Origin of the sequence: Pseudoalteromonas luteoviolacea H33-S, assembly GCF_001625695.1 — a bacterium.
GTDB lineage: Bacteria > Pseudomonadota > Gammaproteobacteria > Enterobacterales > Alteromonadaceae > Pseudoalteromonas > Pseudoalteromonas luteoviolacea_B.
In genome coordinates, this window is record NZ_AUXY01000058.1 from 1 (window position 1) to 57,671 (window position 57,671).

At 42.0% G+C, this 57,671-nt stretch carries 40 protein-coding genes and 1 tRNA gene (1 of these 41 running past the window's edge); 17 read left to right on the top strand and 24 right to left on the bottom strand.

The window, feature by feature from the left end; all coding sequences use genetic code 11:
• Positions 1 to 328: 328 nt before the first annotated feature.
• From N477_RS06720 to N477_RS06810, 19 genes are all read right to left on the bottom strand, one after another.
• Positions 329 to 1,186, bottom strand: coding sequence for a tetratricopeptide repeat protein (locus tag N477_RS06720; protein ID WP_063361745.1), 858 nt, complete (start codon positions 1,184 to 1,186; stop codon positions 329 to 331).
• 76 nt (positions 1,187 to 1,262) lie between these two features.
• The gene (locus N477_RS06725; RefSeq protein WP_063361746.1) at positions 1,263 to 3,200 is read right to left on the bottom strand and encodes a DNA topoisomerase III; all 1,938 of its coding nucleotides are present in this window, start codon (positions 3,198 to 3,200) and stop codon (positions 1,263 to 1,265) included.
• 136 nt (positions 3,201 to 3,336) lie between these two features.
• Positions 3,337 to 5,397 (bottom strand): methyl-accepting chemotaxis protein, encoded by a 2,061-nt coding sequence (locus tag N477_RS06730; protein ID WP_231098097.1) that lies wholly within the window; start codon positions 5,395 to 5,397, stop codon positions 3,337 to 3,339.
• 321 nt (positions 5,398 to 5,718) lie between these two features.
• Positions 5,719 to 6,045, bottom strand: coding sequence for a Na+/H+ antiporter subunit G (locus N477_RS06735; protein WP_269199996.1), 327 nt, complete (start codon positions 6,043 to 6,045; stop codon positions 5,719 to 5,721).
• Between the two features lie 12 nt (positions 6,046 to 6,057).
• Positions 6,058 to 6,327 (bottom strand): K+/H+ antiporter subunit F, encoded by a 270-nt coding sequence (locus tag N477_RS06740; protein ID WP_023397675.1) that lies wholly within the window; start codon positions 6,325 to 6,327, stop codon positions 6,058 to 6,060.
• Positions 6,321 to 6,857 (bottom strand): Na+/H+ antiporter subunit E, encoded by a 537-nt coding sequence (locus N477_RS06745; RefSeq protein WP_063361748.1) that lies wholly within the window; start codon positions 6,855 to 6,857, stop codon positions 6,321 to 6,323. The genes N477_RS06740 and N477_RS06745 overlap by 7 nt, the downstream gene beginning before the upstream one ends.
• Positions 6,858 to 8,369: a monovalent cation/H+ antiporter subunit D gene (locus tag N477_RS06750; protein ID WP_063361749.1), complete on the bottom strand. Its 1,512-nt coding sequence runs from the start codon at positions 8,367 to 8,369 to the stop codon at positions 6,858 to 6,860.
• Positions 8,366 to 8,737: a Na+/H+ antiporter subunit C gene (locus N477_RS06755; RefSeq protein WP_063361750.1), complete on the bottom strand. Its 372-nt coding sequence runs from the start codon at positions 8,735 to 8,737 to the stop codon at positions 8,366 to 8,368. Before N477_RS06755 ends, N477_RS06750 begins: the two co-directional genes overlap by 4 nt.
• Positions 8,737 to 11,529 (bottom strand): monovalent cation/H+ antiporter subunit A, encoded by a 2,793-nt coding sequence (locus tag N477_RS06760; protein ID WP_046356587.1) that lies wholly within the window; start codon positions 11,527 to 11,529, stop codon positions 8,737 to 8,739. The genes N477_RS06755 and N477_RS06760 overlap by 1 nt, the downstream gene beginning before the upstream one ends.
• A gap of 238 nt (positions 11,530 to 11,767) precedes the next feature.
• Positions 11,768 to 12,940 carry a hypothetical protein gene (locus tag N477_RS06765; RefSeq protein WP_063361751.1) on the bottom strand — a complete coding sequence of 391 codons (1,173 nt, stop codon included), beginning with the start codon at positions 12,938 to 12,940 and terminating at the stop codon, positions 11,768 to 11,770.
• The gene (nlpI, locus tag N477_RS06770; RefSeq protein WP_231098098.1) at positions 12,941 to 13,834 is read right to left on the bottom strand and encodes a lipoprotein NlpI; all 894 of its coding nucleotides are present in this window, start codon (positions 13,832 to 13,834) and stop codon (positions 12,941 to 12,943) included.
• A 106-nt stretch (positions 13,835 to 13,940) separates the two neighbouring features.
• Positions 13,941 to 16,070: a polyribonucleotide nucleotidyltransferase gene (gene pnp, locus N477_RS06775; protein ID WP_063361753.1), complete on the bottom strand. Its 2,130-nt coding sequence runs from the start codon at positions 16,068 to 16,070 to the stop codon at positions 13,941 to 13,943.
• Between the two features lie 245 nt (positions 16,071 to 16,315).
• Positions 16,316 to 16,585 carry a 30S ribosomal protein S15 gene (rpsO, locus tag N477_RS06780; RefSeq protein WP_036975065.1) on the bottom strand — a complete coding sequence of 90 codons (270 nt, stop codon included), beginning with the start codon at positions 16,583 to 16,585 and terminating at the stop codon, positions 16,316 to 16,318.
• Positions 16,586 to 16,688: 103 nt separating this feature from the next.
• Complete coding sequence (gene truB / locus N477_RS06785; protein WP_063361754.1) at positions 16,689 to 17,624, bottom strand: tRNA pseudouridine(55) synthase TruB; 936 nt, start codon at positions 17,622 to 17,624, stop codon at positions 16,689 to 16,691.
• A complete protein-coding gene (rbfA, locus tag N477_RS06790) occupies positions 17,624 to 18,028 on the bottom strand; it encodes a 30S ribosome-binding factor RbfA (RefSeq protein ID WP_063361755.1) in 405 nt (134 codons plus the stop codon). The genes truB and rbfA overlap by 1 nt, the downstream gene beginning before the upstream one ends.
• A gap of 106 nt (positions 18,029 to 18,134) precedes the next feature.
• Complete coding sequence (gene infB / locus N477_RS06795; RefSeq protein WP_063361756.1) at positions 18,135 to 20,813, bottom strand: translation initiation factor IF-2; 2,679 nt, start codon at positions 20,811 to 20,813, stop codon at positions 18,135 to 18,137.
• Between the two features lie 26 nt (positions 20,814 to 20,839).
• Entirely contained in the window at positions 20,840 to 22,339 is a 1,500-nt protein-coding gene (gene nusA, locus N477_RS06800) for a transcription termination factor NusA (RefSeq protein ID WP_063361757.1), read from the bottom strand.
• Positions 22,340 to 22,378: 39 nt separating this feature from the next.
• Positions 22,379 to 22,834, bottom strand: coding sequence for a ribosome maturation factor RimP (gene rimP / locus N477_RS06805; RefSeq protein WP_063361758.1), 456 nt, complete (start codon positions 22,832 to 22,834; stop codon positions 22,379 to 22,381).
• 260 nt (positions 22,835 to 23,094) lie between these two features.
• Positions 23,095 to 23,171 (bottom strand) — tRNA-Met (locus N477_RS06810).
• 204 nt (positions 23,172 to 23,375) lie between these two features.
• Between N477_RS06810 and N477_RS06815 the strand changes: the two genes are divergently transcribed.
• The 3 genes from N477_RS06815 to N477_RS06825 all read left to right on the top strand — a co-directional run bounded on the left by N477_RS06815 (position 23,376) and on the right by N477_RS06825 (position 25,451).
• Positions 23,376 to 24,161 carry a delta-class carbonic anhydrase gene (locus N477_RS06815; RefSeq protein ID WP_063361759.1) on the top strand — a complete coding sequence of 262 codons (786 nt, stop codon included), beginning with the start codon at positions 23,376 to 23,378 and terminating at the stop codon, positions 24,159 to 24,161.
• Positions 24,162 to 24,404: 243 nt separating this feature from the next.
• The gene (locus N477_RS06820; protein ID WP_063361760.1) at positions 24,405 to 24,878 is read left to right on the top strand and encodes a globin; all 474 of its coding nucleotides are present in this window, start codon (positions 24,405 to 24,407) and stop codon (positions 24,876 to 24,878) included.
• A 66-nt stretch (positions 24,879 to 24,944) separates the two neighbouring features.
• Positions 24,945 to 25,451 (top strand): hypothetical protein, encoded by a 507-nt coding sequence (locus N477_RS06825; RefSeq protein ID WP_063361761.1) that lies wholly within the window; start codon positions 24,945 to 24,947, stop codon positions 25,449 to 25,451.
• Positions 25,452 to 25,495: 44 nt separating this feature from the next.
• Here N477_RS06825 and N477_RS06830 read toward each other — a convergent pair whose 3' ends face one another.
• The 3 genes from N477_RS06830 to dapE form a co-directional block, all read right to left on the bottom strand.
• The gene (locus N477_RS06830) at positions 25,496 to 25,888 is read right to left on the bottom strand and encodes a DUF3019 domain-containing protein (RefSeq protein WP_063361762.1); all 393 of its coding nucleotides are present in this window, start codon (positions 25,886 to 25,888) and stop codon (positions 25,496 to 25,498) included.
• Positions 25,878 to 26,699 carry a MipA/OmpV family protein gene (locus tag N477_RS06835; RefSeq protein WP_063361763.1) on the bottom strand — a complete coding sequence of 274 codons (822 nt, stop codon included), beginning with the start codon at positions 26,697 to 26,699 and terminating at the stop codon, positions 25,878 to 25,880. The genes N477_RS06830 and N477_RS06835 overlap by 11 nt, the downstream gene beginning before the upstream one ends.
• Positions 26,700 to 27,172: 473 nt before the next feature.
• Positions 27,173 to 28,342, bottom strand: a complete 1,170-nt coding sequence (gene dapE, locus N477_RS06840; RefSeq protein WP_063361764.1) for a succinyl-diaminopimelate desuccinylase — start codon at positions 28,340 to 28,342, stop codon at positions 27,173 to 27,175.
• A 299-nt stretch (positions 28,343 to 28,641) separates the two neighbouring features.
• Between dapE and N477_RS06845 the strand changes: the two genes are divergently transcribed.
• On the top strand, positions 28,642 to 29,292 hold the full coding sequence (locus N477_RS06845; RefSeq protein ID WP_081216446.1) for an OmpW/AlkL family protein: 651 nt from the start codon (positions 28,642 to 28,644) through the stop codon (positions 29,290 to 29,292).
• A gap of 31 nt (positions 29,293 to 29,323) precedes the next feature.
• Here the strand turns inward: N477_RS06845 and N477_RS06850 are convergent, their stop codons facing one another.
• The gene (locus N477_RS06850; RefSeq protein ID WP_063361766.1) at positions 29,324 to 29,863 is read right to left on the bottom strand and encodes a thioesterase family protein; all 540 of its coding nucleotides are present in this window, start codon (positions 29,861 to 29,863) and stop codon (positions 29,324 to 29,326) included.
• Positions 29,864 to 30,028: 165 nt separating this feature from the next.
• On the opposite strand from N477_RS06850, the gene N477_RS06855 reads away from it, so the two are divergent.
• Positions 30,029 to 30,523 carry a hypothetical protein gene (locus tag N477_RS06855; RefSeq protein WP_063361767.1) on the top strand — a complete coding sequence of 165 codons (495 nt, stop codon included), beginning with the start codon at positions 30,029 to 30,031 and terminating at the stop codon, positions 30,521 to 30,523.
• A gap of 16 nt (positions 30,524 to 30,539) precedes the next feature.
• Here N477_RS06855 and tyrR read toward each other — a convergent pair whose 3' ends face one another.
• Positions 30,540 to 32,096: a transcriptional regulator TyrR gene (tyrR, locus tag N477_RS06860; protein WP_063361768.1), complete on the bottom strand. Its 1,557-nt coding sequence runs from the start codon at positions 32,094 to 32,096 to the stop codon at positions 30,540 to 30,542.
• A gap of 240 nt (positions 32,097 to 32,336) precedes the next feature.
• Between tyrR and N477_RS06865 the strand changes: the two genes are divergently transcribed.
• From N477_RS06865 to N477_RS06920, 12 genes are all read left to right on the top strand, one after another.
• Positions 32,337 to 34,544 (top strand): CapA family protein, encoded by a 2,208-nt coding sequence (locus N477_RS06865; RefSeq protein WP_155731833.1) that lies wholly within the window; start codon positions 32,337 to 32,339, stop codon positions 34,542 to 34,544.
• Between the two features lie 10 nt (positions 34,545 to 34,554).
• The gene (locus N477_RS06870; protein WP_063361769.1) at positions 34,555 to 36,525 is read left to right on the top strand and encodes a hypothetical protein; all 1,971 of its coding nucleotides are present in this window, start codon (positions 34,555 to 34,557) and stop codon (positions 36,523 to 36,525) included.
• A complete protein-coding gene (locus tag N477_RS06875; RefSeq protein WP_063361770.1) occupies positions 36,525 to 39,638 on the top strand; it encodes a poly-gamma-glutamate biosynthesis protein PgsC/CapC in 3,114 nt (1,037 codons plus the stop codon). Before N477_RS06870 ends, N477_RS06875 begins: the two co-directional genes overlap by 1 nt.
• A complete protein-coding gene (locus N477_RS26285; protein ID WP_063361771.1) occupies positions 39,625 to 41,916 on the top strand; it encodes a hypothetical protein in 2,292 nt (763 codons plus the stop codon). The genes N477_RS06875 and N477_RS26285 overlap by 14 nt, the downstream gene beginning before the upstream one ends.
• Positions 41,903 to 42,667, top strand: a complete 765-nt coding sequence (locus tag N477_RS06885) for a hypothetical protein (RefSeq protein WP_081216447.1) — start codon at positions 41,903 to 41,905, stop codon at positions 42,665 to 42,667. Before N477_RS26285 ends, N477_RS06885 begins: the two co-directional genes overlap by 14 nt.
• Positions 42,646 to 46,914 (top strand): hypothetical protein, encoded by a 4,269-nt coding sequence (locus N477_RS06890; RefSeq protein WP_063361772.1) that lies wholly within the window; start codon positions 42,646 to 42,648, stop codon positions 46,912 to 46,914. Before N477_RS06885 ends, N477_RS06890 begins: the two co-directional genes overlap by 22 nt.
• The gene (locus tag N477_RS06895; protein ID WP_063361773.1) at positions 46,904 to 51,004 is read left to right on the top strand and encodes a hypothetical protein; all 4,101 of its coding nucleotides are present in this window, start codon (positions 46,904 to 46,906) and stop codon (positions 51,002 to 51,004) included. Before N477_RS06890 ends, N477_RS06895 begins: the two co-directional genes overlap by 11 nt.
• Before the next feature lie 174 nt (positions 51,005 to 51,178).
• The gene (locus N477_RS06900; protein ID WP_063361774.1) at positions 51,179 to 52,387 is read left to right on the top strand and encodes a DUF642 domain-containing protein; all 1,209 of its coding nucleotides are present in this window, start codon (positions 51,179 to 51,181) and stop codon (positions 52,385 to 52,387) included.
• Between the two features lie 270 nt (positions 52,388 to 52,657).
• A complete protein-coding gene (locus tag N477_RS06905; protein ID WP_063361775.1) occupies positions 52,658 to 54,094 on the top strand; it encodes a peptide MFS transporter in 1,437 nt (478 codons plus the stop codon).
• Positions 54,095 to 54,525: 431 nt separating this feature from the next.
• Complete coding sequence (gene hppD, locus N477_RS06910) at positions 54,526 to 55,572, top strand: 4-hydroxyphenylpyruvate dioxygenase (protein ID WP_039611556.1); 1,047 nt, start codon at positions 54,526 to 54,528, stop codon at positions 55,570 to 55,572.
• Between the two features lie 133 nt (positions 55,573 to 55,705).
• Complete coding sequence (gene fahA / locus N477_RS06915; protein ID WP_063361776.1) at positions 55,706 to 57,019, top strand: fumarylacetoacetase; 1,314 nt, start codon at positions 55,706 to 55,708, stop codon at positions 57,017 to 57,019.
• Between the two features lie 122 nt (positions 57,020 to 57,141).
• Positions 57,142 to 57,671, top strand: partial view of a M23 family metallopeptidase gene (locus N477_RS06920; protein WP_063361777.1) — the 5' end (the start) only. The gene runs 586 nt beyond the window's last position; 530 of the gene's 1,116 nt are visible here — the first part of the coding sequence; it begins with the start codon at positions 57,142 to 57,144; the stop codon falls past the right edge of the window.

The window sequence follows — 57,671 nt, forward strand, 5'->3', positions numbered from 1 at the left end:
TCAACTAGAAAATTTAATTTTTTAATTAACCTTTCAATTTAACTTTAACCTTCACTTTGCTCTTTGCTTTTCAGCGAGTTGCTCCGTGTCAGTGGGTGCGCATTATAGGGAGATCCTAACTTTGATCAAGTGTTTTTTTAAGAAAACTTATAGAAAACACTTAAACGATTAAAAATCCGCCCGAAACGTGCAAAAACACAAGCCTTGTCATCATTTTTTAATCAAAATGTCATGACTTTTCGAAAAAGGAATTTAAGTATTGTACATATTTGAGAAGTTGCAAGAAATTTCTTGGCGCGATCTTCACCACGCCAACATAACAAGGAGGTTAGTAAAGAAGACTATATAGTTTTCTACGGAAACTTGCCGCTGCTGCGTCACCTTCCGGTAAAGACGCAATAATGTCTAAAAAGCCTTTTCTTGCTTCACCAAAAGCTAGGTCTTTACTCAGGACTTTAAACAGTGAGTCTAAAGCATCTTCTTTTTTCCCTGCATCAACTTGTGCTTGAGCTAGTTCGCATAATAAAGCTAAATCTTCAGGGTTTTGTTCAACAGCTTGCGTCAATCTTTTTATTTCAGGAGATTCCTGCGCCTCTTGCGCTTGGATCAGCTTAGCTTGCAAGTTATTGTAATAAGCGTCATGTTGATCTTCTGGGATCGTCGCAAGTAATGCTGCAGCGTCCTCTGTTTTTTGTATTTGAATGCAAATGTCTGCAAAAACCAAATTTACTCTAGGGTTACCTCTAGCAATATCATATGCCTGTTTAGCATGTGAGTACGCAGCATTTAAATCTCCTGCTGTTAATGATTGTTTTGCTTGATCTAGCAAAATCAATTCTGGCGAAGGTAAATGCTCGGTAAGTACTTTCGTAATTTCTTCCTTTGTCTTAGCGCCAGCCAACACATCTACAGGCGAACCTGCCTTTAACACAACTATAGTAGGTAAGGCTTGTAAACCAACTTGCTGCGCTAACTGCCCTGCTAACGCCTGTTGAAGATCACAATCTAACGTCGCAATGGTAATGCTACTTTTATACTGTGTTGCTAATTCGTCCAATATAGCAGCTTGAGCCGCGCAATCAGGGTGCTGAGCACTAAAAAAACTCAACAAGACAAGGTGATCTGCAGAGGAAGATGATAGTACCTGTTGGATATTTTCAGGCGTTAATGTAATTTTGTTTTCCATAAATAAGGCGTTCTTAATTTAGATTCTAATAGCTATATAGTGTCTTGTTTGTACTTTACAAGGTAATTATCACTAACTATTTACTTTTTCCTTTCGTATAAGCTGACTTACGACGGTTTTTACGGTAACTGCCTTTCTTTTTGAAAGCACTTGTTGTTGAGATCCCTTTTAATGCGTCTGTATTAATTGTTTGAGATAGCCCCACGAGTTCAGACAGCTCATTTTGCAGCGGTAACATAAACTGATTATAAGAAGCCGCCTTTTGCGCAATGTTTGTTAATTGCGATTCCCACAGCGCTGTTCTATCAGGCAGTGATAGGTTATTGGGGATTGTGTTAATAAGCCCGCGTCCTAGCTCTGTAGACTTAATCGACTTCCCTTCTCTACTTAAAAAGTTCCTTTTAAAAAGAAGCTCTATGATACCTGCACGTGTAGCTTCGGTTCCTAAGCCGTCTGTTTCTTTCAGCACTTTTTTAATATCACTGTCTTTTACATAACGAGCAATACCCGTCATGGCACTTAATAATGTCGCCTCTGTATAAAAGTTTGGGGGTTGTGTATGTTTTTCCATTACTACACCATCTGTGCAGTGTAATGGCTCACCAACTTCAAGCATCGGTAGTTGCTTTTTATCCTCTGACTCTTTTTTATTTGATTGATACAAAACCTTAAAGCCCATATCGATCACCGTATCTGCTTTGGCTATAAACTTACCACCAGAGATCTGTATATGCGCTTTAGTTTGAGAATATAAGTAAGCAGAGTAAAACTGTGCTAAATACTGCCTACAGATCAATCCATAAACTTGCAGCTCATGATGACCCAGCTGCGCTGTTTTTAGTTGTTTCTTTGTTGGTATGATTGCGTGATGAGCTTCTACTTTTTTATCATTCCAGCATTTACTTTTTAAGCTTAAGTCCGCATTGTTGATATGCGACTCTTTTTCACCCTTGTTGTTAAGCATTGCTGCTAATATGTCATTGCGCTCACTGTAATGATCTTTAGGTAAATATCGGTTATCTGATCTAGGATAAGTAATTAATTTATGCTTTTCATATAAGGATTGGCAGATATCTAATACTTGCTTGGCTGACATAGCAAATCGCTTATTTGCATCGATTTGCAAAGCTGATAAGTTATATGGCAACGGCGGATTTTGCTTTTTAGGTATTTGCTCCAGTTCAGTTAGGTCTGCCGGTTTATCTTTTATTCTACTCGCTACATTCTCTGCCAGAGATTTCAATAACACCCGCTTTTCTTCATCCATGTAAGGTAAACAAGCCTCACTGGGGATCCACTTAGCTTCAAACTGCTCACCTGTCTGCTTTTGCAGTATTGCTATCACTTCATAAAACGGTTTTGAGACAAAGTTTTCAATTTCTTCATCTCTGCGCACAACCAAACCTAATACAGGCGTTTGTACCCGTCCAACTGATAGCACACCTTGAATACCTGCTTTTTGCCCAGCTAAGGTAAATGCACGAGTCAAATTCATTCCATACAACCAGTCTGCTCTTGCCCTAGCTAACGCAGAGATGCTCAAAGGCATGAATTCAGTGTTAGATTTAGATTGGTTAAGCGCTTTTTTTACTGCACTGGGGTTTAAATCACTTATTAGTACACGCTCAACTGATGATTTTTTTGCTTGTGAAAGTTTAGCCTCTTGGATCACTTCATCAACAAGTAGCTGACCTTCTCTATCTGGGTCTCCAGCGTGGACTAAAACATTCGCCTTTTTTATTAACCGCTTAACAGTAGATAACTGTTTTTTTGTTTTTGGTTTAGCTTTAAATTTCCACTCTGAAGGCACAATGGGTAAATCTTGGATCAGCCACTTTTTATAGCGCTCATCATAATCTTCTGGTTCTGCTTGCTCTAACAGATGGCCAATACACCAAGTAACGCAATCACCATTGCCTAACTCTATAAACCCATCCTGCTTTTTATGGGGTTTTGGTAGTACATCGGCAATTGCTCGCCCAAGTGAAGGTTTTTCTGCGATATAGAGCTTCATAAAATTCATTTACTGTATATAATTACAGTCATTCTAGCCAACTCATTTAAACAAATCTAGGGTCTGCAAATAATTGCGTCTTTTACTAAATAAGAAACTCGCTATTTTTATCAAAAACTGCCCGTACTAGTGGGAGTTATGTCTTCAGCAAATTTAACTGCCCATGTTTTTGCTCGACCAATTGAGTCATCATACTCGCTGCCAGCTCGACCTCGTCAGCAAACTGCGATAACTCACGAGCTGCATCAGCAATACTCGTCGTATTTGTATTAACTTCTTCTGTTACCATGCTTTGCTCTTCAGCAGAGGTTGCTATTTGAGTCACTTCATGGGAGATAGTATGTAGTTCAGCCACAAGTCCTTTCATGGTGCTTGCTGCCTCCCGGCTTAAAAGTGTTGCATCACGGCCCTTGTTCACCGTATGTTCGATTATCTCTTCAGACCCTTTAATTTCGCTTTGTAAATTTTCAATCAATTTTGCAATATCATCGGTCGACGCTTGTGTTTTAGATGCTAAAGAACGTACTTCATCTGCTACCACTGCAAACCCTCTGCCCTGCTCTCCAGCTCGCGCTGCTTCTATCGCTGCATTTAATGCCAATAGGTTCGTTTGCTCTGCTATCGCTCTGATCACATCCAAGATTTGTGAAATATCATTACTGCGTTTAGCAACCTTATTAAATGCGGACTGAGCGAACGAAACTTGATCTGCAATCTCTTCAACCGTACTCGTTGTCGAAACGATTTTGCGCTCACATTCATTGACTGTTCCAACAGCTTTATCTGTTGTAGACGCTGCTTGTTCACAAGCTCTGGCCACTTCATTGGCCGTCGCGCTAAGCTCATTAATTGCTGTCACAACACTATCGATCTCAATATGTTGATTTGATACTTTATTTTTTATATTGATTGCCGCCTCTGTCGTAACATATGACTGTTGATACGACTGCTGGGCGAGCCCTTTTAGATCCTCGATCATGTGCCTTAATTTATTTGTAAATAGATTAAAGCCATTCGCCAAAGAGATTAATTCTGCGTGATGCGTAACATCAAGCTTATGTGTTAGGTCCCCTTCACTGGAGGCAAGATTAGAAACCCGTGATTGAATATATGAAAGAGGTTTGGTGATCGTATTGATCAAGAAGATACTCAAAGCCAAAGCCACACTGACAATCACTATTCCCAGCATCAACATCCAGCTCCCAAGGTCTTCAGTGGACTGATGCAACTGCTTTTCAAGCATAAAGGCTGAAGATAAAACTTCTTGCTTTGGGACCTCAATTACTAAAGACCAGACCGTATTCGCCAATTGAATCTTGATTGGACTGGCAACAAAAATGGAATTGCCAACTTCTTGATAGCCTGTATTCGTATGCAAAGATGTTAGTTGCTCAGCAAGTGTACTTTCTAAAATTTCAGTGAGAGGTTTACCCAAACTATCATGATGATGACTTGCACCTGCAACCAAGCCAAGTTCACTGAGTAATAATACCTTTCCTTGTCCCTGATAAAGCTGACTTGAAAGTTCTTGCACTAATCTCTGTAGACTTGGCAAGTTGACATCCACACCAATAATTCCCTTAAATCGTCCATGTTGTGTAATAGGCACAGTCAGTGATGTCATCAACATTTCATTGCCTTTGGAAATTTCGTATAGATACGGCTCCATAATGCATGGCAATTTACTTTCTTTTGCACATAAATACCATTCAGCCTCACGTATACCATAGCGATTGAGCGCTTCTGAATATTTTGCTGAGGAGGACATGACGCTATGTTGAGTAATACCCACATTATCCTGAGTAAAATACATTTCAAGTGCGCCACTCCCTAAAACCGAGTGCGCAGCATCATTAGTAAAATGCGCATCTTTCTGATCATAGGCATTTTCTTCAAAATGCACATATACAGAAGAAATATCTGGGCTTGCTTTCAAGGCACCTTTAAGCATTGATTGAATATCACTACGAGCAAGAGGAGCTGTTAATGTCGACTCTAATGCACCCACCAATGTATTTGGTACACGATATGCGGAGTTTAAAAACGCAGCAATTTTCTGTGCGTAATAATCTCCTTGAGCAGCCAAGCGGCTATTAATTTCCGATAGAATTACAGATTGTATTTGCTCACTTTGTTTTTTATTTTCATCTTGTAAATGCAACCATGTTGTTATCACGAGCATTGCTATTACTGCCATTATTATCGTAATAACAAAGCACATGAGTTTGTATTTAATTGAGATTTGTCGCATAAATGACCTTGTAATTCTAATTTGACTAACCACAGGTGAGTCTAAAAACGCACGAAGAGTGAACTGTTAGAAGTTGGTTCTTTAATTTCTAGAATTGATTATGCTACAGAAATATTAAAGATTAATTGACAATAAGTGTTTAAATTGAAATGTGCAAGAATAAATTAATCTGGATTAATTGTTTATTAAGAATATAAATATTTAAGAATAAAGTGATAGGGTAAGAAATAAAACTGGGTGCCGACACACCCAGCTTAATATAAGGGTTTAATCTTCTTCTATGTTGTCTTTGCCAGTCGTCTTATCAGTAGAATCAATTCGGTGGTGAATTGCAGACTTAATCAACATATAACCACTGATTGGCGCGGTAATAAGTAAAAACAAAGAAATTAGAATCTCTTTTAAACTAAGCCCATCACCATATTCACTGTAATGTGCCATCGCGGCAAAAAGCAAACATGCCATGCCTAAAGTGGTTGCTTTAGTCGGCCCATGTAGGCGCATGAAAAAGTCTGGCATTTTTACCAAACCGATTGAGCCTACTAGTACCAAAACCCCACCCATTAAGAGCAAAACTGAAATTACAATATCCACTTACATGGCCTCCTATTCAATAATATCGCCACGAAGCAGGTATTTACACACGGCAACCGTACTAACAAAGCCAAGTAAAGCAATTAACAACGCAGCTTCAAAATACAGCGACGTCCCCATGTTCATTCCATATAGAATAATTAACGCAATGGTATTAATGTACATGGTATCCAGTGCCAAAATTCTGTCTGGCACTGATGGGCCAACGACTAAGCGCCATAAGTTCAACAGTAGCGCCAAACCAATCATGGCAAAAACAATTAAGATGATCGTGTCTAACATTCAAAGATCTCCTTCAAAGGTGCCTCATAACGAGATTTAATGGTATTGATCAACGCTTGCTCATCATCCAAATCTAAAACGTGGATAAGTAAGTATTTTTGACAATTCGGTGCTTCACCCTCAACTGTCTCTGGCCAAGGGTATACCTCAGCACTAACAGTACCTGGCGTTAACGATACCGTGCTCGCTAGAATTGTGATAGGCATAGCCTCATTTAAATCTAGTGGCACTTTTACAAAACCCGGCTTCAGCTTTTTAGTCGGACCTAAAATCTTAATCGCAACTTCAATATTTGCAGTCAAGATATCATACAAAACCAACATTAAGTGGCTCAGCGCTCTAAACGGTCTCACAACCAGAGGTTGCTTGGTTCTAAAAGGGTGTGTGATCAATGGGATCACAATCGCCAAAATTAACCCTAAAATAACATGACCGAGGGCAACAGTATTATTGAGTAATAGCCACACCGAAAATAACAGCAAACTTCTAAACGGAGTAGGTAACCATTTGTATTTAGCTTCTAATCTCATTTACTTGCCTCCTAATACATGTTGGATAAGGCCGTAAAAGTTGTGCAGTTCAACTGCTGCAAACTGAGCATAGTCAGTAACTGGGCCTGCAAAGATAACCATCAATGGAGACGCCGCAACCAACATCAACACGGCAACCATCTGCACAGGATGTGCCTTTTCTTCGGTATTCGCTTCACCTTTACCGGTGTGATGCCAAAAAACAGTACTACCGGCTTTTGATACGGAAACCAATACTGCTAGACTAGCAATTAAGTAAATTGGCCAGAACCAATGTCCGTGTGCTGACTCCAACGTTGATTCTAAGATCCAAACTTTACCAATAAAACCTGACAACGGAGGCATGCCAATGACGGTTACTGCCGCAAAAATAAATGCACCACCAAGGAACAACGGCTGCGCTACAGGACGACCCGCTGTTATACGGTCGCTCACTTTACCCCTTTGCTTACCCACTAAATCAGCAATTAAGAATAAAGCTGCTGAGACAAGTGTTGAATGAACTAAGTAATAGATTGCTGCGGCGCTGCTATCAACTGTTTGTGCAGCGACAAGTGCCACCAAGGTGCCAACAGAAACTACCACTAAGTTTGCAACCATCTTACGAAGATCTTGGCTTGCAAGCACACCGATTGCGCCCATTACGATAGTTGCCAGCGCAAGCCACCACAACCAATGTTGTGCCATATGGCTCAACTCTCCTGCTTGCTCACCAAAAATTAAGGTGTAAACGCGCATCATTGAATACACACCAACCTTAGTCATGATAGCAAACAAAGCAGCAACAACTGGCATTGCTGTCGAGTAAGTATTTGGTAACCACAAATGAAGCGGTAATAAAGCACCTTTTAGAGCAAATACGACCAGCAACAACAAGCCACCTATTTTAGCCAGATATACATCATCGCCTTGTAATTCCATCACGCGTGTTGCCATATCGGCCATATTTAATGTACCCAAAGTACCGTATAAAATACCAAGGGCAATTAGAAACACAGATGAACCAACCAAGTTTAAAATAACATATTGCAATGCTGCACGGGTATTGCGTTTATCGCCACCATGCATCAGCAATGAATAGGATGCAATCAACAATACTTCAAAGAAAACAAATAGGTTGAATGCGTCTCCCGTCAAGAAGGCACCGTTCACACCTAAAATTAAGAAGTGTAAAAGCGGGTGGAAAAAACTACCTTGCTCGTCATCACCAGCACAGCTATAAAGCGCACAAACTAAGCCTAAAAACGACGTAAGCGAGACCAGTAAAGTTGAGATAGGATCCGCAACCAACACAATACCAAATGGCGCTGACCAATCACCAATAGCGTACACTTGCGTCCCATTAACTTTTACATAAGCAAGCAACGACACAGATACCACTGTCGTTATCAAGCCCATCAAAACAGAGACGTAACGCCTAATTTTTAAATTTTTTCCACATGGCGGCATCAGCATAAGCACTGCCGCCAACATAGGTAATAAAACAGGTAAAGAAGTTAAATGTTGACTCATGCTTTACCCTGCTCCTTCGCCTGACGAGAATTTGTTTTTGATTTATCAGGCACTACCCCATTGACGTGATCATTACCTAAATCAGCACGACCACGGATCGCTAAAATCACCACAAATGCAGTCATCGCAAAGCCAATTACGATGGCTGTTAAAACTAATGCCTGTGGCAGCGGATCTGCATAACTTTCGCTGTAACCAAGCACAGCGGCTTGGTTCATAGACAAACGTCCTGATGCAAATAAAAACAAATTAACTGCGTACGAGAGCATGGTTAAACCAAGGACAACCGGGAACGTTCTTGCACGTAAAATCAAAAATACACCGCAGGCCACTAAGAGGCCCACGCATGAAGAATACAAAAGCTCCATTAAATATTCACCTCTTCTTTGGGTGCATTTGCAGTCACTTTACCAAGACTTGCTAGTATCATCAGCGTTGCGCCTACAACGGTGATGTAAACACCTAAATCAAATACTAATGCACTGGCAAGCTCAATCTCACCAATCAATGGAATATCAAAATAATCAAACCACGTAGTCAAAAATGGACGTCCAAATACCCAACTACCTAAACCAGATAACATCGCTATCGCAATACCTGATGCGATAATCTTTCTGTAGTTCAAGGTAAATCGCTCTGCAATCCAATTTGAGCCATGTGCAATGTATTGCAAAATAAAGGCTATTGCTGTGACTAGACCTGCGATAAAGCCTCCACCTGGTAGATTATGCCCTCTCAAGAAAATGTAGAACGACACTAACAACGCGAGTGGTAACAAGCTTTGAGAAATTGAAGCCAATAGAAGCGGATAGCGCTCTTTCGCCCAAGGTCTACCCTCAGAGTCACTGCCTGGCATAAACAATGGTAAATGAATAATCAGTTTGTATATACCCAGAGCTGCAATCCCCAATACAACGATTTCACCAAGCGTATCAAAGCCCCTGAAGTCAACTAGGATAACGTTTACGACATTAGTACCACCGCCGCCCGTTTTCGCGTTAGCAACGAAGAAATCAGAGATAGAAGTCAAAGGTCGTGTGATCAGGGCATAACAAATACTGCCGATAATGACACCAATCGCTGACGCGATCCCCAAGTCTCTCAGCGTTCTAATCGAGCTAGACTCTTTTGGTGTTTTCTGCGGTAAGAAGAACAAAGCCAACATCAACAGAATAATGGTCACCACTTCAACCGTTAACTGTGTTAACGCAAGATCTGGTGCAGAGAAGCGCGTAAAGGCAACAGATACCATCAAACCTACAACTGAGATCATAAGCAAGGCAACCATACGCGTGCGGTGCCAAATCACAGTGCTAATCGCACCAATCATTAATAGTCCAGCGCCAATACCATTATGAATATCAACAGGTGTAAGTGTATTCTCACCCACTAATTGACTCATCTCAAATAAAGGCCAACCTGCGCTGACAAGCACAACCAACAGCATCAGCATTAAATAACGCTGCAATGAGCCATTTTCAATAGCGCTAATTTTGTTTTGACTCCAGATCACCACAGAGTGCATGGTCTTCTCAAAACCTTTTTTGGCATTAATTGGTGGAAGAGATGCTTGGAATTGGAATAGGTATTTGCGCTGAGTATATATCAGTAAACCACCACAAACAGCAATTGCACTCATTAGCAGGGGTAAGTTCAAGCCGTGCCAAATTGCGATGTAGAATTCAGGCGGCTCGCCACCTAAAACAGCGCCAGAAGCCAGTCTTAAAATGCCGTCGACAATAAAATTCGGGAACATGCCCACAATCAAACATAGCGCCACCAATATCTCAATAGGTACTCGCATATAACGCGGTGCTTCATGAGGCTCTTTTGGTAAATCAACCGGATCGCCATTAAAGAAAACATCGTGAATGAATCGTGCAGAATAAGCCACAGAGAAAGCAGCAGCAATGGTTGCTAAAATAGGGATAAGCCATGACATTGAACCCAGTAACTGCTGGTGCAATGTTTCTGCAAAAAACATTTCTTTCGACAAGAAACCGTTTAACAGCGGAACACCGGCCATCGATGCAGCAGCAACCATCGCCAATGTAGCGGTATAAGGCATAAAGCGCCACATACCATTGAGTTTACGCATGTCTCGGGTGCCAGTTTCATGATCAATAATGCCGGTCGCCATGAAGAGCGACGCCTTAAACGTAGCATGGTTAATAATATGGAAAATAGCCGCGACAGTAGCAAGCTCGGTATCCAAGCCCAGTAGCAGGGTGATAAGACCAAGGTGACTGATAGTCGAAAATGCCAGTAGACCCTTTAAGTCATGCTTAAATAAAGCGATATACGCACCAACAAGTAGCGTTATCAGACCTGTCAAACCCACTAAGATGAACCAAATTTCTGTGCCCGCCAAAGCTGGGTAAAAACGTGCAAGTAAGAAAATACCCGCTTTAACCATAGTCGCAGAATGTAAGTAAGCACTTACAGGTGTTGGCGCAGCCATAGCGTGAGGTAGCCAGAAATGGAAAGGGAATTGCGCGGATTTAGTGAATGCGCCTAATAGGACAAGTACTAATGCCACTTCATATAAATCATGAGATTGGATAAGCTCACGACTAGCCAAAATAATGTCTAAATCGTAACTTCCAACGATATTACCGAGTAATAGTAAACCAGCCAATAATGCTAAACCGCCGCCACCGGTAATTGCCAGCGCCATTTTTGCGCCTTTACGCGCTTCTGATTTATGCCACCAATAACTTATCAGCAAAAATGAACTTATACTGGTTAATTCCCAAAATACCCACAATTGCAAGACGTTGTTAGACATTACAATGCCTAGCATGGCTGTCATAAATAACATTAGATAAGCATAAAGCTTGGGCATTGAGTCATTTTCACTCAGGTAATAGCGTGCATAGAAAATAACTAATATGCCAATACCTAAGATCATAAATACGAATAAAAGTGCCAATCCATCCAAACGGAAAGACACGTCAAGATCGAGTATTGGTACCCAATCTAGCGTTGCGCGAACAGCTTCCCCAGCAAACACTGCGGGAGCTAAATCAATGGCTAATAAAAGAGCCACAGTAGGTGCAATCAAGGTGATTGCAGTAGACTGATTGCGAGAGAGTTTACCTGTTAACGATGAGAGTAAACTACCTAACAAGGATATCAATGGTATCCAAAGCAAAGTCATAAAGAAGCCTTATATCTTCGATGCCGTTCATCACTATTAAATGCACGTTATGATTACGTCATGGCGATCGTGTTCTGTTTATTTTTTACGTGCATTTTTATCACACATAACGTCTACCAGTTATACTTTATTAGTGTTTGACTTGTCTAGGGTTTCACGTACTGGCTGTTTAAATTGTAGACAAGATTAACAAACAATTCAGATCCTGTTCATAAAAGGTACGCTCATTTAACTCAGATCAATGCTTAGCATTTAGCTCGTTGAGATAAACTTGATAATCGCTGGGCACTGATAAAGTTCTATTTAATGACTTTAACCATAATCCTAAATAGTGGTTTGACAAGTGAATTTCGTGATATTGCATTTTTGATGCGATATGTTGCGGTTTGTACGACGCTAGCTGCCCAAACTTACAAGTCTCGCTCTTATACCATCCTTTTGGGGCACTTGTACCAACATATAAATTGGGGGCTTTATAGCCTGATGTTTTACATAGCCAATCAGCTTTTGCTTGAGGCACTGGATACTCATCTTCAAAATGAGCGAAATGCATCATTTCGTGTACAAACAGCTCATATTGGCTCTTATTATGAAGCCTCATCACACCATTATATACATTTGCCAAGCCTTGTTTATTTGTCATGATCACTAAATGTCTGGCTTGTTGCACTGATGACTCTTGAAGTAAATGATCAATATTGCATTTGATGAAGTTAGACTCTCCTCCTGAGCACTGTGTCAGGTCTCCAACATATAAAGGATCAGATAAGCAATATGGAAGCAATTCAGATAATGTGCTTTGATTGTACTGTGCTCTTAGACGCTTGAGTTGCTTTACACCAGATAAGGTCTCCGCAAATAATATAATAGAATATTTACAACTTGCAGTTGGAGTATGCCAACCAAATACGGACACACCTAAAGTATCAACACTGGCCTTATTCAAGGTGCTTATCGAGTTGCCGACTTCAAGACCATATATAGAAGCATAAGGCTCTACAACCTCTAGCTGATCAAATATACGTGTCATAAGCGCATACTCTCCTTGCTCCTCTAATAGATCTAACAACCGAATACGTGCTGACGATGTGCTCTGTTGCCAATATTTTTCGATTAAAAGCCACGCTTGCTCATAATGACTGTTTGCTACAAGCCTAATAGCCCATTCAAAAGCAAAAATAGGATAGCCAGTTCGCCTTAGCGATTGAACTTGCTCATCGGTGAGTTGCTCTGGGATTTGCTTGAGTCGCAAATAAGCATAATTTGAGGGATTAAAGTTTTGCGCGGCACGGGTAACGAGTATATTCAGTTCGGAGCCTTTCATATCGGCCAAACTTGCTATATATTGGCTGCTACTCGGAACAGCCATCAACAGAAAGACAATACCAGTCAGGTACTGACGTAGCATCACTTAGCTAGCACTTGCTTTTAGTAATGCTTCTCGTAACAGGCGAAGCTCTAATTTAGCATATTTATGTTCGACAAATTCATATACATTAGTTGCTAAAGTTAGCCTAAAATACTCCGCCGCTTTCACATAACTACCTGTACTCAAGTGCTTTTTCGCTATATAAAAATATGCTTCGCAGAGTCTTTCTGCATACTCTTTTTGAGTTTTCACACCCGCTGTTATGCCATCTAAGAATTGCTCTTCACTTATCTCATTTAAGTAAAACTGCACAATTTGAGTTGACCAAGCTTCTTTATTGAGTTGCTGACGGTTTGCTTTTAATTGCGCTTGCGCAGTAATCGGGTCTATAGAACTATGTGCTATATATAACCATAGCATTCTGTATGCATCATCTGGTGAGCTTGATAAAAAGCGCTCAAAATCAGTGACCGCTATCTCTTTTCTGCCGCCATAGTACAGTGCAATGCCGCGATTTAGATAAGCATATTCATAGCTTTCATCTAACTCAAGCACCGATCCAAAGCTTTCGTAAGCCTCACTAAACTCCTGGCGCAATGTATGGTGTATACCAATAAAATTATATGTTTCAGCAAGATCTGGTCTGAGCTTTAGTGCACGATTGAAATCTATTTGAGCCAATTGCGCTAAACCCAAGCTGTCGTATAACTTGCCGCGTATGTGATATAACTCCGCTCTTTGATTACGAGTAAGCTCTGCGCTATTTAATAATTCACTATAGCGAGCAACTTCGATTTGAGCGCGAGGGTTAGGTTGCATTGGCTCGGTGAAAGGGATTGGTAGCAGTGGTTGCAGTTTATCTTCAATATTCGCCTGCTGAGTGCTTTGGCAGCCCAATAAGCTCAATCCAAGCAAAGGTAATAGTAAAAATCTCAAGGTATATCCCTCTTTGGGCCAGATAATTATAGTGTCAGCCATTAAAGCACAAAAAAAGGGGCCATTCAGCCCCTTTTAACGAAACTTATTGTTTCTTTACATAAAATTACTCACCTTTTGGTGCTTGCTCTGCAGCAGGCTCCGATGGCTCAAGTGCTTCTTTAATACTTAGACGTACACGGCCTTGGCGGTCTACTTCTAGTACTTTAACTTTAACTTCTTGGCCTACCTTCAGGTGGTCAGATACGTTATTAACACGCTCTTTGCTGATTTGAGAAATGTGTACAAGGCCATCTTTACCTGGTAGTACATTTACAAACGCACCAAAGTCAACGATACGGTTTACTTTACCGTTGTAGATAGTGCCAACTTCTAGCTCAGCTGTCAGTGCTTCAATACGTGCAATCGCTTCTTTAGCGCTGTTACCATTAGTTGCAGCAATCTTAACAGTACCGTCATCTTCGATTTCGATAGTTGTGTCAGTTTCTTCTGTTAGCTGACGAATTGTTGCACCACCTTTACCGATTACGTCTGCAATCTTCTTCGGTGGAATGTTCATTGTGTAAATACGCGGAGCGAATTCAGATAGCTCTTGTGAAGGTGCAGCAATTGCTTGATCCATCACGCTAAGGATATGCATACGGGCAGCTTTAGCTTGCTTAAGTGCGATCTGCATGATTTCTTTCGTGATACCTTCAATCTTGATATCCATCTGAAGTGCAGTAACACCAGCGCTGCTACCTGCTACTTTAAAGTCCATGTCACCTAGGTGGTCTTCATCACCTAAGATATCTGAAAGAACAACGAACTCTTCGCCTTCTTTAACTAGACCCATTGCGATACCAGCAACAGAAGCTTTAACAGGTACACCTGCGTCCATCAGAGCCAAAGAAGTACCACATACAGATGCCATTGAAGATGAACCATTTGACTCAGTGATTTCAGATACAACACGTACTGAGTAAGGGAATTCTTCTAGGCTTGGCATTACAGCTTGAACACCACGCTTTGCAAGGTTACCGTGGCCGATTTCACGACGCTTTGGAGAACCGATGAAACCAGTTTCACCTACACAGAATGGAGGGAAGTTATAGTGAAGCATGAAGTGATGCTTGTGAGTACCAACTAGGTCATCCATCATTTGCGCGTCACGTTCAGTACCTAAAGTAGCAGTTACTAATGCCTGAGTTTCACCACGTGTGAAGATTGATGAACCGTGTGTACGTGGGAGTACACCAGTCATTACGTCAAGTGCACGAACCATATCTGGTTCACGACCATCGATACGTTTCTCACCTGCAATGATGCGACCACGAACAATTTTCTTCTCTAGAGAGCTGAATAGCTTGCCAACTTCTTGCTCGTCTAGCTCTTCGCCTTGAGCCAGCTCAGCAGTTAGCTTTTCAATTACTTCTGCTTTTGCTTCAGATAGAGACTCTTTACGTGCTACTTTGTCAGTAATAAGGTAAGCCGTGCCTACTTTTTCTTCTGCAATTGCAGCTACTTTGTCTGCTAGTGCTACGTTTTTCTCAGGTGCAGTCCAATCCCAAGCAGGTTTGCCAGCTTCAGCCTTGAACTCTTCAATTGCTTTGATGATAGCTTGAGACTGATCGTGACCGTATACAACAGCACCTAACATCTCTTCTTCAGTTAAGATTTCAGCTTCTGATTCAACCATCAGTACTGCATTTTCAGTACCCGCTACCACAAGGTCTAGCTTACTTTCAGCTAACTCAGTTACAGTTGGGTTAAGTACGTATTGACCATTGATGTAACCAACACGCGCTGCACCGATAGGACCATTGAATGGTACACCAGAAATTGCTAGTGCTGCAGAAGTACCGATCAACGCAACCATATCAGGCTGAATTTCAGGATCTGAAGAAACAACTGTCGCGATAACTTGAACTTCGTTCACGAAACCGTCTGGGAATAATGGACGAATTGGACGGTCAATTAGACGCGCTGTTAGTGTTTCTGAATCAGAAGGACGACCTTCACGCTTCAAGAAACCACCTGGGATACGACCAGCTGCGTACATTTTTTCTTGGTAGTTAACCGTAAGAGGGAAGAAGTCCTGACCAGGCGCTGCTTCACGCTTACCAACAACAGTCACTAGTACTGATGTGTCACCGATGCTTGCTAAAACCGCACCGTCAGCCTGACGTGCGATTGCACCTGTTTCCAGAGTCACTGTGTGTTGACCTAATTGGAATTCTTTAATTATTGCTTGCACAAAAATATTCCTTAAAAAATATATTAAAACGCCAACAACAACCAATTACAGTCTTAAATAGAACAACCAAAATTTACTGGCTACTCATAGAGTTCTACTTAAGCACTACAATTGGCAGAAGTATCGGCGCTTGCTCAGCACTATGCATGAGCGAGGGTAAGTATACTGCTAGTACACGCACAAAAAAAGGGGCGAATTCGCCCCTTTTTTATTGTCGGATAAAAATCCAACAATTCATCAAATTCTTAGCGACGTAGGCCAAGCTCTTTGATCAACGCAGCGTAACGCTCAACGTTCTTACCTTTAAGGTAATCAAGAAGGTTACGACGTTGGCTAACTTTACGTAGTAGACCACGACGAGAGTGGAAGTCGTGTTTGTGGTCAGCAAAGTGGCCTTGTAGTTTGTTGATATCAGCAGTTAGAAGTGCAACTTGAACTTCTGGAGAACCAGTGTCGCCTTCTGCACGTGCGAATTTTGCTACGATTTCTGCTTTTTCTTTGTTGCTTAGTGACATAATAAACTCCAATTTAAATAAATTTAATGCTTCAGCCGATCACTAATTCAGCCAAAGCGACAAAGCGGCGGCATTGTATCAGTAATTAATGCCGCTGACAAAGCTATTGTGCGCTAGATAGTGCTCTTTTTGCTTTTAGATGGCCATGCTTGTTACGTTCGCCAATACCGATAAACGTGTCTTCAGCCATTACCTTTATAACGCCTTCAGGTACTTCACCTACCACCACAGTTTGCCCATGGCTAAAAGCAACGCCTTGCTCTTTGGTTAAAGTAATCGTCGGTAAGTCGACCAGTGCGGTATCCATCGGAAGCAGTAGCTCATCAATATATGTTGACGGCTCAATACCATCCGCTTTAGCCTGTTGTAACTTTTCTTCTAACGCTTCAATAGTGATCATCTTTTCTGCTGGGTAGTGACCAACACCACTGCGATGAAGCATGATCACATGTGCACCACAGCCAAGCTTTTCACCCAGATCGTCAACAATAGTGCGAATATAAGTACCCTTTGAAACGTGCACGGTCATCTGGATCTGTTGACTGTCAGCATCGTATTCATCAAGAGTGATGCTATATACGTTTATTTTTCTGCATTTACGCGGCACTTCAATGCCTTCACGTGCATACTTATATAATGGCTGGCCTTGATATTTGAGCGCAGAATACATCGAAGGATATTGATCAGACTCACCTAAAAAGCTAGCAACTTCCTGCTCTAATTGCTGTTGCGTAATTTCAACAGGGCGTGTTTCAACAATTTCCCCATCTGAGTCTGACGTCGTTGTACGTTCACCTAATTGTGCACGCACAACATAAGTTTTATCAGTATCTAATAGAAACTGCGTAAACTTTGTCGCTTCACCAAAGCAGATTGGCAGCATACCTGTTGCCAGTGGATCTAACGCACCTGTGTGACCCGCTTTTTGTGCAAAGTAGATGCCTTTAGCCTGTTGCAAAGCTTTGTTAGATGAGATCCCCTGTGGCTTGTGTAAAAGTACAATGCCATCAACCGGGCGACCTTTACTACGACGGGCCATTACTCTTCACCACCTTCAACTGAATCCGTATCTTCACCGCGCTTTTCTTTGTCAGTGCGGATCACTTCATCAACCAAATTAGAAATACGCATACCTTCCATTAGTGAGTTATCAAGTACAAATCGTAGCTCTGGCATAATACGTGCGCGGATACGTTTACCAAGCAATGAACGGATATAGCCCGTTGCATCATTCAGAATTGCTAGGTTTTGCTTCGTATCCTCATCACTTTTACTGCTTAAAACAGTTACGAAGATTTTTGCGTAGGATAAATCACGAGATACTTCAACTGCTGATACAGTCACCATACCTAATCTTGGATCTTTAATTTCTCGTTGCAAAATAACCGCAATTTCTTTTTGAATTTGCTGTGCAACGCGATCCGTACGAGAAAATTCTCTCATTGTCACCACTTATATAAACTATTGATTTTTATGCTATAAAAATCCAAAAAACACAAACACAAATGGGGGCGAATGCCCCCATTTCAAGGTTTAGACCCTGCGAGAATTACAGTGAACGCTGTACTTCAACAGTTTCGAATACCTCAATTTGATCGCCAACTTTAACGTCGTTGTAGTTCTTAACGCCGATACCACATTCCATACCGTTACGAACTTCTTGTACATCATCTTTAAAGCGACGAAGTGACTCAAGTTCACCTTCGTAGATAACCACGTTTTCACGTAGTACACGAATTGGAGCGCTACGCTTAACGATACCTTCAGTTACCATACAACCAGCAACAGCACCAATCTTAGGCGATTTGAACACGTCACGTACTTCAGCAAGACCAATGATCTCTTGTTTGAACTCAGGCGCAAGCATACCAGCCATTGCTTGTTTCACTTCTTCGATCAGGTCGTAGATAACGCTGTAGTAACGAAGGTCAAGGTTTTCAGCTTCAATCACTTTACGTGCTGATGCATCCGCACGTACGTTGAAACCAACGATGATTGCATTTGAAGCCGCTGCAAGTGTTGCATCAGTTTCAGTGATACCACCAACACCGCTACCTACAATCTTCACTTTAACTTCGTCTGTAGACAACTTAGTTAGTGAATCAGAGATTGCTTCGATTGAACCTTGAACGTCTGCTTTAAGTACAACGTTAACTTCAGAAATATCGCCTTCAGTCATGTTAGTGAACATGTTTTCAAGCTTCGCTTTCTGCTGACGTGCAAGCTTCACTTCACGGAACTTGCCTTGACGATATAGAGCAACTTCACGTGCTTTACGCTCATCTTTAACAACCGTTGCTTCATCACCCGCCGCAGGTACACCTGAAAGACCTAAAATCTCTACAGGGATTGACGGACCAGCTTGTGAAATTTCTTTACCGTTTTCGTCTCTCATCGCACGAACACGACCATACTCAAGGCCACAAAGTACAATGTTACCTTGCTCCAGTGTACCGCCTTGTACAAGTACAGTTGCAACTGGACCACGACCTTTATCTAGACGAGATTCGATAACAACACCTTGTGCCATACCTTCTTGAGGCGCTGTAAGCTCTAGTAGCTCAGCTTGCATCAAGATAGCTTCAAGTAAGTCGTCAATACCTAGACCTGTTTTCGCTGAGATATGAACAAACTGCGTATCACCACCCCACTCTTCTGGAATAACATCCAATTGAGCAAGCTCGTTTTTAACGCGATCTGGGTCGATGCCCTCTTTATCCATTTTGTTTACAGCGATGATAAGCGGTACTTCAGCAGCTTTTGCGTGCTGCACAGCTTCTTTAGTCTGAGGCATTACACCATCATCAGCAGCTACAACTAGAACAACGATATCCGTTGCTTTTGCACCACGTGCACGCATTGATGTAAACGCCGCGTGTCCCGGAGTATCTAGGAACGTGATCATGTTACCGTCAGTTTCAACATGGTATGCACCAATGTGCTGCGTGATACCACCGGCTTCGCCGTCTGCTACTTTCGCTTTACGAATGTAATCTAGTGTTGACGTCTTACCGTGGTCAACGTGACCCATAACAGTAACAACCGGCGCACGTGGACCAACACTTTCGTTGTCACTACGATCGTTTAATACTTTCTCTTCAAGTTCGTTCTCTTTAACAAGAACAACTTTATGACCCATTTCCTCTGCAACATACTGTGCAGTTTCTTGGTCAATAACCTGGTTAATCGTTACCATTTCACCAAGCTTCATCAGTGTTTTTACAACTTCAGCACCTTTCACAGCCATGCGTGATGCAAGCTCAGATACTGTAATTGTTTCACTGATACGAACTTCTTGTTTAACTTCTGCCGCAGGCTTTTGGAAACCGTGCTGAAGAGAAGTAGGCGCTTTAAGCTTGCCTTTTTTACCACGTGACTGTGCGTTAGAATCGCCTTTCGCCTGTGGCTTTTTCTTTTTCTTACGACGTGCACTTTTCTCTTCACGTGCATCAGATTCATCTTCTGCTTCACGTGCATATGTAGAAGTCGTCATGTGGTGATCTGCAGAAGCTTCGCGTTTTTTGCGCTCTTCTTCTTCAGCTTTCCAACGTGCTTCATTCTCTTCCGCTAGACGACGAGCTTCTTCTGCTTGACGTTTTGCTTCTTCTTCAGCCTTTTTCACAGCTGCTGCTTCTGCTTCTGTACGAAGACGTTCTGCTTCGATTTTCTCTTGCTCTTGTTGGGCGCTATCCACTTCTTTACTCTGCTGTTCTTTCGCTTGACGTTCTGCTTCTGCTTTACGTTTGGCTTCTTCTTTAGCTTTGCGCTCAGCTTCCTCTTTGGCTTTTCGCTCTGCCTCCTGTTGGGCGTTGCGTTCAGCTTCTTCTTTCGCTTGTTGCTCAGCTTCTTGTTGAGCTTTCAATTCTGCTTCTTTGCGCGCAGCTTCCTCTGCAGCTAAGCGTTCTTGCTCTTTTTGCTGCTCGATTGCGCTCTTTTTAACGTAAGTGCGCTTTTTACGTACTTCTACCTGAACCGATTTAGCTTTACCAGTAGAACCAGTAACACTTAAGGTACTCTTGCTTTTACGCTGAAGAGTCATACGCTCAGGGCCATCTGAACCTGTGCCGCCATGTTGCTTGCTCAAGTGGTCAAGTAACTTGGCTTTCTCAGATTCACTTACCTGATCGCCTTTGGCTTTGGTGATCCCTGCATCTGTTAACTGCTGTAGTAATTTATCGACAGTTGTACCAATGTTCTCGGCTAGTTTTTCTATGCTCACTTCTGCCATGCTATGCGTTACCTCCCGTTAATAAACTACTCTTCACTAAACCAGCAAATATTACGTGCAGCCATAATAAAGTCGCCCGCTTGCTGTTCAGATAATTCAGTGATCTCAACTAATTCGTCGATACCCTGTTCTGCTAAATCTTCTAGGGTGATAACGCCTTTGCTCGCCATCACAAATGCTAAGTGACGATCTAAACCTTCTAAGTCTAGTAGGTCTTGAGCAGGTTCAGCACCTTCTAAAGACTCTTCATCACGAAGTGCTTTAGTTGTTAAAGCATCTTTTGCACGTTTACGTAACTCTTCAACTGTGTCTTCGTCTAGCCCCTGAATTTCAAGGAACTCAGCAACTGGCACGTATGCCACTTCTTCAAGCGTAGAGAAACCTTCGTTGATTAAAAACTCTGCAAAGTCATCATCAATATCTAGGTTGTCAGTAAATAGGCTGATCAGTTTATCAGATTCTTCAGCGTTTTTACGCTCCATATCTTCAACTGTCATTACGTTCAGTTCCCAACCAGTTAACTGGCTAGCAAGTCGAACGTTTTGCCCGTTACGGCCAATCGCTTGTGCAAGATTATCGGCTTCAACAGCGATTTCCATTGTACGTGTATCTTCATCCATCACAATTGATGCAACTTCTGCCGGAGCCATTGCATTAATTACGAACTGAGCTGGATTGTCGTCATATAGTACTATATCAACGCGCTCTCCGCCTAGCTCTGTAGATACTGCTTGTACACGTGCACCACGCATACCTACACATGCACCTACTGGGTCGATACGCTTGTCATTTGATTTAACCGCAATTTTTGCACGTGAACCAGGATCACGAGCTGCACCTTTGAGCTCGATCATCTCTTCACCAATCTCTGGTACCTCAATGCGGAATAATTCCATCAGCATCTCTGGCTTAGAGCGAGTAACAAATAATTGCGCGCCGCGCGCTTCAGGCTTCACTTCATACAATAGACCACGAACACGGTCACCTGGACGGAAGCTTTCACGTGGCAGCATATCTTCACGATAAATAACCGCTTCAGCATTGTTACCCAGATCAATCACAACTGTATCACGAGACGCTTTTTTAACTACGCCCGTAACAAGTTCACCTTTTTGATCTTTATATGCATCAACAACGAGTGCACGCTCAGCTTCACGTACTTTCTGTACGATAACTTGCTTTGCCATTTGAGTTGTAATGCGGTCAAACTGAATAGACTCAATTTGCTCTTCAACATAGTCACCCAGTTGTAACTCTGGCTCTTCTACTTGTGCAGCTTCGATGGTAATTTCAGAATATGGATTTTCTAATGAACCATCTTCTAGCGGCTCTGCAACCTGCCAGCGACGGAACGTATCGTATTCACCCGTTTTCCTATCAATAGAAACGCGTACTTCAATTTCACCGTCATGTTTTTTCTTTGTTGCAGTCGCCAGTGCGAACTCTAACGCCTCAAAAATTTTCTCTCTTGGGACTGCTTTTTCGTTGGATACAGCTTCTGCAACCAACAAGATCTCTTTTGCCATAGGTTTTGCCTCGCTTGCCCTGGTCCTTCGCACTTAATCTTAAAATTTGGCGATAATATTAGCTCTCTCGACGTTACTAAGCATAATGTGATGCTCGTGTCCGTCGACAGTTAGCGTAATCATATCGCCTTTAACTGCTACTAGGTCGCCTTTAAAGTTGCGACGACCATCTTGTGGAAGTTTAGTGCGCAAACGCACCTCTTCACCTTGCGCGTCCTCATAGTGAGCTTGTTTGAATAATGGTCTATCCACACCCGGTGAAGACACTTCTAAGTTATATTCATTTGTAATGGGATCTTCTACATCCATAATCGCGCTAATTTGGCGACTTACTTCTGCACAATCGTCAACATTAATGCCATTCTCATGTTCAATGTACACTCTTAGTGTAGAATGACGACCTGCTTGCACAAACTCTAGACCGAGTAGCTCAAAGCCACACGCTTCAACAGCGGGCTCTAGCATTACGGTTAAATCTTGCTCGAGTTTTGACACAAATTACCTCCATACAAACAAAAAAAGGGCTCATGGCCCCATCAATTCAGCTGCATGTTCTTGGGCCTACATTGCTAATATCTAGCACCAGACACAACAACGCCCCGAACCAAGCGGGGCGTCACACCAAAAACAAACTGTGTGGCCAAAGGCCGTGCTTGGTTGCGGGCTGTACCAGCCTAAATTAAGCTGCGCTTAAACGCAAAACGCGCATTACCATGAATGCGCGACCTTTAAGAAATATAGAAACTTCTTAATATTGGTTGCGGGAGCCGGATTTGAACCGACGACCTTCGGGTTATGAGCCCGACGAGCTACCAGGCTGCTCCATCCCGCGTCCACATGCAGCAATAAGCTGCTCAATTGGCGTGTATTATAGAGATTGTTCCATTAATACGCAACCACTAACTAGATAAATTACCCAGCCGTTCAAATACAGCTCAATTACAGATTAGTTCTTTAACAATCATTAACATACAGCGCTTGTACCTATTTTAGATTTCTCTATACTTCACATTTCTTACAATTAGGAGACAATAAAATGAATAAAAGGTCATTTCAGGCAACAATCGCTGCACTTTCGACATTAATCTTTAGTGGCGTCGCTACAGCAAACTCATGTGCAAAAGCTGGCCCGCAAACTCCACGCGACATTGATAACCTAGCAGGTGACAATAAGCGCATCTTCAGTCTCGCTCCCCCTTCATCACAAATGAATCTGTGCAATATTCACTTTCATAAAAATGCAGAACACAAAGCAAAAGACTTTTCAGTATTTGCGGGAGATGGGAAATACGGTGGCTATCAATGTAATGCGACTTCTAGCCTTACACCCGCTGAACTAAAAGCACCAAAAGGCAAAATATGTAAAAACGTCAAACCTGGTGACACTATCGAAGTACATTGGGTGCATAGCTCATGTGATGTCAAACCTGGCAAAGGTTTAGGTTCATGCCTTAATGAGCAATGTGCAAATCCAGATCTACGTGTAGAAACGCAAGTGTTCTTGGTCGTGAACGATGAAAATGCGCTTGATTTTAATGACTTAAGCTATGACGGAAATATCGCTAATGGTTATCACCAGCCAAAACATATCCCAAATACAACAGGTAAGCCGGTAGAGTTTTTAGGTTCTACAACTGGACCAAGCTACAACGACAAGCAATGCTCTCCTCTACAAGTAACTTGGAGCGTCCGCCCAGCTTGCGCTAAAGTTGACATCAACAGTTTAGCCGAGTGGTGTGAAGATAACGTCTTTGAAGAAGATCACGCACATGGTGTTAGACAGCTAGTTACTGATCCTAAACTATTGTCTCCTATCAAGTAAAATTAGTAAGTAATGCAGAAATGGGTTGTTTTCATTTCTGCATTAGTGATAAATAAGTTTGCAATCATAAAAGTCTCGTGGCTATACTTGTGAAAAGTGTGCTTTTTAAACAAAATAGAATTCGCACTATGAGTAACTACCCAAGTTTAATTTGTTTTGTTTGTTGTATCAGTTGAGTGATGGCAAAGCAGATTTGATTAAAAACTTGAGCATGGATCCGCTCTAATCGTAATTGGAGCGATTATGAGTATTTCACCCTATCAATATCAACTGCTAAGTCAGTCATTTGCGACTATTAAACCTAACTTTCACTGTTTTTGTGTCAGTTTCAACCACCGCCTTAAAATGCACCCTATGTCGATGGTCATACCCAATGCCGAATCACAAATTCTGACAATCGAATATCAGTTACGAGCTTTTATCCAACAAAGCTTGATCAGAATGGCAAACCAAAAAGAACTGTGCCGATATATCACAGAAAATATCGCCACGATAAAGTCACTGCGACCATCCGCATGTGATATCAGAATTTTGTGTAATTGCTTTTTAGATACTCTCAAAGTGCACCTTGGTAAGCAATTTACACTCGCAGTCAGAAATGCCTGGAAACGCGCTTTGCATATCGTTGCAAATGTACTCAAGGCTGAGCTATTTGGCATGTCAAATATTGTTTACTTAGACCAAATTAGACAACAAAAGCAAATCGGCCATTCCTGAAGTTATGATGACAATCAAAGTATGAATGAGTAAACTGGACCTAAATTAGGTTAACTAGGTGAGTTTATGAAGCGTATCGCTGTTTTAATGGGTTTGAGTGTATTTTTTACCACTGGATGTGATGTATTTGAAAACTCTAAAGCCCAAATAGAAGCGCAATATTTGTCGGAAAACCAAGAGCTTCAAGCTGTTATCGAGCAGATCCGAGAGCAAGGACTCGAAGCCATGGCACAAAGTGCACAAGCAGGTACTATGGCCAGCTGTGTTGCAAGCAAACTTGACGGCGACCCGATGGGTGCCTTGGTTGAAGTAGAAGGTGCACTGCAAGATGGGGCAAGCGTCGCGGAATTAGCAAATTCAATTGCCAGTTTAACTGAACAAGAGATCAGCTTGGAAAGTATACCAGAGTTGTTAAAAGCTGGTGCCGAGACAGTGACCTATCTGAAAACTTTATTGCAAACTTATGACTTAGCTGAGCTACAAACACAGTTCGCAACGTTATTAGAACAAGGTCAAACAAAAACTGAAGATATCGGCACCCACTTACGTGGATTAATAGAACAGTGTAATTAAATATGACGGTGGGCATACATAACGCATGGCCACCGCTTTTCAGACTAGAAAAGACGCCAGCGCCTTTTTTTAGTGCGCACTTTATGTACCCAGTTAACTTCAATAGTGGTCACTGCTAAAACATCACTATGCGCTTTAGCTATTAATTCATAACTGACACTTTCTACAGAACCAAAATTCAATGTGTACGTAAAGCTATCAGTATTAGCCCAACATTGTAAAATGCGTTTAGATTCGCTTTCTCTAAGGCAATAATCCCCCGCGGCTGGTGCTGATATATCAAATACCACATCAGCATAGCAGGTACGTCCTTGGTTCAGCGCAACACATTTAGTTGGTGATGCATTTAATATCCCTTTACGCGTTTCGTTAGCCATTGATTCAGTTGACAAAGCACTAACAAAAACCATGATTACCCAAGCAAATCTAGAATACATACTTCACTCCAGTAAAAAATACTCGAGCATAGTTTGAATCAATCAGTGGGCTACTTTTCACACCGCCTGAGCCAACCAAAATTGAAGCGCCTGCACTATATACCCAATCCTGCGCGATAGGATAATTTACTTGAGTTTGAACAAATGCTGTCGCGCCATCTCCGGCAGTAAAACCATACAAGTAATCGTTTACTTCAGAGGGCGACACACCATAAAAATAATTATTAAAATTTTGAGAGTAATAGTTAGCGCCAAAGTTCAGCCAAAGATCCCAATTGCGTAACTCAAAATTACGCGTCGCTTCGATATGAAAAACCCATCCATTCGAGTCACCAAACACATCATAGACTAATTCAGCAACGGCTAAAAACTCTCCAATGTTTCGATAATAAGCAAGACCTATGGACTGGTCTACTTTACGGCGATTAATCGTTTTTAACTCTTCAACTCTATCATCTTCGTTTGAATAATAACCTGTATCTGAGAATGGGATTTGATAATTGCCAAAAATCGCATCTAACCCCCAATCCTCCTCTTGAATCAACTGATAGCCTAAATCGGAACCACCAAAAAAATCTCCCGAATGTGTATTCAGATAGAATTGTTTGTATTGGATTTTGGCATCTATCAAAGGAGAGAGGGAAGAAAATTCATTTTTGGCGCCAATTAGCTTTGGTAGTTTAGTATTGACATAAAAAGCACCTACACTTAATTGCCATTCAAAGTCATCTTCATCATACCAAGGCTCAGCATGTGCTTTACTTGCAACAGCCATACACATTGCAAGCAGCACTGACGTTATTTTTTTCATTACTTATTATCTTTATTGCGCATTTGTGCCGAATTCAATTCCAGATCATACCTGAGCATTTCTCATACAACAAGTAAACATTAAAACCAATTACACCAAGCTTTTACACAAAATGGCGTTGCTGGCTGTGTAAGTACTTTACCCAATTACATGTCAACACGGAGAAAAGCAATATCATGCAAAATTAAGCTTCCTCTATGACACATCGCCACAGTGTACTGAGGTATAAGTAGGATATAATAGGTCTAAAGAATTTACCTAAAAATTAGCGATGACAATTACTCAATTCGATAATGCCGGCAATACTATAAGAAAGTCGCGTTATTTATATTTTTAGAACAACTCTTTTCTCACGGAAAAATAACCACTAGGCACTGTGACTTCTTCGTACAATACAGACAATAGCTCTCACTATGCTATGGTGAGTAACGTATAAATATCAGTGCGTTCACTTTTTATAAATAAATACGCAATTACTCACTTAAATAAGTATACAAAACCCGCTTATATATCTGCTCAATTGAGAGTAAATCAGTGATAGAAACATGTTCATTAACTTGATGTATTGAGTCATTTTTTACGCCACATTCCACTACTTGTGTATGCTCATTAGCAAAAAATCGGCCATCTGATGTGCCACCAGCCGTGCTCAGCGCAGGATATTGTCCCAATTCTTCAGCAATGACGTTTTCTATTAAAGATAAAAAGCAATTACTTTGCTTTTTGCCAGTATAAAATGACTCGCAAGGGCGCTCCCAAGAAATATCAATATCAGCGTCAAAACACTCAACAAGCGCAGTCAGCCTCTGGCAAATATCACCACTTTTATAGCTGTGACTATATCTCACATTAAATGTCACCTCGCATGCTGCGGGGACCAAATTATCAACGATATCAGGCACCGTTATCCCTGTTACCTGAAGCGTCGTTTTAGAACCAGGTTCATCCAAAGACCAGTTTAAGTGTGATAACTGGGTTACCAACTCACCTGCAATATGCGCTGCATTGACTGTAAATTCAGGATAGGCAACATGACCTGCTTTGCCATTTATAATAAATCGGCCGGAAATTGCGCCTCTTCGACCATTTTTTATGGTATCCCCTACTAGTTTATGCGACGTTGGCTCACCAACCAAACAAGCATCTAACACCACCCCTTTTTGCTTTAAATACTCTGCAATAAGGACAGAGCCATCAGTTGCTTCACCTTCTTCATCTGATGTGATCAGCCAATAAAATGAACCAATTTTTTTATTGCTTGATTGACAAAAATCTATGGTTGCATTGAGCATGGCCGCCACCGAGCCCTTCATATCTGCAGCGCCTCGACCATAAATAATATCATCCACAATCTCAGCCGAAAATGGGTCAACCGCCCAGCCTTCAGATGTAGCAGGGACAACATCCACATGTCCAGAATAGGCCAAAACGGGCCCATCGCCAAAATGCTTATAGGCAATTAAATTTTTTACCCCATTAGATTCAATCAGGTCCACCTCAAAATCACATTTGTGTAATTGCTTTTGTAAAAATGCGATGGTCCCTGCATCACAAGGCGTAATTGAACGGGCTCTAATCAAATGTTGTAAGTGCTCTATAACTGAAGGGATAGTTTGAACGCCCGTTTGAAGAGGTTGTGGCATGCTTCATCACCAAAAAACTATTTTCTTCATTAAACGTGCTAAAAGTGTCCAATTTATGTCTAGTAAATTGCACATTTATTACTAATCACCCACGTCCAAAAACGACTCTTAGATTACACAGCGAAAAAATACAGCAAATTTTCAACACAAAACGCTATAAAAACTTATCCCAAATCAAACTTTCAAATATTTCTGAAAGATGAAAAGTCAAATTTGATCTAGAACAGTTTTTTAATTGTCGGAGCCCTTACTATAGAGCCATTAAAGAGAACCAACTGGTATAGGTTCAGGAGATGAAAATGAATAAACTAACAGCTGCTTTAATTTCAACTTTATTAGTAACAGCACCACTCGCTCATGCACAATTTAGCGTTAACGTAGGTGCGATTCATGTAAACCCAATTGATACAGCATCAGCGATTAATGAAAATAGAGCTCTGGGGCTATCAGCAGATTCTGACACACAATTAGGTATCACATTCGACTACCACTACAATGATAACATCGTATTTGAATTAGTCGCAGCAACGCCATTTTCTCATACTGTGCAAGGCGAAGGAGGCTTAGCAGGGAATGACATTGCTAAGATTAAACACTTGCCACCGACACTTTTAGCGCAGTACCACTTCTTTGACAAGAGTGCCAAATTACGTCCATTCATTGGTGCGGGTTTAAACTATACAGTCTTCTTCGATGAAGAACCGAGTGCAGCATTAAAGCAGACGCTAGGTACAGATGATGTAAAAGTCGACTTAGATAGTTCATTTGGATTAGCATTACAGCTAGGTTTGAATTATGAAATCAATGACAAATGGGGCTTGCATGTGATGGTGTCGAAAATGGATATCGACACAGATGCAACCGTTTATGCAAATGGTAGCCAAGCGCTTACTTCTGATGTTGAAATTGACCCATTTGTAGCGATGATTGGTGCTAAGTACAAGTTCTAATATTCGAAATAGATTTCTCAATCTTGGCCACTTATGTGGCCTTTTTATTGTTTGCTTTTTTCTGTTCCAGCATTTCTTTCCAATGCACAATTTCGTTGGGCAGCTCAGGCTGTTCCCCTTTAAACTCTGCAAGCTCCAATAAATCTTCAACCGCTACGATACCTTTTCGACTTTTAAATACACCTCGGACGTAGGCAATAGCATGTAAGCCTTTTTCAGAATGAAACTTTTGCTCTATATAAAAGTACTTATGATCCCAACCTACCACGCGCGTCGTCACTGAAAACTTTTGCATAGGTTTAATGTCGCGAATATAAGTGATCGCTGTGGCATTTACGATAGGAAACCATTTTCTTTTGAGGATTTTATTGAGCAAGCCTACTCGCTCGGTCATCCAAGTTCTAGCAATGTCCATCATTGCCAAATAACGTGAATTTGTTAGGTGTAGATTGATATCACAGTCCGTTGGTAAGGCTCTAAAGTCAATGCTTGTTGGATCCAACATCCCTTCATAAGTTTTATTTTGTTTAATTTTCCAAAACAGAAGCAATAAGCGAAAATATAAATTCATGTTCCAATTGGTCTAACCAGTAATTTGTCTTGCCAGTGTATCATAGCCTTTAATTGCAACAAGCGTGTTCAGTTATATATTTAATGACTTGTTAAATTTTGAGCAACTTGCTTTATGTTATAAACTGAATTAAGTTTTCTTTATCTTCAAGATAAGTGTTTATTTATGAATAATATATTCAAACTTGGCTTATTCATCACAGCGCTGAGTTTCAGTGATCATGTACTTGCTAACTTTGACTTGTCCGGGAAAGGGGTTGTTACTTACCCAACTGGCATCACAAAAGATTTTGACTTTGGTTTTGGCTGGCAAGCATCAGACAAAAAATTCCGTATTGGCAAAAAAGCCTATTCAATGTCTCAACTTCCTGAGTCGTACTCTATTGCTTTGACCTTAAGTAAAGACGATTCTAGAGTTTGGATCCAAGAGTTTAACGCTGGCTATATTGAAGCCTTTCAATGGCAAATTGGTAAAAATAAACTAGAGCTAGCAAAGAAAGAGTTTAAAACCCCAGTGAAAGGGAATTATGTGCTTACGCTCAATAATGTTGATTACTTTTTAAGTAGAAATAATGTCAGTATTGACGTGCATTTTGATGATTCTGGTGTCAAACATGTTCGCTTGGAAGGCGTCACGAGAAGTATGGGCACCAAGAAGTAGGCGCCCAGAAAACACTTTATACCTTAACAGTTTTTCTATTGATGCCATATTCGCGTAGCTTGTTTGCTACCGCAGTATGGCTCAGACCTAAGCGCTTCGCTAACTGTCTTGAGCTAGGGTAAGCAGGATAAAGCTTTCTTAATAACGTTGCTTCAAAACGTTTAACGGCTTGCTCAAGCGTGCCTTCAAAGTCCGATTCCAAATAACCTAAGTCATGTGTAAAGGTTGGCAATTGCATATTTTCAATACGTAGCTCTTTATCATCTAATAATGACACTGCGCGATAGATAGCATTTTCCAGCTGGCGTACGTTACCAGGCCACGGGTATTGCTCTAAAAACTCAAGGCACTCAGGGTGTAAAGAAGGAACCGCTTGACCATTTTGCTGTGCATATTTTTGAATAAAATGCTCTGCCAATGGCTTAACATCCGCTTTGCGATCTCTCAAAGGTGCAATTTCTAAGGTTAAAACATTGATGCGATAGTAGAGGTCTTCTCTAAACCCGCCTTCTTGTACCATGGCTGGCAAGTCTTTTTGAGTAGCGGCTATTATGCGAACATTCACTTTAACTTCGTTTTCGTCGCCCACCTTTCTAAAGGTGCCATCTTGTAAAAAACGCAGTAACTTTGTCTGTAACTGTTCAGACATTTCACCGACTTCATCAAGAAACACGGTACCACCATCCGCTTGCTCTAAAACACCACGTTTAGATGGTACTTGCTCATCAAAACTTGCGTAGCCGAACAGTTCAGACTCTGCAACATCATCAGGCAATGACGCACAAGACAAAGCAATGAAAGGTTTTAACGAGCGGTTTGATGCATAGTGACATGCTCTTGCTAGTAGCTCTTTTCCGGTTCCTGTCTCGCCAGTAATTAAGATAGGTGCCTCTAACTGTGCCATTTTGCGCGCTTCACGCACCACACGTCGCATCGCAGTGCTTTGGTTATGTATGGTTGCAAAGCTTTCTTGTCCATAACGTCTAAACGCGCTGACTTGCTGGCCTAAACGGCTTTGAGACTTAATATTGATGACCGCACCTGCCAAAACATCTCCCTCAGTAGCCTGAGGCACAGAAATAGGCAGTATGTCTGCAATAAAATCTTCTCCAGCAACTTCTACACGTGTTGTCTGTCCCAACACCTCACTGCCTTCTAACCAGCGCGTAAAGTTAAAACCTTTTAATAGCAAGTTGATACTGGTGCCAATCACTTCATCAAGTGACAAGTTTAAGTCTCTGCATGCAGCATCATTGCAATGCCTCACGCCACCTTTTGCATCAATAGAAATGACCCCGTCAGGCAATGCACTTAATAACGTATTGAGTTCATTATGCTCACGCTCAGAAGGCAAAAACGCCGTAGTGCGAACATCTTCAACACCATCAATTAATCGAATTTCAGGCATGATTTTCTGAAACTGTTCAAACTCAATGGGGGGAAAGCTCACATACATACGGCAATTTACCGAGTCAACTTCAATCCCCTTTAAATCAACTCGATAGTTAACCAATATATTGAGTATTTCTTGTGCAATACCAATACGGTCGGCGCAATGAATCTCTAAACGCATCTGTTCCTCAAAACGGTTTTTTACCTCTGGCCGGATCATACTCTAAGAATAGTCTTCAGCCTAGCAAATTGTAAACATTTTTGGACAGATATTTTCTAAGTCATAATTAATAATAATGACCTATAATAAACACATGATATTTAAGATGTTTAATTCAGAATAAATGATTGCAAGTCGTTCAGCACACACTTTATAATACTAAATAATTAAATAATGTTAATATAAATGGTGGGAGAGCCAATGAAAGCAAAAAAACTAGCTGTAGTTCTAACATCCATTTTTCTTAGCGCTTGCTCCGTTGAAGACCCTTATGAGACGGGGCCAACCGAATCTCAGCAAGCTGAACAAACCGAGCAAGACAAACAGCAAAACGAATCGCTGCAATGGCAGATCAACATTGCTGATGCGTCAAATAATAATGTCACCGATGCGACAGTCGTTATTGCAGGCAATACCTACCAATCCAATAGCAGCGGTGTTATTTCTATACCCACTTTAAAACCCGGTAATTACAGTATTTCGGTTTTCAAAGAAGGGTTTGAGCCTTTACTCACCACAGTACAGGTATCCAGTGCCAATACACAGCTCAATTTGCGCTTAGTCGCCAAACCCGAGGGCGCAATCACCTTATTTTTTGCAGGTGATACCATGTTTGGTAGACGCTATATGGACCCAAGTTTAACCACTATGGGCAATTCAGTACCAGATGTTGAAGGCGCACTCATTCGCGCGAGCACAGCGGCTCAAAATGCCATTGAGATCACTCAGTATATTAAGCCCTTAGTTGAACATGCAGATTTTTCATCAGTTAACCTAGAGACCCCAATTCTAGATACTCCCACCAGTGTTCACCCAACCAAAGAGTTTGCTTTTTTCTCCTTGCCTGAAACATTACAAGGGCTCACAGAAATCGGCGTCGATTATGTCGCTTTAGGTAACAATCACGTTTATGATTATTTGCAGCCTGGCTTAGCAGATACCATCAAATATGTATCAGAGGCTGGCTTACTGTACAGTGGCGTAGGCAACAACAACACTGAAGCTTATGCCCCCTTAATTACCTCGGTAAACGGGTTTTCACTTGGGCTCGTCTCTGCAACATCCATTACTGGTGATGACAACCCCATTAATTATATTGCCGAGGAGCAAAAAGGCGGTGCAGCAGATCTCACCCAAAGCCAGCAAGCGACTTCGGCTGTAGAGCAAGCAATCGCACAAAGTGATTATGCCATTGCACAGCTACATGGCGGTGACGAATACTCATATGCACCCACGCGTTACATTAGTAATCGATTTAATTTACTCAGTGAGCTAAAACCTGACTTACTGATTGCGCACCATCCTCACGTTGCACAAGGTTTCAGCCTGCAAAACGAAACCCCCGTGTTACTCGGATTAGGTAACTTTGTATTTGAACAGAACCGGATCGAAACCTTGCTCGGTGTCGCTGTAACATTGGAGGTAATGCCAAATGCAACCCCCAAAACCACACGCGCTCGGGCTTACCCTATTTACCTAGAAGACTATCGACCTAAATTAGTCACTGGTTTTTTAAGTGACTACCTCATGAGACGACTTGGTGAGTTCTCTCAAGGCGGTGTTTCAGTCATTCCTCGCACTGGTTATGCGGAAATCGACTTTTATAATAGCCGTACACCAAATCTTGTAGAAACCGCTCAGATCTCACTCAGCGCAGGTCAGCATATTGTTGATTTAAGAGAGTTTGTACCGAGTAATGCCTTTTTGACTAAGGTATCATCCAGCGGTTCTGCAGTACTAAAATTAGGTAGAGACTTGATGTTATTTGGTGACTTTGAAGATTGGGATAACGATGACACATTTGGTGAGGTTTCTCGTTGGGAAAATGACAGCGAAAATATCACTCCATGCTTAACTGGCGCACGCAGTGGCAAACAAGCCATGTGCCTAGTTCGTACCCAGTTCGACAATAGGCCTTTACGTATGCCCTTTAAACATACGATTCGCACTATGCCAATTACCCCCAATGAATCTACATTGCTGGCATATCATGACATGAGCCTTTATGGATACAATAAAGGAATGAACGCCGGTGCACTGGATGTTGAACTCTCCATCACGACATCGGAAGACAACCTGCTCTTCTCAGAGCAAACCATTCGCCTTGCTGAGCCTGGGGAATATAATTGGCGCAAGTTTGAATATAGCTTTTCACTACCTGACGATACAAATACGCTTGGCCCTGAGCAGCTACCCGCTCGTGCAGTTAAATTAGCCTTTGTACATTCGCCGCCAGATGATGGCGAAGCAACGCTCATCTTAGATGACTTAGCCCTTATATCATGGCAAAAAGATATCTCGCTTTCCGATAACGTTTGGCAAAGCAATGCCATTCATGGGCTCGACTTTTTACATGTCACAACACAACAGGACGTTACCTTATCTTTTGAGTTTTCAGCATTTGACTAGGTAGCTTAACATGTCGATAAAGCAGCAGTTTTTTATCATCAAACGACAAAAGACTTTTTGGTCTACTATGCTGCTGTGCGCCCTGATTTTATTAGTCACCTTAAGTGGAACGCTAGACAAACTCAATGCACTCATTTATCTTGAGCTTAGCCAAAACCTCAATCGGCAAAATACCCAAATCGTCGTAATTGAGTCTGACAACCTCGTAGCGCAGCAAAGTGACATCATTTCAAAATTACGAGAAAATAAAGCCAAAGCCATAGTGATATTTAGCCATGTCTCTGGTGAGCAGCAGCTCTCTTTTGACAACGTGTATTTTCCATACGCCGACTCTAGATACTGTTTACCCAGCCTAGAGTCGTGGCTTGGCTATGAAATCGTCATTAAAGATGCACCAGAACACTGTAAAAGTGTTTGGCAACATGTATTCGACCCAGAGTACAAAGCACAGGGTCAATTGCTTGATTTTTCACTTGCGCCACAAGCCCTCACTAAATTTAGTGCATCACGATTGCTCTCAGATGATGTATTTTTAGCTCAGCTACAGGACAAAGTGGTGCTCGTCTCTCAGCGTCAATTAGCGTTTGCCCTCCCCGTACGAGCGCCAAAAATAGACTCTTTCAAAGACCCTATTTATCTTCACGCTTATATTGCTGATAACTTTGCTGAGCAGACCTTAGTAACTTTAATGCCTATCACATATGCTGCAGCCCTTCAGTTATTAATTTTAACGATTTTGCTCATCAGCTATCAAAGGTGCAGCTTTAACACTGGAGTATTAATCGCGTGTGCGGTTATCCTGCTTTGTATTTCCTCAGTCTATCTTAGCGTTCGTTTCTTTGATTACTTTTTGCCAGCCGGACAAATTATTTTTACCAACCTGGTTACGCTCCTATGGGTGTTCTTCTCTAGAAAATGGGTTGAGGAAATTGAATTAAATGACATCATAGGCAACGTTCAACAACGGATGATGGGACGTTACCTACCGCAAGCTTTTAGCGCGCAAAGTAGCCCTTGGGATGCAATTATCACACTGGTAAATCAGCAACTTGCCCTAAATCGTTCGATATTTCTCGCCCGTACTGAAGGCGACCATAGGCTCCATGAAATACGCGCCATTAATTGCAGTTTATCTGATATTCACGAGATGCGCAGAGACTATGAACGTCCTCCCTACTCGGACGCCATCAAAGCGTTTGGTGCTTTACATATAACGAGACCATTCTTCAATGATTTAAAAGAGGCTGAGGCCCAATATGTGGTGCCTTTGATGTATGCAGGAGATATTCGAGGCTTTTGGGCAATGACGGTTGAGCCCAATGAGTACTTTGACGAAGAACGATTCGTACAAAATGTAAATCGCTTTGCAAACCAGATAGGCGAGTTACTTTTTCACTTTCGGATCTTTGAAAATCAACAAAAAGCCAATACCAGTGCACTTACCAAAGTATTAACCTTGGCACTGCAAAAACCTTTGAGTCAACAAGTTAAATCTTCCATTGGCGACATGGAACAAAAGCTATCAACGCTTGAGCACGTATTTAACCAGATCCACACTGCGGCGATCATGTTTAACCTCTTTGGGCAAGTCGTGCAAACCAACCAAAAAATAGAAGAAATCGCCAAACACAATGAAATGTCTTTATTTGAGATGACAGCATTAGACTTGTTAGAGCGCGTCACCCACCTTGACAGTGAAAAAGCCAAAGGAAAATTACGCTATATCACCTTACAACAAGGCGAGTTATATATGCCTGCTCAATTAGGGCAAGCAACGTTTATTTTGAGTATTCGCTCATTGCGATCATCTCGCTCCACCAGCAGCATTGGCGAGCCTTTTGAAGTAGGCGGAATATTATTTGAATTTATCGATATCTCCTATCTAATTAAACAGCTAGATGACCCGGCCCTACTGTTAAAACAATTAGAAATGATGCAACCACTCGACCCTGAAGAAAATCATATTAAGGTGCAGACTTAATGGATTGGGTGCTGCAACTCTTCCCGACCGGCAGTGGCTTAGGACAGTCTGTAATTACAACAGTCTGGGTTGGCATCGCCGTTGTTTGTATGTTGAATTTACGCTTTGGATTTCCACTTACTGGACTTGTTGTTCCAGGCTACCTTGTGCCACTTTTCATAGTTACACCAATATCCGCGGTGGTTATCATCATAGAAGCGATCGTTGTTTATGCTGTCATGTTATTTAGTGCTAAAACAATCATGGAGCGCTTTGGGTTTAGCGAAATGTTTGGCAGAGACCGCTTTTTTGCCATCATCCTAATCAGCATTTTAGTCAGAGTGGTGATGGATACGCTATTTTGGCCATTAGTTGCCATGTACTTAGCACAATGGGATATCACGTTTGACTACTCCAGCCAACTCTACAGCTTGGGCCTGGTGATCATCGCTTTAACAGCAAACGTCATGTGGAATGGTGGATTTAAATATGGCATGCGGGTCACACTAATACAGCTCTTTGTGACATACCTGTTAGTCCGTTTTATGCTCATGCCCTTTACCAACTTTAGTATTGCCAATCTTGCAATCATGTATGAAGCTGTTGCGGCCTCCATTGTCGCAGCGCCCAAAGCCTATATTATTTTAGTGATCACTGCCTTTATTGCCTCTCGTGCCAACATCAAATATGGCTGGGAATTTAACGGCATCATGCTGCCTGCACTGCTCGCTTTGCAGCTCATGCAACCGACGAAATTACTCACATCCTTTGCTGAGACCGCTGTGATCCTGATACTTGGCGGCTCCATACTGACCTTCACTCGATTGCGTCATGCAAACTTTGAAGGGGCACGATTACTTTTATTTTTTTTCAATATCGGCTTTTTATACAAAATTGTCTTAAATTATGTTGTTGTACATTATTACCCGACATTAAAAGTAACTGATACCTTTGCTTTTGGTTACATGTTGTCCACCCTATTAGCGCTAAAGATTTACCAAAAAAATGCTTTAGGACTGGTGATCCGCGCAACCTTCCAAACCTCAATAGTCGGCGGATTAATTGCCATAACCACAGGCTTTTTAATCATGTTTATCCCTGCGATATTTGCAACAACGCCGGCGCAGATCAATTCAAGTGACAACACTGATATTGCGCTCAGCCAACAGATCAGCGCCTACAAAAGTTACCTTTATACGCAGCAAAGCGAGCCTGTCTCTATAAGCCAGTATCAACAGGCTCAGTCCATTCAACACTTTATGAGTGCAATTCGAGTACTTAATCGCGATAGACAAGAGCAGGAAAACGTTTTGTTAGCTAGGCGGCTATTGGCACAAGCTCAGTTTTCTTTATATGAAGACGAGCAGTACTTATATATCAAGGACACAGACACAAGCGCAGTAAGGGGCTTTTTTGCCTTATCAAAACAACCAAGTAAATCTCATATTATCAGCGTCCCCTATCCTTCAAGTGAGCGAGTCGCCAGTGATGCAGCAGGACTTTTATTTGAATTACTTGGTAGTGATGCACTGGTACTAGGAACGCAATTCACGCCTTCAATCGCAACACAGCAAGTATCCCAGCAAAGTCCCTATTATAGTGCGTTTTTCTCGGTTTTTGAGGAGCTGGAAGTACTGCAAATACGGTCAGTAAATCAATATACCCGAGTTCATTTACAATTGAGCCCCTATGGGGTAAATAGTCAATTTTGGATATTTAATCAGCTACCTACTTCATTATCTCAGAAGCAACTTACCAACCTCATGGGATTCGAGCGAGGTCAATTTGGTATATTGCACACCAGCAGCATGCCCACAGCTGATTTTAATGGAAAAATGGTTGAAGCCTATATCGATGGTGCGAGTTACTCCAACCTACTTTCAGAGGTTGTTCTTAGTACCAGCAGCGGCAGCAATGTCGCTGCCACCTTTATTGATACCAGCCTAGATGAGGTCATCGAAACCTTCGCCCCCTATATCAGTGCCAAGGGCAGCAATCACTACCAAGAGCTGACAAATAATGAAGCGGCACTCTGGGAGTTTGAAATTCTCGGTCCGCTATATAAATTAGTGGCGCAGCAATCAGATAGAGAATTTGATCAGGATGAGCTAAACCGTCTAGCCCGAATTAATCACATTGCCAATATGATGGGTTATCAGCTACAGATCGTAGATAACGACCAAGCTCAGTATATTGTCTTGGCTCCACTCGACAAACAGGAGAGTTTGCAGCAGGGTCAAGGGCTATATGTTATTAACCTGCACCCGAGTGCCATGCTCAATATCCAAGTCCCAAGACCTTTATTTGAAAGTAATACGCTAAAGTTCTCCGGTGAGCTATTTGCAAGTACTGGCGCCAAAGCACTGTCAATCGCCGGCGCGCATCCATACGCAAATGAACAAGCTAATGTCATGGCCCCAGGTAATGTGAGAAGCCTATTTAACGTCGTACACCAGAGTACGTTGCGCTACTTCGCTGAGCAGCCGATTTTAAGCTTACAAGTTCGCAGTCATAGCGCACCTTCATACGTTAGACCCAGTGCAATTGCATTTCAGTTCACAAACCCAGATGAACAACACGCTAATACATTGAAAGAATTACAATACACATTAATTGACTTAGGTGTGAATACACAAGTAGTTAGCGGACAAGTGCAAACAAGAGGGCTTGAGATTGGTACATCACCGCAATCTGGCTACCGCTTATTTAGCCCAATCAGTGAACTTGCTACATTGTGGCTGGCCTCCGATTTTAAACAACACTTTGCCATTTCAGAGCAGGCGCTCTTGCAACGCCTGCTCGCAGTATCAAGAGATCCCCAAGTAAGATCTTTAAATACCTTAGTATTGAGCCCCAATGATTGGCTACTGGACAATCCCCCCTCATTAGAGAAGGTGTTGAAACTAGCAGAACAATACTCGCAAGATCAGCACTTGCCACTGCTATCAGAGTTTTGTCAAAAGTTCCCAAAATGCCAATTACAAGCCGTGCGCATAGAGCAATCACAACAGCTTGCTCTGACCATTAAGCTACGCGATAAATTACTTGCTATTTACACCCCCACCAGCAATAAAGTGCTGACAATCAGAGACTTTAACTACGCTACAGGGGGGCTAATGCATGTATTGGATTAAAAAGCTGTTACACCTTAGCGCGACTGGATTTTTGCTCTTAGTCTTATTATGGGTGAGCTTTAATGGCGTGACATGGCTGGCATCTGCTGAGCAGTTAGAAGAGCGCAGCGAAGAAGAAACACGCTCAGTTGTGCATTGGTTACCTAGTGACAAGTACATTGCATTTAATTTTTCAGCATCCAGAACGCGCGCAGTCAGATTGCTATCAAACGCCATTTTTGAGGGACAACAAGTATTTGACGAACCTGTAAACTATGCAATCGAATATCAACTGTTTGATAGTCAGGGCGTTCAACTCAATAAACACACTTACCACCACGCATCAAAACTGGTGCTTGCAGCGCAAGAGCAGCAAGTAAAGCAAATTATAGAGGACAGACAGGCGCTGTCGGTGGCCTCTGGGCAATCGTTTTATATAGATGTGTCACGCTACCCGAATGCCAGCCAAATCAAGCTCAAACTTATCCCTGAAGAGGATACACTTAGAGGTGTTGTCGTCAGACTTCACGCCCAAACATCTACAGATACCGATGACAGTCAGCAAATATGGTTGAAGTTACCACTTGATTGGCGCGAAAGAATGCTCAATTACCATACCCTAGGGGGCAATGCGCTCGCGCCGTGGGAGCTCACCAACGCAGTACGTTATGATTGGCAAAAACTGGCGCCTCAAGGCATACCCAATATCGATTTCGTCAGTGACATCTTATACGAAACACTGCCTTATAATGTCATCACTTATGATTTTTCTGCACAACAGTGGGATCTCGATAGCTTTTACTCAGCGCCAAACCTAACAGCCACTTTTAGAGTTAAAAGTACCGCTCCCCTTTATTTTACGTCGACGGTGCCTGTCAGTACATTACGCCTCACATGGCATGACTTGAGTCAGCAACTGGCGCCGATTGAGCTAAGCGCAGTGGAGCTCGAAGATAATAACTATAAAATAGAAAATATTAGACCTGGTTTAGTGACAGTGCAATCGAGCTTGCCCGCGTTAACCCAGTGGTATCAACTCGCGCAACCAATTGCCCCCTTGCACAGTTATTACTACGTATTAACCCCAGATACCCCTGTTGATTATGCTGTTTCAGGTGGTAGTGATGTGGTCTTCGATATTCGGGATTTAACCCCTGAGAGCTCACATGCGATAGTCTCTTTATACGACGCACAAGGTCAGGTTTTTGCTCGCCACAAAATAAGTTTGGAATCGCGGCTATCACAATTTGATCGCTTAATAACACCTGAAACACTGCGCCAAGCCGTTAATGAAAGTGAAAAATATTATCTGCGCCTACCTGATGAAGCCGTAAAATTAAGAATTTCTAGCAAAACAAGTGTTGCTGTAAAGCTACAAAGCAGACATCGTGATTTTCATTATCAGAATGTGGTTTGCGAACAGCTATGCGAAAACCCTTTAACTGACTTTGTTGAAATTGGCGCTTGGTTTGCGCAAAAAGCAACCAATGAGTTTATTTTTACAGAGTTACAACAAATCCTAAAAGTACGGCTATTTGAAGCCCCGCCTTTACCAGTTATTAAAGAGACAGATTATGCATCTGAATCGCTCTTTGACAGGCACCCAATTTCGAATACCGCATTAATTTACAGCCCTGCTAACTATTTTGAGCCACCCAGTGAGCCAACACAAGTTCACTTTAGACAACTCGATGATATTCACTCAATTAACTCGGATCAGGACCCTTCTCTCAAGATCCCAAAAGTGATCGCTTTAAAACCGCAAGCCCCCACATACATTGAGTTTGATGCGACGAGCAGTACCACTGACGACTCGATCATCACCAGTGCAAGCCAAGCAAACCATTTATTTATTAACCAAGGCGAGCAGCGTCACTTTATTAAAACGCGTCTGTACAAAATCAATCGCGGCGATACTTTATCTTTAGACTATCGCGGTAAAAACAGGCCGCTATCGATTGTCATTAAGCCTTTTATTTATCCAGCAGCAAAAAATAGGCAAGCACCGCTTATTATTAATACTAGCCTTAGTGGAAGATTTAAAATCGGCATCACGGATGAATATACAGTGGCAACTAAAAGGTATGCGCTCATGCCATCGCAAGTTCCTGCATTTATGCTGCATCCGCAATCAACCAACATTGTTAGCTACCCGCCCGTTACAATAAAAATAGGAACAGATATTCAAACACTTGAAAAATTTGCGATATCGGCTGAAGATGAAATGTGGATAAGTATTTTAGAAGAACATAGCGCACAACCACTTACCCCTTTATGGTGGCAAAATGAAAATACATAAAATGATCATCGCGCTCATCAGCATTACAAGCTTTAACGGATTTGCACAATCACAATTAAGTTGGCAGCAAATTAATAGCTGGATAGCAAAGCCGAAAGCGATTGAGCCATGGGAATATCAACAGCAGGGAAAATTACGCAGCCCTGTGCATACACTGACTGCAACTTCGCCCATCAATGGCGGAGGCGCACTCATATATCGCGTGGCGGCTTCCCCTTGCTTTGTGTCTATTCCTCATCAATTTCACGACAAGTACACACTGAAAATCGGTCGCGCACTCTTTGAATCTAACTGCAATATGATGGTTTTTAATACCCATCACAGGCATAGCCAGAGCCTTGATAACCTGCCAATGGATTACTCCAAGCGAAAGCGTGGGCTGCATGTTGCTGCCGTCAAAGCCTTTCACTATGCTCACCCCAACGCCGCCATTTTTCAAATACATGGATTTAATCAAAAAAAGCGCAAATCCCCCGAAGGGAAAAAGGCTGATTTTATACTTAGCCAAGGTCGAAGCTACAATGCAAAATTGGCTAAGTTGCAGCGCTGTTTATCGGGTTTAAGTAATCATACCTATATTTATCAAAAAGATATTTTCGAGCTCGGTGGCACTAAAAACATCCTGCACAAAATAGGACTCGCCCCACATCGGTTTATTCATATCGAGATCAGTAAGCCGATGCGCAAGCGACTGATCACTCAATCAACCAGTATGGAGCAATTTAATTTATGCCTCTCATATTCACGTTGATTGCGTTTTTAAGTTTAACAAGCTCCGTTTGCCTAGCACAGACTGCCAACTTACAGGCTGATGTGCAGTGGTACGACGCCGAGACTTTAGCGCTGGAGCGCAGTGCTGCTGACATTAGTCTCACTCATCAGCAGGCTAAGTACTTATTTTTACCTGCAGGACAGTGGCTTGTAACCCCCCTTAAAAACCTTGAATCACTGGCATTTTGGCAAGGGCAAACATTAAATGCCCTTATGCAGATCACCAAACAACAGTGGCTATGCCAACAGGACATATGTCAATTAAGTGCCTCTACAAGATCGCGGGTTGTAAAAGTTTACAACCAGCAGCAAGATGGAAAGTTTGAAATATGGCGTGGCTATCAGCACTCCCACAGAGACCCCTTCCGTCGCGCAGTCAAATTTCCAATGCCAGGCAAAACCGTTGCGCTGGCACAGGAACATACCACTTTATACCCATTACATAACCAGCAAAGTGTGAAGCTGTATTTTGAGCAAGCAAAGAAGCTAAAGCTCACAGTTCATCGCGACCTGTATGACCTGCAAAAAGGCGGCAAGGTTGTCGCCTTGGTGAATGACACCCCAATCAGCATCATTAACGTCTCCGATGCACAAGCTCAGGAATATACACAACACAAACTCGGTGTTGGCAATGTCGATTATCTCGCTGTGCCAGCAAACAGTTATTTAACCTTAAAAAGCAGTACTAAAACCTGGGTTAAATTAGAGCAAATGCATCGTGCCATTTATGATCAAAATGCGGGGATAAAACATCAAGAGAAATTACTCAGCCCATACTGGGTCAATAATTTAGACCCTGCTCTACACAAAATCTACTTTGAAAACAACATCAACCAACTCACTCAATTTAAGCCTGAGAGCGCTAGCGCACTTGAGCTAAGGCGTCATCAAGATTTTATCAGCACAATATCAACGGGCACATTTTTAACACCGACCAGCAATGCCCAAAAGCCACTCACAACACACAAAAGGCTAGTTTCTGTATACCAAACCGCGAGAACAGCAAAGCAGTACTTATTCCAAAGTCAAACATCCAGCATGTTGCAATATAATCGCTTAAATAAGTCGCTCAAGTTTGATTTTAGTCAGGAGCGGAGGATCACAAACAGCGCGATTTTGTATGTCAGAGCCAATCGCGCCGCTGAGCTGATAGTAGAAATCAACGCGATGCGTCATAAAATCGCTGTGACCCCGAAACAAGGATTTGTGCCAGTTAATTTAGTCGTAGATATGGATGTAGAACAAATCACTCTTTTCTCAGCCAGTGATGCAAAAATAGATATCGCACTGCAAATTCGTACCTTACTGCCACTACCCAATAATGAGCTCCTATACACGCAGCCCGGCAAATTAGCATTTAAGAGCCCAACTATTTCCGCACTGCTTGCTCGTATCCAATCAGATAAAGCCAAAAGCTACATCAATAGTTTGTCTAACTTCAAACTACAATCAGACCCTAATAGCCCTTCTTTATCCCAATACACAAAGAGTCATTGGATGTACAAACTTGGGGAGATTGAACACTTAGCTAAACATGCGCCAACCAAAGCGCTGCCCAAACTTAGGATATTATTAAACAGCCCCTATGCAGATGTGCAGCTACGTGCTTGGCAATTGCGGTTAGCGGTTCTTACACGACTTGATCGTAACAATGCTGTACTGCGCTACTTGGGTGCTTTATTGCAAAGCTCAAATACGTTATTGAGCGACTTTGCTGCAAAAGGGTTACTAAGCCGCTACCAACAGACTAATCAAATATTTAATATCCAAGGTTTATGTGCGCTGAAGCATAGACTTAAGGGGTGTCCTCAGTTACTCACCAGTACTTTACTGTCGCAAGGTAAGCTACTTGAGACATTGTGGTTAGATCACGATCAACAACAAGTATCCAATGCACTTTTTGATAGACTGGGTTACACAACCTATGGCGGTCAGCGCCGAGATATTCAGCCAAGATATGATATTGTCCACCACAAACAAGTGCAGTTAGTAGCCGAAACAGCTGCATATAAAGCCTATAAAATAGGTGAACAGCCTGTTTCTATTACAGCCCACTCAGACATCAATATCCAAATTAGCGCCCGCAGCTTTGGCTTAGAAACTGGAGAAAACAACATCGCTTGGTTGCATGTTGATAAAGACAATGAGCTCTATTTTATGCCAATTTACAGCGACATATTGTCGACTACTTCCGTTACCAGCCCAATTGAAACGCCCTTATCTGTGGCATCCAGCAGTATGATAACGTTACGCGCTGGTGAGACTTTAACTTTGAGCAGCAAACAGACTACTTTTGCGCAGCTTCAAATCTTTGATGAAACACACTTTAACCCTTACTCAACGCAACAACTCAGTGAATTTGCATTAGGCACTTCTTTTTTAGAGTTACTGCATACCACTAACGCCCAAAACACAGCCGCATTTACTAAGTTACTCAATAACAGTTTATATAGGCTAGAAAACGCAACCCTGGCAGATCATGAGTTTACCGCATTATTCTCAAAACTAAACGGCTTGGATATTCCCGCCTCTTTGTCCAAGCTTCATGACCGTGTACAAAGTTTTGGGCACTGGGTACCACTGCAAAAATATCTTAACTACGCTGGTACTCAACTTGTCGACCTGTCCCCCATTGAAACTCGAAGTATCGCAGAACAGCTTAGTCGCCACACAGCCAAAAGAGACGATGTAAAAGGGATCACAATACGTCCTTACCACATCCTTTCACTCGATTTTAGTGAATTAAAATCAATGCAAATGCGTCTAGTGTTTCACTTTTCTGATGCGGAGCTGGTATCCAATGCAGCCACCTTAGTCGAAATCGAAACAGGCAATGGCGAGACGGCATGGCCAATTTCAGACCAACAAACTCAGTTTGGCTTGACGCAGAGTGAGTTGAGTAATGGGCTAATTAAAATACGTTGGCTAAATCCATATTTATCGCAAATACTGCAAGTAGAAGTGCAAGTTCGTCAAAATAGTCGCTGGCAAAGTATCGAGCTAGACCAGCGCCAGTTGTTTTATTATGCCACCGCATCACAATCAATCTTAGCGAAGCTCGATAAAGATGCTTTGGTTAAAATTGAACGCTTCGAGAAAAAGCAGCGTCAGGAGGATATTGGATTCTACCCTGCTGGCAATATTGAGATCCCAAGTGACTATGCGCGTCTTGCGCGATTATTTGCTTGGCGACTTAATACGAACCGTCAAAAGCTAGCAGTCGCCCCCCCTGTCACACCTCTAAAACTGAACAGAGCAGAATTGAAATTTGAGCGGCTTGCCAAGCATTTCAATGAACCGCTGATCAGTGCCAACGGCAATAGAACACATATTGAGGGGTTTATGCGCTATGACAGAGACGGCATTTTTCAAACCAATGATCCCATTAATACCGCTCACCGACTCGATTTCGGGATCCGCTTAAGAAACCGCTATCGACAGCACTGGTATCGGCTTGAGGGCGCATATCGACTCAATAATTTACGATATGAGTCTTTGGCGATTAACGGTATATACAATTGGCTAGATCACGACAGCCCTTGGTTTAGTGAAGTTGGACTCTATAACCGCTGGCAAGAAGCTGAACTTGCTCAGGAAAGCCATTTGACCAGCCACATTGACGCAACCATCGGTCAAATTTGGCGAGATGATATATCCGTGAGACATCAATGGTGGTGGCAACCCTATTACTATTACACCAGCATAGAAAAACAAGAATACCTAGACGACCCGTTTATTAGCCAAGACATGTACAATTTTTATCGCGCAAACCATATGCATGGCTGGCAAGCAGGATATCGAATTCGCTACCAACCTTGGGTAGACAGTCAATTTAGTGCGCAAATTAGCACAACCTCCAATGAAGATTGGACCAGCCTAGACACCGCAACACTAAGTGGTAATTGGCAACAATATTACGAAGGACATATTTTTACATTGGGACTCAGCAGCAGCTATGTGTTCGCGGACCAAAACCGTCCGAATGCGACTTTTCAGTACTTAACCTCATTGAGCTGGCAAACCTTATTTGATTTTAGTGAACAAACTGCAGGGTGGATCAGTCTTAATTGGACACAAGATTGGTTTAGAAACAACCATAACATACGCTTTGAGGTGACTTTAGGTAACCTACAAAATACAGGCTTTGCGCCTTTTGCACATGATGAAATTATTTTTGAATCACTACAACTAACACACTTCCTAGAGCAAGATATTAATGGCAGATAAAACGTTAAAACGACAGCTTCAAGATCTCTTATTTGCCGACACAGAACAATTTTGGCTCAACCTATATCAGCACAAATATCAAACTCTCGTGGACGAATTAGCTGATTGGGAGCTAGTAAAAAACAAACCAGAACAAGAACAAATATCATATTGGCAACTATTACAAACGATTGCGTTTTTACGCCATAAAATTGAAAGTCATCATGGTAATTTACAAGCCATCGAGGCCGACTATAAAAGTTTCATTGAACGATTAAACAAAGCCGAGTTAAAAGCAGAAAGAGAATTACACATTTTAAAGTATGCGGAGCAACTCGGTGCTTCACGATTAGAATTGCAAAAAGACAAGTTGGCCTTTTCACGCTGGTTCGATGAAGGCGCAGTCATCGCGCGCTATCAGTCCAAAGTGTCTGAAATTGAACAAGACTTAAAATTTTTAATTGCAAAACTTGGGGCGCTGACAAACCGCTACCTACGTTCGAGTAAAGATGACCTGAATACCGCTTGGCAAAAGCTAGACTTACAGCCGTTTTTTATTCATTTACTGGCGCACAGTAACAGCCTGCATATTCGTCACGGCATGATCCGTGCTCTGGTTAACCAAGTTTCTCTTATTCATGAATTTAGTGCCGATCCTGAGCTAGATGCTGAGTTGGTAGCGCAACTTATTGAGCTTTTGGAGGCTGACAATACACCTTACCTCGCCATCATAGATATACTGGAAATATTGATACACCAAAGACCGACGTTTATTCGCAGCTTTATGTGGGCAAAAGTTGCAGAGTCTGTAAATGACTTTCCAGACAAACCAAAAAATAATGATCAGTTATTTATCTTAGCTGCTATGCCAAAAGTGCTGATACAGCAAAGAGCTTTAACAGACTCCGACATAAAGCTGATACTGCAGCTTAGCACTCACCCATACCACAGAGTAAGGCAAGCAACGATAGAGTGTATACCAAGCTACGAAAATGAGTTTGCCACTCAATTATTAGAAAGCAGATTTCGCTACGAAACAGAAAACGCGATACGCTTTACGCTCATTAAGCAGTTAACTGCCGCCAGATTTAGCGAAAATGGGCTTGCTTTCAAACACTGGAAGCGCTGTCTACAAGGTGAAGAAAGCTTCGAGATAAAGCGCATCATTTTAGAGCAAAGCGCCCGACTGATGCTTAATATGCAACTAGAAACAGATCAACCTGAGTCTATTTTTAAACAATTCATTGATGTGCTCAATTTGCAATTAGAACAAGATCCTAGTACCGCTGTCAGACGCTTCATTACCAGAACTCGAGAGCAACTAAACAGTTTTTATATACAAGAACTTATTGTGAGTATCGAAGATCAGCTGGCGCTAGGAGAGACCGTCACACTTTCCACTGATGCCGCTCATGAAGAAATCGGCAGAGCACTGAGTTTCATTGCCCAATCCGAGCTTGGCTTTAATGGCTATCAACAAGGTGATAAATGGCAGATCCACAATGGCACGTTAAAGGGGCGACGATTTTGGCGGATCTGGCATGAGTTTTTTACACCAAGCACAGATAAACGACAAAGTTATAGTCATACTAAAGCGCAAAAACCCTCTGCAGAGCTACATGTCACTAGCTGCTCAACTGCTGAGATCAGTGAAACCAATGTACCCGGTGAAGCACTTTATAACTTAGAAGAGCATAGCGCAAGGCCCTATTTACCATTACCTGACTATTTGCTTTCTATCCTGAGTCAAGATCAATTGCCTGCGCAAGCTAAAAGTTACACACCTGATGGCATTTTATTGATCACACGTCCACATAAACTCATTCAACGTATACGAGCCTATTGGCAAATCTCTATTAAGTTTTCTTCACTGGACCGCCTGAGAAAAGGCGGAGAGCTTGAGCAGCAAAACTACTTAGACGCGATTAGAAAGCTTGGATTTCAAATTGAGTTTATCGGCTATGGATCCACGCACACAGCCCAATTCCCAGTTGAAAGCGGCATTCGACAATTGTTTAGTCGAACGTCCATTACCACAGCACTGATTAATATTGGCTTAGGATTTAAAGAGTATTTATATTCCATCTATCAAAATAGCATTGGTCAATTGGTGTTTTTTGTCTGCGCCTTTATGGCCTATTTTTGGTCTCGTCATATTAAAGTGAGCCAAAATATACAGCGTAATCGAAAACATATTCCTATCTCTATTGGCGGTTGGGGAACACGTGGTAAATCAGGGACAGAAAGATTAAAGGCGGCACTGTTTAGCAGTATCGCGCTAAAAGTGATCACCAAAACGACTGGTTGCGAAGCCATGATGATATACACCACCAGCAATGGAGAGCAACATGAGCTGCCATTATTCAGGCCTTTCGATAAAGCCAGTATTTGGGAGCAAAGCGACGTATTGGCATTTGCTAAATCAGTAAAGGCAGACGTGTTTTTATGGGAATGTATGGGACTGACGCCAAGATATGTGCGGATCTTACGTCGCTGGATGAATGACAACTTCGCGACAATTACCAATGCTTATCCAGATCATGAAGATATTTTAGGTCCAACGGGTTTAGATGTCGCCACTGAAATGTCGTCGTTTATTGGCTCAAACACCCAAGTATTTACCGCTGAGCAAAGCATGTATCCTGTGCTAAATAAGTCGGCAGAACAAAAAGATTCGACACTTATTCAAGTGCATTGGGGTGAAGGGTTCCAAATCACGGATGACATTCGTGCACTCTACCCCTATGAGGAACACCCAGATAACATCGCACTGGTATGCAAAATGGCGCAGTATATAGGCATAAATAAAGATTATGTGTTTAAAGAAACTGCCGAACGCATCGTGCCCGATATTGGTGTATTACAGCATTTTGAGCCAGCCCCCATCGGGACCCTCACCCAGTCTTTTGTGAATAGTATGTCAGCCAATGAACGCCTTGCTACAATAGAGAATTGGCGACGCTTAAATTTGTTTGGTCAAAGCCAGCAGCCCAAAATTCAAACTATTGCGCTCATCAATAATCGTAATGATCGCATTGCACGTACTAAGGTGTTTGCACAAATACTCATTGAAGATCTCACCTTTGATTATATCGTCGTTATCGGCACTAATGTGGATGGCTTTCTCGCTTACTTTAACCAAGCATTGAGCGCACGTATTGCACGTATTATTGCCAATAATGACCGAGAAGATCTCGCCAAACTACTCGAACAGTTTAAATGCTTAGTCTCTGATCAAATGCTCTGTGATAAGTTAAATGCGCTACTCCCAAATACACAGTTGGACTGTGAGACGCTTCAGGACAAATCCCAAATGGCAGCATTTTTTGAGCAGCACGTAGATAGTGGACGTCAGCGCCGTTATTTTAATCACTTAGTTGAAAGCTGGCATTTGGCCAATGACATAATGTCCATAGAGGATTTGCAAGCACACGCTAAAGAAATAAGCGACCACTTAAATACACTACTTGCGGCGCGCACGCGGCTAATTGAAAACCCCTACATTAGCGCCGATGAACTCACTCGAAAAATCGCCAAGCTCGGATTAGATGGGCAACATCAACTTATTGTGGGTATGCAAAACATAAAAGGCGCCGGCCTTAACTATGTTTATGCATGGCAAAAATGGCATCATCTACATCAAACTTGCGATCATTTGTTAGATCACCACATCAGCCAAGCACAGTTTAGACAAGGGTTGATGAAACTCGCACAAACCTCACGGATCGGCGTAATAGAGCAAGACTATTTTAATGACTTTCTTGGTAAGCTCAGTAAATTACCCCATGCTCAAAACGAATTTAGTCAGGCTGAAATCGCCCACCTTAAAGAGCGCCTGCAAAGTAAAGATCCCAAATCAAACAGTGAGGAAGAAGAGATAAAACAAAATCGTGCCACTCGTTTTGTCTTGCAAGTCGTGGAGTCTTTTTTAGATGCAGGTGCTGCTGTGAAGCGTAAAAAAACAGCCCAACAAGTTTATAAAGACATCGCATCACAACGCATCACGCTCGAAAAAGCCATTGCAGTTTTGGCCGCACTCAATCGTAGCCAAAAGCCAGGCTGGTTGGCCCTTCAACAGAAACGAAAAAGAATTCCAAGCTCTAAAAATTAGTACTTTTTAACTAATTTCATATGGAGTTAAATTTAAGGAATAATAAATTCCAGTCATTTTTTGTATTTTAATTGACCTGAGCATTCAAAACTAGGAAAATAAGATTAGACAAAATAAATTCACATTAACACTTTACTAACAACGGATGTTATGTAATCAAGTTGGGAGTAATATATGAAGCTATCCACGTCATCTGTATTATTAATTACTGCATTGACAGCAAGCCAGAATGTTCTGGCAGATAATAATCTAATTGCCAATGGTTCATTTGAACAATCAGGAAATATTTCAGGGACTTGGAAACTCTTCAATAACCTTTCAGGCTGGCAGCGTACAGGCGCACGCTTTGAAATTCAAACCGATAGACTCGGTCTTATTACACCACAAGATGGTTCACAATATTTAGAATTAGACTCAACCAGCAACTATACCGCGTATCAAAACATTGCTACCGAAGCTGGTAAGCGTTATGTGGTCAGTTTTTATTACTCTCCGAGAGTACGCAACAACTCCCATACAAATCAAGCAACGGTTACGTGGAATGGTCAAGTTATCGCTAATTTAAATGGCACTAACCGAGGTTGGCAGCACGTAACAGTCACGGTAACTGCCGACAGTGCCCAGAGCACACTGGCGTTTTCTGGTAGCGGCACCTCAGATTCAAACGGTGCCTTATTAGATAATGTATCAGTGACGGCAGATTGCGTTACTGGTTTGTTTGGCATTAACAACTATGGCAGTGCAGGTGATGGATATATTTTCAATTTCAATTTAGACACCATGACTTACAGCAAAGTTGCTGGCGTGTCTCATACCGCGTCAAATATCGCGAGCAAAGACGGCGTGTTGTATTTCATGGAACAAAATAACAATCAAACAAAAGCCTCTACATTATGGTCACTTGATTTAAGTGGTAATGTTGAGACAGCTGTTGCCAATGCGACATCATGGCCTATTTATCGCTCTGCAGTTAGTGACGACGGTATACACCTTCGCGCTACGAGTAAAACCTACATGTATGACTACAATCTGCAAACGGGTGAAAAGACTGTACTAGGTAAGCTGAAATACACAGGCGATGACTTTAGTCACGGCGATATCGCTTACTCAGCTGACAACAACACGCTATACGTATTAACCGGTAAAGCGCTATATACGTTAGATACCGCAGACATGAGCCTCACTAAAATTGGCGAACATGGCGTAAATTGGGCGTCTGGCCTTGCCATTTCGGACACTGGCACCTTGTACGTGTCAGGCCGCCAGAGTGGTCAGAATGCAAAAATTTATTCACTTAATCCAAATACAGCAGTCGCGACAGAGCTGATGGAAGGCCCAGCGCATATTAATGACCTAACTTTTGTCGATAATTACTGTCGTTAATATTTATTAATCTTAAAAACCAGCCTCTTGGCTGGTTTTTTTATGCCAAGACGCCTCTAAACCTATCTGGTAAGGCTTCCCCATAGCCACCTTGCTGGGTATACTGACGCGTTTTTCGTGAATAGTTAGTCAATACTGACTTCGTACGTAGAGCTTTTGGGAACTGGCCTCCCAATTAAAAACAGACAAATTCACACTTATATAAGTATAAATTTGCCGATGATATAAAGGCCATACAACACACATGTGATAAATCTGGAAGTAATAAATATGAATTCAATACCTAATCGAGGTGAGTTTTTAGGCCATCCTAAGGGTCTATTCTTACTATTCGGCACGGAGATGTGGGAGCGATTTGGCTACTACGGTATGCGTGCAATTTTAGTACTTTATCTAGTAGCTCAGGTACAAAGTGGAGGTTTTGGCTGGACGAATGCCGACGCACTTAGCTTATACGGCACCTTTACTATGGCCGTATACTTAACTCCGCTATTTGGCGGCTGGCTAGCAGATAACGTACTGGGACAACGCAAAGCCATCATCATCGGTGGTATTTTAATGGCGGCAGGTCATTTCATCATGGGTATTCCACACAGTGTGGTCGCAGGCCAAGAAGAAAATGTCTTCTATATTGGTCTTACATTACTGTGTATCGGTAACGGTTTATTCAAGCCAAATATCTCTACTATGGTGGGTGACTTATATGAAGAAGGTGACAAACGTCGTGATGGCGCATTCACCATCTTCTACATGGGCATTAACTTAGGTGGCGCATTAGGCCCACTGGTCGCAGGCTATGTTGCATCTGAAATAAACTGGCAAGCCGGTTTTGTTGCGGCAGGTATTGGTATGGTGATCTCTGTCGTCATGCAAATGCTACTAAGTCAAAAATACTTGGGTGATATTGGTGTCATTCCAGCTGCGAAGTTATCACAACAGCAGTCAGAATCTGGTACAAAAGAGCCATTAACTAAAGTGGAAAAAGATCGTATTCGCGTGATCTTTACCATGTCTGTATTTAGTATTATTTTTTGGATGGGCTTTGAGCAAGCCGGTGGTTTGATGAACCTATTCGCCAATGATTATACAGATCGCATGCTGATGGGCTTTGAAATTCCAGCGTCTTGGTTCCAATCTTTAAACTCCATTTTCATCATCATCTTTGCGCCTATTGTCGCCATGATATGGTTAAAGCTTGATAAACGAGAGCCAAACTCTCCGGTGAAGTTTGCAATTGGCCTGGTTTTCTTAGCACTTGGCTTCTTAACTATGATGCTGGCACTAATGACAGAAGGCGCAGCAGCCGGTGGTACTTTGCAGATCAGCATGATGTGGTTAGTACTATTTTATTTGTTCCACACCCTAGGTGAACTCTGCCTGTCTCCAATTGGCTTATCCATGGTGAGTAAACTGGCACCACTTCGCCTTGCATCACTGCTTATGGGTATTTGGTTTCTATGTACGGCAGTCGCAAATAAAATAGCCGGCTTTGTCGGTTCGTTCATTGGCGAAGGCCAAGAAGCAATGGGGAACGCAATGGGTATCTTTATTGGTTTAGGTGCAACAGCACTCATTTCTGCACTGGCGATGTACTTGCTCAGTAACAAGCTGGTTGACTGGATGCATGGTGCTGAGGGGGACAATGAGCCCCACACCCAAGCTCACTATCTTGAAAAAGAGCTCGAAGTCACTGGCGAAAGACAGTAACCCATAAATAAAATTTACGAAAAAGCCGCACTTTTCAGCACGGCTTTTTCATATCTCAACCCTTAAATGTACAATTAAGTTTACAGACAAACCCTTAATTACCTCTTTGATTCACATCGCGCATATAACTGTAGACTTCTTGAACAATCATATAAAAAATAAAAAAGCACTATAAAATCATAACCTTGAATTTATATCTCTTTCTAAAATGTGTTAATTAACAACCTAATTTTCAGTTTAATTACAGCTTTTCAATCTAAAAAAATTGTCTGTTTTCATTTTGTCTTAAAACGGCACCAAATGTGCAATCAAATTTACAAAACAGCCATGAGTGAATTGATGTTGAAACCTTTCACTTTAGGTCATTTTGATTAATTATCCACTGCATAAATTACAACAAGCAATCCAGTGCTTAATGCAGGAGAATGACAATGAGTGAAGTAAATAATCCTCTTGGCCTTGTAGGTATCGAATTTACTGAATACGCAACCCCAGACGCAGATTACATGGACAAAATCTTTGCTGATTTTGGTTTCTCTAAACTTAAAAAGTTTAAAGGTAAAGACATCGTTCATTACAACCAGAACGAGATCCATTTCCTTCTAAACAACGAGCGTGGCGGTTTCTCTGCCGAGTTTGCTAAGTCACACGGTCCTGCTATTTGTTCAATGGGCTGGCGTGTAGAAGACGCACAAAAAGCATTTGATATTGCTGTAGAGCGTGGTGCAAAACCAGCGACTGATTCTGCAAACAAAGACCTACCATACCCTGCTATTTACGGTATTGGTGACAGCCTTATTTACTTCATCGATGTATTCGGTGATAAAGGCTCTATCTTTGAAAATGATTTTGAAGACCTAGAAGAGCAAAACATTGTTGAAGACAAAGGTTTCATCCGCATTGACCACCTAACTAACAATGTTTACAAAGGTACAATGGAAACATGGGCAAACTTCTATAAAGGCGTATTTGGCTTTGAAGAAGTGCGTTACTTCGACATCAAAGGTCAGAAGACTGCGCTACTTTCTTACGCACTTAAGTCACCTTGTGGTACTTTCTCGATTCCAATCAATGAAGGTAAAGATGACAACAACAACCAGATCGATGAGTACCTAGATGAGTACAACGGTCCGGGCGTACAGCACCTTGCATTCTTAACAAACGACCTTGTTGGCTCTCTAGATAAGCTAGACAAAACAAACATCGCGACTTTAGATATTGTTGATCACTACTACGATACAATTTTCGACCGTGTACCTTGGGTTGCTGAAGATAAGCAAAAGATCAAAGAGCACCAGATCCTAGTAGATAGCCAGAGCGAAAACTGCTACCTACTTCAAATCTTCACCAAGAACCTGTTCGGTCCTATCTTCATCGAGATGATCCAACGTGTTGATGACGGTGGCTTTGGTGAAGGTAACTTCCAGGCTCTATTTGAGTCAATTGAACGTGACCAAGAGCGTCGTGGTGTGATTTAATCACTTACCAGTTAAGACAAAATAAAAAGCAGCTTTTCTAAGCTGCTTTTGCTATTTAAACTTGGCCATATTCTGGCGAAAGCACAAATAAAAATGCATAGTCATATGCAGCTTGTAGAAAAAAGGAAAGACCATGTCTTTTATCAATGAAACACACGATATTAATTTAAAAAGCTGGGTTGCAAGTGCAAACCAGGCTGGTAACGATTTCCCAATTCAAAACTTACCGTTTGCGTCATTTCGTCGCAAAGGCAACAATGAAGAATTCCGTGGCGGCGTAGCCATTGGTGATCAAGTACTAGATCTAGCAGTCGTTGCAGCTGCAAACATCTTTGACGGTTTAGCGCAAGAAGCGGTTGAAGCAGCAAATGCACAAGCACTAAACGAATTCATGGGTCTAGGTAAAGCACATTGGTCAGGCTTACGTTTAGCACTTTCTCGTGCATTACGTGAAGGCTCTGAGCATCAAGGTGCCCTTGAGAGTGCACTTGTAGCACAAGATGACGTTGAATATGCTCTTCCGTGTCACATTGGTGACTACACTGATTTCTACACATCAATCTATCACGCAACTGCAGTAGGTAGCTTGTTCCGCCCTGATAACCCACTTCTGCCTAACTACAAATGGGTACCAATCGGTTACCATGGCCGTGCTTCATCTATTGATGTATCAGGTCAGACTTTCCCGCGTCCTAAAGGCCAAACTAAGGCTCCAGATGCAGAAGCGCCATCATTTGGCCCTTGTAAACGTCTAGACTACGAACTAGAGCTAGGTATTTACCTTGGTAAAGGCAATGAACTCGGTGAAGCGATTGCACTTGAAGATGCAGAAGACCACGTATTCGGTTTCTGTCTATTTAATGACTGGTCAGCACGTGACCTACAAGCCTGGGAATACCAACCTTTAGGTCCATTCCTTGCGAAGAACTTTGCATCAACAGTCTCACCATGGATTGTGACAACAGAAGCGTTAGCACCATACCGCACCGCGTGGCACCGTGACGAAAACGACCCACAACCAATGAGCTACCTAGAGTCTGCACAGAACCGTGAGACTGGTTCATTTGATATTCAAATGGACGTACTTATCGAAACAGATAAGATGCGCAGCGAAAATGCAGCACCAAGCAAGGTTTCTGAGTCAAGCTTCAAGCACAGCTACTGGACAGTTGCACAAATGGTTACGCACCATACAGTCAATGGTTGTAACTTCTTACCAGGTGATATGCTAGGTTCAGGCACACAATCAGGCCCAGAACATGAAGAAGCAGGTTCATTACTTGAACTGTCTCGCGGCGGTAAAGAATCGATTACTTTAAGCAACGGCGAAGAGCGTAAATTCCTTGAAGACGGTGACAAGGTCATTATGCGCGGCTGGTGTGAAGCTGACGGCTTCAACCGTATCGGCTTCGGCTCAGTAGAAGGCACTGTGCTTCCTGCAAAATAATTGAATAAAATAATTTCATTCAAATCAAAGGCGTGCATAAACACGCCTTTTTTTTATGATTTTATACTGGCTTTTTGTATAAAAATTGTTAGAGTTAGGCGTTATCTAAATTTTTAAGTGTTATGTTAAGCGTTATCAAAAGCCTAGTTTTAAAGCTATTTCAACCCAAACAAGTCATGCTACGTCAAAATGGCGAAGTAAGTTTATTGGCTATACCAGCTTGGGTGCAAATCACGATTATAGTATGCCTAATCACAACTTTGGCATGGCTTGGCTTTACAACCTCACAATATTTCACACAAAAAACACATTTACTTGCGCTGTCCGATGAAGTTTCAAGCAAAGAAGCTGCGTTTCTTAGTAAGCAGGCTGCACTTGAAGCGCAACTAGCCCAACAGCAAACGCGCATAGCACAGCTCGATGCACAACATGCAGTACTAAACGAGCTTATGGCTTCACTCCCCAATACGCTGACTGAAGGTGAGGTGAATGACACAGCCCCTCTCCCATCAGAATCGCATGAAAATAGCGAAGTGAATACCGAATCATTAGAGCTACACGAAGAACATACTGACTCATTTCATCATCATGCGACTGAGCTAAACGACGCACAAAGCCAACTACTTAACCAATTGCACAATTTGATCGCTCG

Coding starts and splice junctions, on each gene's coding strand:
- N477_RS06720 (WP_063361745.1), bottom strand. CDS start 1,186: ATGGAAAACAAAATTACATTAACGCCTGAAAATATCCAACAGGTACTA.
- N477_RS06725 (WP_063361746.1), bottom strand. CDS start 3,200: ATGAAGCTCTATATCGCAGAAAAACCTTCACTTGGGCGAGCAATTGCC.
- N477_RS06730 (WP_231098097.1), bottom strand. CDS start 5,397: ATGGCAGTAATAGCAATGCTCGTGATAACAACATGGTTGCATTTACAA.
- N477_RS06740 (WP_023397675.1), bottom strand. CDS start 6,327: ATGTTAGACACGATCATCTTAATTGTTTTTGCCATGATTGGTTTGGCG.
- N477_RS06745 (WP_063361748.1), bottom strand. CDS start 6,857: ATGAGATTAGAAGCTAAATACAAATGGTTACCTACTCCGTTTAGAAGT.
- N477_RS06750 (WP_063361749.1), bottom strand. CDS start 8,369: ATGAGTCAACATTTAACTTCTTTACCTGTTTTATTACCTATGTTGGCG.
- N477_RS06755 (WP_063361750.1), bottom strand. CDS start 8,737: ATGGAGCTTTTGTATTCTTCATGCGTGGGCCTCTTAGTGGCCTGCGGT.
- N477_RS06760 (WP_046356587.1), bottom strand. CDS start 11,529: ATGACTTTGCTTTGGATACCATTGATATCCTTGTTAGGTAGTTTACTC.
- rpsO (WP_036975065.1), bottom strand. CDS start 16,585: ATGTCACTAAGCAACAAAGAAAAAGCAGAAATCGTAGCAAAATTCGCA.
- truB (WP_063361754.1), bottom strand. CDS start 17,624: ATGGCCCGTCGTAGTAAAGGTCGCCCGGTTGATGGCATTGTACTTTTA.
- rbfA (WP_063361755.1), bottom strand. CDS start 18,028: ATGAGAGAATTTTCTCGTACGGATCGCGTTGCACAGCAAATTCAAAAA.
- infB (WP_063361756.1), bottom strand. CDS start 20,813: ATGGCAGAAGTGAGCATAGAAAAACTAGCCGAGAACATTGGTACAACT.
- nusA (WP_063361757.1), bottom strand. CDS start 22,339: ATGGCAAAAGAGATCTTGTTGGTTGCAGAAGCTGTATCCAACGAAAAA.
- N477_RS06815 (WP_063361759.1), top strand. CDS start 23,376: ATGAATAAAAGGTCATTTCAGGCAACAATCGCTGCACTTTCGACATTA.
- N477_RS06820 (WP_063361760.1), top strand. CDS start 24,405: ATGAGTATTTCACCCTATCAATATCAACTGCTAAGTCAGTCATTTGCG.
- N477_RS06825 (WP_063361761.1), top strand. CDS start 24,945: ATGAAGCGTATCGCTGTTTTAATGGGTTTGAGTGTATTTTTTACCACT.
- N477_RS06830 (WP_063361762.1), bottom strand. CDS start 25,888: ATGTATTCTAGATTTGCTTGGGTAATCATGGTTTTTGTTAGTGCTTTG.
- N477_RS06835 (WP_063361763.1), bottom strand. CDS start 26,699: ATGAAAAAAATAACGTCAGTGCTGCTTGCAATGTGTATGGCTGTTGCA.
- dapE (WP_063361764.1), bottom strand. CDS start 28,342: ATGCCACAACCTCTTCAAACGGGCGTTCAAACTATCCCTTCAGTTATA.
- N477_RS06845 (WP_081216446.1), top strand. CDS start 28,642: ATGAATAAACTAACAGCTGCTTTAATTTCAACTTTATTAGTAACAGCA.
- N477_RS06850 (WP_063361766.1), bottom strand. CDS start 29,863: ATGAATTTATATTTTCGCTTATTGCTTCTGTTTTGGAAAATTAAACAA.
- N477_RS06855 (WP_063361767.1), top strand. CDS start 30,029: ATGAATAATATATTCAAACTTGGCTTATTCATCACAGCGCTGAGTTTC.
- tyrR (WP_063361768.1), bottom strand. CDS start 32,096: ATGCGTTTAGAGATTCATTGCGCCGACCGTATTGGTATTGCACAAGAA.
- N477_RS06865 (WP_155731833.1), top strand. CDS start 32,337: ATGAAAGCAAAAAAACTAGCTGTAGTTCTAACATCCATTTTTCTTAGC.
- N477_RS06870 (WP_063361769.1), top strand. CDS start 34,555: ATGTCGATAAAGCAGCAGTTTTTTATCATCAAACGACAAAAGACTTTT.
- N477_RS06875 (WP_063361770.1), top strand. CDS start 36,525: ATGGATTGGGTGCTGCAACTCTTCCCGACCGGCAGTGGCTTAGGACAG.
- N477_RS26285 (WP_063361771.1), top strand. CDS start 39,625: ATGTATTGGATTAAAAAGCTGTTACACCTTAGCGCGACTGGATTTTTG.
- N477_RS06885 (WP_081216447.1), top strand. CDS start 41,903: ATGAAAATACATAAAATGATCATCGCGCTCATCAGCATTACAAGCTTT.
- N477_RS06890 (WP_063361772.1), top strand. CDS start 42,646: ATGCCTCTCATATTCACGTTGATTGCGTTTTTAAGTTTAACAAGCTCC.
- N477_RS06895 (WP_063361773.1), top strand. CDS start 46,904: ATGGCAGATAAAACGTTAAAACGACAGCTTCAAGATCTCTTATTTGCC.
- N477_RS06900 (WP_063361774.1), top strand. CDS start 51,179: ATGAAGCTATCCACGTCATCTGTATTATTAATTACTGCATTGACAGCA.
- N477_RS06905 (WP_063361775.1), top strand. CDS start 52,658: ATGAATTCAATACCTAATCGAGGTGAGTTTTTAGGCCATCCTAAGGGT.
- hppD (WP_039611556.1), top strand. CDS start 54,526: ATGAGTGAAGTAAATAATCCTCTTGGCCTTGTAGGTATCGAATTTACT.
- fahA (WP_063361776.1), top strand. CDS start 55,706: ATGTCTTTTATCAATGAAACACACGATATTAATTTAAAAAGCTGGGTT.